This window comes from Klebsiella sp. RCJ4, assembly GCF_009025755.1.
In the GTDB taxonomy this organism is placed as follows: Bacteria; Pseudomonadota; Gammaproteobacteria; order Enterobacterales; family Enterobacteriaceae; genus Klebsiella; species Klebsiella michiganensis.
In genome coordinates, this window is record NZ_WCIN01000027.1 from 1 (window position 1) to 57,671 (window position 57,671).

The 57,671-nt window shown below is 58.1% G+C and carries 47 protein-coding genes and 1 riboswitch (1 of these 48 running past the window's edge); of the genes, 20 read left to right on the forward strand and 27 right to left on the reverse strand.

The window, feature by feature from the left end:
- Window position 1: 1 nt before the first annotated feature.
- From F8562_RS08550 to citS, 4 genes are all read right to left on the reverse strand, one after another.
- Window positions 2-1,303, reverse strand: a complete 1,302-nt coding sequence (locus F8562_RS08550) for an oxaloacetate decarboxylase subunit beta (RefSeq protein ID WP_151891891.1) — start codon at window positions 1,301-1,303, stop codon at window positions 2-4.
- A 15-nt stretch (window positions 1,304-1,318) separates the two neighbouring features.
- Window positions 1,319-3,088 (reverse strand): sodium-extruding oxaloacetate decarboxylase subunit alpha, encoded by a 1,770-nt coding sequence (gene oadA / locus F8562_RS08555; RefSeq protein ID WP_151891890.1) that lies wholly within the window; start codon window positions 3,086-3,088, stop codon window positions 1,319-1,321.
- Entirely contained in the window at window positions 3,085-3,351 is a 267-nt protein-coding gene (locus F8562_RS08560) for an oxaloacetate decarboxylase subunit gamma (RefSeq protein WP_151891899.1), read from the reverse strand. Before F8562_RS08560 ends, oadA begins: the two co-directional genes overlap by 4 nt.
- Window positions 3,352-3,511: 160 nt before the next feature.
- A complete protein-coding gene (gene citS / locus F8562_RS08565; protein ID WP_014837380.1) occupies window positions 3,512-4,852 on the reverse strand; it encodes a citrate/sodium symporter CitS in 1,341 nt (446 codons plus the stop codon).
- A 405-nt stretch (window positions 4,853-5,257) separates the two neighbouring features.
- On the opposite strand from citS, the gene citC reads away from it, so the two are divergent.
- The 12 genes from citC (at window position 5,258) to folA (ending at window position 19,695) form a co-directional block, all read left to right on the forward strand.
- Window positions 5,258-6,286: a [citrate (pro-3S)-lyase] ligase gene (gene citC / locus F8562_RS08570; protein ID WP_025106466.1), complete on the forward strand. Its 1,029-nt coding sequence runs from the start codon at window positions 5,258-5,260 to the stop codon at window positions 6,284-6,286.
- A 29-nt stretch (window positions 6,287-6,315) separates the two neighbouring features.
- Window positions 6,316-6,609: a citrate lyase acyl carrier protein gene (citD, locus tag F8562_RS08575; protein ID WP_014227881.1), complete on the forward strand. Its 294-nt coding sequence runs from the start codon at window positions 6,316-6,318 to the stop codon at window positions 6,607-6,609.
- Entirely contained in the window at window positions 6,606-7,475 is an 870-nt protein-coding gene (gene citE / locus F8562_RS08580; protein ID WP_014227882.1) for a citrate (pro-3S)-lyase subunit beta, read from the forward strand. Before citD ends, citE begins: the two co-directional genes overlap by 4 nt.
- A gap of 10 nt (window positions 7,476-7,485) precedes the next feature.
- Window positions 7,486-9,012 carry a citrate lyase subunit alpha gene (gene citF, locus F8562_RS08585; RefSeq protein WP_014227883.1) on the forward strand — a complete coding sequence of 509 codons (1,527 nt, stop codon included), beginning with the start codon at window positions 7,486-7,488 and terminating at the stop codon, window positions 9,010-9,012.
- 82 nt (window positions 9,013-9,094) lie between these two features.
- On the forward strand, window positions 9,095-9,940 hold the full coding sequence (gene citG / locus F8562_RS08590; RefSeq protein ID WP_369816094.1) for a triphosphoribosyl-dephospho-CoA synthase CitG: 846 nt from the start codon (window positions 9,095-9,097) through the stop codon (window positions 9,938-9,940).
- Window positions 9,941-10,185: 245 nt separating this feature from the next.
- Window positions 10,186-11,007: a 4-hydroxy-tetrahydrodipicolinate reductase gene (gene dapB, locus F8562_RS08595; protein WP_004098517.1), complete on the forward strand. Its 822-nt coding sequence runs from the start codon at window positions 10,186-10,188 to the stop codon at window positions 11,005-11,007.
- A gap of 457 nt (window positions 11,008-11,464) precedes the next feature.
- A complete protein-coding gene (gene carA / locus F8562_RS08600) occupies window positions 11,465-12,613 on the forward strand; it encodes a glutamine-hydrolyzing carbamoyl-phosphate synthase small subunit (protein WP_014837384.1) in 1,149 nt (382 codons plus the stop codon).
- Window positions 12,614-12,631: 18 nt separating this feature from the next.
- Window positions 12,632-15,856: a carbamoyl-phosphate synthase large subunit gene (gene carB, locus F8562_RS08605; protein WP_014837385.1), complete on the forward strand. Its 3,225-nt coding sequence runs from the start codon at window positions 12,632-12,634 to the stop codon at window positions 15,854-15,856.
- Between the two features lie 387 nt (window positions 15,857-16,243).
- Window positions 16,244-16,477 (forward strand): YgdI/YgdR family lipoprotein, encoded by a 234-nt coding sequence (locus F8562_RS08610; RefSeq protein WP_014227888.1) that lies wholly within the window; start codon window positions 16,244-16,246, stop codon window positions 16,475-16,477.
- A gap of 149 nt (window positions 16,478-16,626) precedes the next feature.
- The gene (gene kefF, locus F8562_RS08615; protein WP_004098522.1) at window positions 16,627-17,160 is read left to right on the forward strand and encodes a glutathione-regulated potassium-efflux system oxidoreductase KefF; all 534 of its coding nucleotides are present in this window, start codon (window positions 16,627-16,629) and stop codon (window positions 17,158-17,160) included.
- The gene (kefC, locus tag F8562_RS08620; protein ID WP_014227889.1) at window positions 17,153-19,018 is read left to right on the forward strand and encodes a glutathione-regulated potassium-efflux system protein KefC; all 1,866 of its coding nucleotides are present in this window, start codon (window positions 17,153-17,155) and stop codon (window positions 19,016-19,018) included. The genes kefF and kefC overlap by 8 nt, the downstream gene beginning before the upstream one ends.
- Before the next feature lie 197 nt (window positions 19,019-19,215).
- Window positions 19,216-19,695, forward strand: a complete 480-nt coding sequence (folA, locus tag F8562_RS08625; protein ID WP_004098524.1) for a type 3 dihydrofolate reductase — start codon at window positions 19,216-19,218, stop codon at window positions 19,693-19,695.
- A 40-nt stretch (window positions 19,696-19,735) separates the two neighbouring features.
- Here the strand turns inward: folA and apaH are convergent, their stop codons facing one another.
- The 6 genes from apaH to lptD form a co-directional block, all read right to left on the reverse strand.
- Window positions 19,736-20,584 (reverse strand): bis(5'-nucleosyl)-tetraphosphatase (symmetrical) ApaH, encoded by an 849-nt coding sequence (gene apaH / locus F8562_RS08630; protein WP_014227890.1) that lies wholly within the window; start codon window positions 20,582-20,584, stop codon window positions 19,736-19,738.
- 3 nt (window positions 20,585-20,587) lie between these two features.
- Window positions 20,588-20,965, reverse strand: a complete 378-nt coding sequence (apaG, locus tag F8562_RS08635; RefSeq protein ID WP_004098526.1) for a Co2+/Mg2+ efflux protein ApaG — start codon at window positions 20,963-20,965, stop codon at window positions 20,588-20,590.
- Window positions 20,966-20,967: 2 nt separating this feature from the next.
- Window positions 20,968-21,789, reverse strand: a complete 822-nt coding sequence (gene rsmA / locus F8562_RS08640) for a 16S rRNA (adenine(1518)-N(6)/adenine(1519)-N(6))-dimethyltransferase RsmA (protein WP_004098527.1) — start codon at window positions 21,787-21,789, stop codon at window positions 20,968-20,970.
- The gene (gene pdxA, locus F8562_RS08645) at window positions 21,786-22,766 is read right to left on the reverse strand and encodes a 4-hydroxythreonine-4-phosphate dehydrogenase PdxA (RefSeq protein WP_014837386.1); all 981 of its coding nucleotides are present in this window, start codon (window positions 22,764-22,766) and stop codon (window positions 21,786-21,788) included. The genes rsmA and pdxA overlap by 4 nt, the downstream gene beginning before the upstream one ends.
- Window positions 22,767-22,887: 121 nt before the next feature.
- Window positions 22,888-24,174 carry a peptidylprolyl isomerase SurA gene (surA, locus tag F8562_RS08650; RefSeq protein ID WP_004098530.1) on the reverse strand — a complete coding sequence of 429 codons (1,287 nt, stop codon included), beginning with the start codon at window positions 24,172-24,174 and terminating at the stop codon, window positions 22,888-22,890.
- A gap of 53 nt (window positions 24,175-24,227) precedes the next feature.
- Window positions 24,228-26,570, reverse strand: coding sequence for an LPS assembly protein LptD (gene lptD / locus F8562_RS08655; RefSeq protein ID WP_014227893.1), 2,343 nt, complete (start codon window positions 26,568-26,570; stop codon window positions 24,228-24,230).
- A gap of 244 nt (window positions 26,571-26,814) precedes the next feature.
- On the opposite strand from lptD, the gene djlA reads away from it, so the two are divergent.
- Window positions 26,815-27,642, forward strand: coding sequence for a co-chaperone DjlA (gene djlA, locus F8562_RS08660; protein ID WP_014837387.1), 828 nt, complete (start codon window positions 26,815-26,817; stop codon window positions 27,640-27,642).
- Between the two features lie 30 nt (window positions 27,643-27,672).
- Here djlA and F8562_RS08665 read toward each other — a convergent pair whose 3' ends face one another.
- Window positions 27,673-28,371: a response regulator gene (locus F8562_RS08665; RefSeq protein WP_014227895.1), complete on the reverse strand. Its 699-nt coding sequence runs from the start codon at window positions 28,369-28,371 to the stop codon at window positions 27,673-27,675.
- A complete protein-coding gene (locus tag F8562_RS08670) occupies window positions 28,361-29,986 on the reverse strand; it encodes a sensor histidine kinase (RefSeq protein ID WP_014837388.1) in 1,626 nt (541 codons plus the stop codon). The genes F8562_RS08665 and F8562_RS08670 overlap by 11 nt, the downstream gene beginning before the upstream one ends.
- A gap of 322 nt (window positions 29,987-30,308) precedes the next feature.
- Here F8562_RS08670 and F8562_RS08675 point away from each other — a divergent pair, with 322 nt between their 5' ends.
- Both F8562_RS08675 and citX read left to right on the forward strand, forming a co-directional pair.
- Window positions 30,309-31,664: a 2-hydroxycarboxylate transporter family protein gene (locus tag F8562_RS08675; RefSeq protein ID WP_004098535.1), complete on the forward strand. Its 1,356-nt coding sequence runs from the start codon at window positions 30,309-30,311 to the stop codon at window positions 31,662-31,664.
- Window positions 31,665-31,832: 168 nt separating this feature from the next.
- Window positions 31,833-32,372 carry a citrate lyase holo-[acyl-carrier protein] synthase gene (gene citX, locus F8562_RS08680; RefSeq protein WP_004098536.1) on the forward strand — a complete coding sequence of 180 codons (540 nt, stop codon included), beginning with the start codon at window positions 31,833-31,835 and terminating at the stop codon, window positions 32,370-32,372.
- A gap of 81 nt (window positions 32,373-32,453) precedes the next feature.
- Here citX and rluA read toward each other — a convergent pair whose 3' ends face one another.
- The 6 genes from rluA to araB all read right to left on the reverse strand — a co-directional run bounded on the left by rluA (window position 32,454) and on the right by araB (window position 42,726).
- Window positions 32,454-33,113, reverse strand: a complete 660-nt coding sequence (gene rluA, locus F8562_RS08685; RefSeq protein ID WP_014837390.1) for a bifunctional tRNA pseudouridine(32) synthase/23S rRNA pseudouridine(746) synthase RluA — start codon at window positions 33,111-33,113, stop codon at window positions 32,454-32,456.
- Between the two features lie 12 nt (window positions 33,114-33,125).
- The gene (rapA, locus tag F8562_RS08690; protein ID WP_014227898.1) at window positions 33,126-36,032 is read right to left on the reverse strand and encodes an RNA polymerase-associated protein RapA; all 2,907 of its coding nucleotides are present in this window, start codon (window positions 36,030-36,032) and stop codon (window positions 33,126-33,128) included.
- Window positions 36,033-36,219: 187 nt separating this feature from the next.
- Window positions 36,220-38,577 (reverse strand): DNA polymerase II, encoded by a 2,358-nt coding sequence (polB, locus tag F8562_RS08695; protein WP_038424064.1) that lies wholly within the window; start codon window positions 38,575-38,577, stop codon window positions 36,220-36,222.
- Between the two features lie 157 nt (window positions 38,578-38,734).
- Window positions 38,735-39,430 (reverse strand): L-ribulose-5-phosphate 4-epimerase, encoded by a 696-nt coding sequence (gene araD / locus F8562_RS08700; protein ID WP_014227900.1) that lies wholly within the window; start codon window positions 39,428-39,430, stop codon window positions 38,735-38,737.
- A 73-nt stretch (window positions 39,431-39,503) separates the two neighbouring features.
- Complete coding sequence (araA, locus tag F8562_RS08705) at window positions 39,504-41,006, reverse strand: L-arabinose isomerase (RefSeq protein ID WP_014837391.1); 1,503 nt, start codon at window positions 41,004-41,006, stop codon at window positions 39,504-39,506.
- Between the two features lie 10 nt (window positions 41,007-41,016).
- Complete coding sequence (gene araB, locus F8562_RS08710) at window positions 41,017-42,726, reverse strand: ribulokinase (protein WP_032694433.1); 1,710 nt, start codon at window positions 42,724-42,726, stop codon at window positions 41,017-41,019.
- A gap of 337 nt (window positions 42,727-43,063) precedes the next feature.
- On the opposite strand from araB, the gene araC reads away from it, so the two are divergent.
- Both araC and F8562_RS08720 read left to right on the forward strand, forming a co-directional pair.
- Complete coding sequence (gene araC / locus F8562_RS08715) at window positions 43,064-43,909, forward strand: arabinose operon transcriptional regulator AraC (protein WP_004098545.1); 846 nt, start codon at window positions 43,064-43,066, stop codon at window positions 43,907-43,909.
- A 128-nt stretch (window positions 43,910-44,037) separates the two neighbouring features.
- Complete coding sequence (locus F8562_RS08720) at window positions 44,038-44,805, forward strand: DedA family protein (protein WP_014837393.1); 768 nt, start codon at window positions 44,038-44,040, stop codon at window positions 44,803-44,805.
- On the opposite strand, the gene thiQ is transcribed toward F8562_RS08720, so the two are convergent.
- From thiQ to sgrR, 4 genes are all read right to left on the reverse strand, one after another.
- Window positions 44,792-45,493, reverse strand: coding sequence for a thiamine ABC transporter ATP-binding protein ThiQ (gene thiQ, locus F8562_RS08725; protein WP_014837394.1), 702 nt, complete (start codon window positions 45,491-45,493; stop codon window positions 44,792-44,794). The two genes, F8562_RS08720 and thiQ, sit on opposite strands and share 14 nt — an antisense overlap.
- A complete protein-coding gene (gene thiP, locus F8562_RS08730) occupies window positions 45,477-47,087 on the reverse strand; it encodes a thiamine/thiamine pyrophosphate ABC transporter permease ThiP (RefSeq protein ID WP_014837395.1) in 1,611 nt (536 codons plus the stop codon). The genes thiQ and thiP overlap by 17 nt, the downstream gene beginning before the upstream one ends.
- Complete coding sequence (gene thiB, locus F8562_RS08735) at window positions 47,063-48,046, reverse strand: thiamine ABC transporter substrate binding subunit (RefSeq protein WP_014837396.1); 984 nt, start codon at window positions 48,044-48,046, stop codon at window positions 47,063-47,065. The genes thiP and thiB overlap by 25 nt, the downstream gene beginning before the upstream one ends.
- A 31-nt stretch (window positions 48,047-48,077) precedes the next feature.
- Window positions 48,078-48,240: riboswitch (TPP riboswitch) on the reverse strand.
- Between the two features lie 37 nt (window positions 48,241-48,277).
- Window positions 48,278-49,933 carry an HTH-type transcriptional regulator SgrR gene (gene sgrR / locus F8562_RS08740; protein ID WP_014227906.1) on the reverse strand — a complete coding sequence of 552 codons (1,656 nt, stop codon included), beginning with the start codon at window positions 49,931-49,933 and terminating at the stop codon, window positions 48,278-48,280.
- Window positions 49,934-50,020: 87 nt separating this feature from the next.
- On the opposite strand from sgrR, the gene sgrT reads away from it, so the two are divergent.
- Window positions 50,021-50,173 carry a glucose uptake inhibitor SgrT gene (sgrT, locus tag F8562_RS08745; RefSeq protein ID WP_004098552.1) on the forward strand — a complete coding sequence of 51 codons (153 nt, stop codon included), beginning with the start codon at window positions 50,021-50,023 and terminating at the stop codon, window positions 50,171-50,173.
- A 228-nt stretch (window positions 50,174-50,401) separates the two neighbouring features.
- Complete coding sequence (locus tag F8562_RS08755) at window positions 50,402-51,586, forward strand: sugar efflux transporter (RefSeq protein WP_009654594.1); 1,185 nt, start codon at window positions 50,402-50,404, stop codon at window positions 51,584-51,586.
- A 47-nt stretch (window positions 51,587-51,633) separates the two neighbouring features.
- Here F8562_RS08755 and F8562_RS08760 read toward each other — a convergent pair whose 3' ends face one another.
- Window positions 51,634-52,944 carry an MFS transporter gene (locus tag F8562_RS08760; protein ID WP_025106482.1) on the reverse strand — a complete coding sequence of 437 codons (1,311 nt, stop codon included), beginning with the start codon at window positions 52,942-52,944 and terminating at the stop codon, window positions 51,634-51,636.
- A gap of 230 nt (window positions 52,945-53,174) precedes the next feature.
- On the opposite strand from F8562_RS08760, the gene F8562_RS08765 reads away from it, so the two are divergent.
- A complete protein-coding gene (locus tag F8562_RS08765) occupies window positions 53,175-54,071 on the forward strand; it encodes a LysR family transcriptional regulator (protein ID WP_014837398.1) in 897 nt (298 codons plus the stop codon).
- Window positions 54,072-54,109: 38 nt separating this feature from the next.
- Here F8562_RS08765 and aroD read toward each other — a convergent pair whose 3' ends face one another.
- The 4 genes in view from aroD to F8562_RS08785 are tightly spaced (at most 33 nt apart) and all read right to left on the reverse strand, a layout consistent with a single transcriptional unit that may run on beyond the window.
- Window positions 54,110-54,865: a type I 3-dehydroquinate dehydratase gene (aroD, locus tag F8562_RS08770; RefSeq protein ID WP_014837399.1), complete on the reverse strand. Its 756-nt coding sequence runs from the start codon at window positions 54,863-54,865 to the stop codon at window positions 54,110-54,112.
- Window positions 54,866-54,898: 33 nt separating this feature from the next.
- Window positions 54,899-56,113, reverse strand: coding sequence for an MFS transporter (locus tag F8562_RS08775; protein ID WP_014227910.1), 1,215 nt, complete (start codon window positions 56,111-56,113; stop codon window positions 54,899-54,901).
- Window positions 56,114-56,124: 11 nt separating this feature from the next.
- A complete protein-coding gene (locus tag F8562_RS08780) occupies window positions 56,125-56,988 on the reverse strand; it encodes a shikimate dehydrogenase (protein WP_014227911.1) in 864 nt (287 codons plus the stop codon).
- A 10-nt stretch (window positions 56,989-56,998) separates the two neighbouring features.
- Window positions 56,999-57,671, reverse strand: partial view of an FAD-dependent oxidoreductase gene (locus tag F8562_RS08785; RefSeq protein ID WP_014227912.1) — the 3' portion only. It continues 1,361 nt past the right edge of the window; 673 of the gene's 2,034 nt are visible here — the last part of the coding sequence; its start codon lies beyond the right edge, outside the window; the stop codon is at window positions 56,999-57,001.

A 57,671-nucleotide genomic window follows, 5' to 3' on the forward strand; every position in this document is an offset into this window, starting at 1 on the left:
TTTACATCGCCAGCACGTACTTGAGCATCACCCCGGCGGCAATCGCCGAGCCAATCACCCCCGCCACGTTCGGGCCCATCGCGTGCATCAGCAGGAAGTTCTGCGCGTCCGACTCCAGACCCACTTTGTTCGATACCCTGGCCGCCATCGGCACCGCCGACACCCCGGCCGAGCCAATCAGCGGGTTGATTTTGTTCCGGCTGCACAGGTTCAGCAGCTTCGCCATCAGCACCCCCGCCGCCGTCCCCACGCAGAACGCAATCACCCCCAGCACCAGTATCCCCAGCGTCTGCGGCTGCAGGAACTTGTCCGCCACCAGCTTGGCCCCCACCGACAGCCCGAGGAAAATGGTCACGATATTTATCAGCCCGTTCTGCACCGTGTCGCTCAGGCGCTCCACCACCCCGCTCTCGCGCATCAGGTTGCCGAAGCAGAACATCCCCAGCAGCGGCGCCGCGTCCGGCAGCAGCAGCGCCACCAGCAGCAGCAGCACCGCCGGAAAGAGGATTTTTTCCCGCTTACTCACCGTGCGCAGCTGCACCATGCGGATTTTCCGCTCCTTCTCGCTGGTCAGCGCCTTCATAATCGGCGGCTGGATTAACGGCACCAGCGCCATATACGAGTACGCCGCCACCGCGATGGCCCCGAGTAATTCCGGCGCCAGCTTGCCCGACAGATAAATCGCCGTCGGCCCGTCCGCGCCGCCGATGATGCCGATGGCCGCCGCCTGCGGCAGGGTGAAGCTGATGATGCCGAAGTAGTTCAGCGTCAGCGCCCCCAGCACCGTGGCGAAGATGCCGAACTGCGCCGCCGCCCCCAGCAGCAGGGTGCGCGGGTTGGCCAGCAGCGGGCCGAAGTCGGTCATCGCCCCGACGCCCATAAAAATCACCAGCGGGGCGATACCCGAGCCGATGGCGACCTTATAGAAGATGGCCAGCACCCCGGCGGAGTAGCCCATATCCACGGCGAGCTCCTCCATCTGCCCCTGCACCGACGGCAGGGCCAGCGCCAGCGCCTCCCTGATGGCGTGGACATCCGGCGTACAGTGGAGCTTCACGGCAATCACCGCCAGCTGTCCGGCGTCGTGGTGCGCCAGCAGGCTCTCCAGGGCGGTCAGCGCCAGCCCGGCCTCCGGGATATTCGACAGCAGACCGCCGAAGCCAATCGGCAGCAGCAGCAGCGGCTCGAACTTCCTCGCGATGGCCAGCCACAGCAGCAGCAGGCTCACCAGCAGCATGACGGCCTGGCCGGCGCCGAGGTGCATCAGCCCCATGCCCTGAATCAGGGCGTTCAGACTTTCCATTTCCGTTCCTCTTCCTTACGCCAGGCTCAGCAGGGTGTCGCCCACAGCCACCGCGTCCCCGGATTTCACCGCGATACCGCGCACGGTCCCGGCCTGCGCGGCGCGGATTTCGGTTTCCATCTTCATGGCTTCCAGAATCAGCAGCACGTCGCCCTCGGCCACCGTCTGGCCTTCCGTGGCAATGACCTTCCAGATGGTGCCCGCCAGCGGCGCGGTCACCGGGGTGCCGGCACCTGCCGGGGCGGCTGCGGGGGCCGTGGCCTGAACGGGGGCCGCTGCCGTCAGCGGGCTGATATCGCCGCCGTCGCTGACCTTCACCACAAAGGCCTTACCTTCCACTTCCACGGTGTAGACGCCGGAGGCGGCCGGTTTCTCTGCTTTCACCGCCGGTTTGACCTCTTCAGCCTGCGGCAGCGGCTCGAACGCCGCCGGGTTGTGGCGGTTCTCAAGGAACTTCAGGCCGACCTGCGGGAACAGGGCCACGGTGAGCACGTCGTCGATGGCGTTGTCGGCAAGCTGAATATTCTTCTCCTGCGCCTGGCGCTTCACGTCGGCTTCCAGCTGCGCCAGCTCCGGCTTCAGCAGGTCCGCCGGACGGCAGGTGATGGCCTCTGCTCCGTCCAGCACGCGCGCCTGTAATGCCGCGTTCACCGGCACCGGGGGGTGGCCGTACTCGCCCTTCAGTATCCCGGCGGTCTCCTTCGCGATGGTTCTGTAGCGTTCGCCGGTCAGCACGTTAAGCACCGCCTGGGTGCCGACAATCTGCGAGGTCGGGGTGACCAGCGGGATAAAGCCGAGGTCCTCGCGCACGCGGGGGATTTCCGCCAGCACCTCATCCAGACGGTGGGCGGCGTTCTGCTGCTTCAGCTGGCCCTCGAGGTTGGTGAGCATCCCGCCCGGCACCTGGGCCACGAGGATACGGCTGTCGGTGCCCTTCAGCTGGCCTTCAAAGGCGTGGTATTTCCTGCGCACCTCGCGGAAGTACGCCGCAATGCTCTCAAGCTTCAGGATATCCAGCCCGGTGTCGTGTTTTGTGCCTGCCAGCGTCGCCACCAGCGCCTCGGTGGCCGGGTGGCCGTAGGTGGCGCTCATGGAAGAGATGGCGGTATCGACGCCGTCGACGCCGGCCTCGATGGCCTTCAGCAGGGCCATCTCCGCCATCCCGGTGGTGGCATGAGCATGCAGGTGCAGCCTGACGTCATAGCGTTTTTTGATTTCGCTCACCAGCTCGAAGGCCGCCATCGGGGTGAGAATGCCGGACATATCCTTAATCGCGATGGAATCGACGCCGGTCTCCAGCAGCTGTTCGGTCAGGTCGAGCCAGGTCTGCAGGGTGTGGGCCGGACTGGTGGTGTAGGAGAGCGTGCCCTGGGCGTGGGCGCCGTGGCTGCGCACCGCCTGCAGGGCGGCCTGCATATTGCGCGGGTCGTTCATGGCGTCGAAGACGCGGAACACGTCCATGCCGTTTTTGACGGCGCGCTCAACGAAGCGCTGCACCACGTCATCGGCGTAGTGGCGGTAGCCGAGCAGGTTCTGGCCGCGGAGCAGCATCTGCAGCGGGGTCTTCGGCATGGCCTTTTTGAGCTCGCGCAGGCGGACCCAGGGGTCCTCGCCGAGGAAGCGGATGCAGGCGTCAAAGGTGGCGCCGCCCCAGCATTCAAGGGACCAGTAGCCCGCGTCATCGAGGGCGGCCGCAACGGGGAGCATATCGTCGAGGCGCAGGCGGGTGGCGAAAAGGGACTGGTGGGCGTCGCGCAGGACGACATCGGTAATGGCAACGGTCATGGATTCCTCCGTGAATTAAGGGTTAAGCGGCGATGGTGGTGGATAGCGGCGGCAATCACCGGCGCCAGGCGGGCGAAGTCGTCAGCGGGCGCTACGGCGGCGGGTGCGGCCTTCGGCGCGGGAGCCGGTTCCGGGAAGAAGCGGTTGACGGCGGCGGACATGCCGCGGATGGCGAAAATCAGCAGAAACAGAAAAGCCAGCACGAACCCCATGCCGAGGAACATCAGGGTGAAGCCTTCACCCAGCAGTACAGCTTCAGTCATTGAAAGACCCTAAAGTAAGGGCACGACGGCGTGTTTGAAGGCTAACCAAACGATACTTCCGGCTAAGGAGTAGGGTGGATTTCCCGAAGCCGCCCCCGGCTCTGGACCCTAAAGAGCACCGCTGTGGTTGACGCTCAAACATCGCCATCGTGCGTGTTGGTTACATCATCATGCCGAACACGATGCTGGCAATGACCAGCACAATACCGCCGCCCAGACGGGAGGAGATTTGCGCATAAGAGATAAGATTCATACGGTTACAGGCCGAGAGCACTTCCAGGTCGCCCGAGCCGCCGCGGTTGGCCATGCACAGACCGGCGGTGATCGCGGACTCAATCGGGAAGAAGCCAATCATCCAGCCGCCGACGGCTGCGCCGACGACCGCACCCACCACGATCACCGCCGCGATGATGACGTTCGCGAAGGTAATCGCGTCGATAATTTCCTGCAGGTCGGTGTAGCACACGCCGACGCCGACCATCAGTACCCACAGCAGCTGCTTAGAGAAGAAGTCAGACAGGCGTTTGGCCCCGGCTTTGATCTCCGGCGAGCAGAGGCCGGAAGCGTTCAGCGCCGCGACGATCAGCACCATCCAGGCGAAATAGTGGATAGAGACGCCGCCAATGCTTGGCAAAATTTTCTTGGCAATAACGTAGGCCAGCAGGAAACAGGTGGTGGCGAGCACCAGGCCGACGGCGGTTTCGCGATGGGTAATCTGGCCCGCTTTTTCATCGTCGTCGACTTTAAAGGAGGCTTTACGCACCAGTTCGCCTTCACCGCTCAGCCAGGTGTGTTTTTTACCGATAATATCGAGGAGTGCAGCAAAGACGATGGCAAAGATGTTGGCGATGGTCAGGATAGCAATCGCGGTGGAGTAGTACTCTTCACGCGAACGGCCGGTGACGGAGTGATAAATTTCAGACAGCGGCACCGCGCCCGCGCCGTTGCCGCCGCCCATAATCGGCAGGACGTACAGCATCATGATGCGGTCGATGGAGATACCGAAGCACAGGCCAATGATAATCCCGAAGATGGATGCGCCGAGGATCCCCATTAAAATGGTCGGAATATAACCCAGCAGAGATTTCAGCAGCAGCTTACGGTTAACCGAGAGGATTGCGCCGGTAATCAATACTGCGATGAATAAGTTCAGGAAGTTACTTTTATCCATCACATTAGTGATCGCATCAATTTCTTTCTGGGTGAAAATGCCGGCGTAAACGAAATAGGCGGCCACGAGGAAGATCATCACCGGCGCGCCGCCAATATATTTATTGAAGATTGGCAGGCGTTTGCCAATTTCGCCAAAAACGGCGCCAATAATAAACATGATCGCGAAGCCACCAACAATGTCGGTCGGCAGGGCATTATAAAAGTGTGAAAGTAGTAAAGTGATTAACGCAAAGGCGTAAAGCGGTAGCGGCATGCCGAAGATTTTAAACCCCAGAATATCGCTAACCCCTTTTTTCTCCGCAGATGGAGCCTGGCTCATATTAGTCATATGACGTCACCCTGTTAAAAAAAGGAATATACACATCATCCTTCAAGCTGCCTCTTTGTTGGCAGCCTTCACTCACCCCAGTCACTTACTATGCGTAAGCTCCTGGAGATTCATTCAGTTACCGCCTCGATGCAACTTGAATGATTTTGTGTATTAATGCCGTTAGAAAAAACAATAATAGGACGGCGGCATAATAATAAATATGTTCCCCGGCGATATGTGATTATCTTCACTGATTAGTCGTGTTTTTAATTAATTTAATTGTTTTTATTCTGCTGAATTAATTAACAACATAAAAACCATAAAGCCAATTAAGGTACGCGGAAAAATGTGATTGAAATAAAAGAACCGCTGCGGGAACGATGGCGAAATACAGCTCGTTTTGGTCAATGAAGCGCGAAAAAAATGAATCTGATAGTAAAACGCGTCGCGGTACAGCTCGACCCACGGCGGCGAGAGGCCGTTGACCTCTTTCTTCATCAGCACCAGCTCTCGCTGGAGGCGGACTGCGAATGGGCGATTATCGTCGAGTACCAGCGGCGCATTGTCGGCTGCGGCGCCATTGCCGGATGCGTCCTGAAGTGTATTGCCGTCGACCCGTCGCTGCAGGGGGAAGGGCTCAGCCTGAAGCTGCTGACTGAACTGATGACCCTGGCGTATGAGCTGGGCCGCAGCGAACTGTTTCTGTTCACTAAACCCTATAACGCGGCGCTCTTCTCCTGCGCCGGGTTCTGGCCTATCGCCCGCGCGGGGGAGCAGGCCGTGTTAATGGAAAATAGCCGCGAACGTCTGGCCCGCTATTGCCGCCAGCTTACGATGTATCGTCAGCCCGGCGAAAAAATCGGCGCCATCGTGATGAACGCCAATCCCTTTACCCTGGGGCATCGTTGGCTGGTGGAGCAGGCGGCTCAACGCTGCGACTGGCTGCATCTGTTCGTGGTGAAGGAGGATGCTTCGTTTTTCCGCTACCGCGATCGCGTGGCGCTGATTGAACAGGGGATCGCCGGGATCGCCAACGTGACCCTGCATCCGGGATCGGCCTATCTGATCTCGCGCGCCACTTTTCCCGGCTACTTCCTTAAAGACAAAGGCGTGGTTGACGATTGCCACAGCCAGATCGATCTGCAGCTCTTTCGCGAACGTTTAGCTCCGGCGCTGGGCGTGACCCACCGCTTTGTCGGCAGCGAACCGCTGTGTGAATTAACCCGTCGCTACAACCAGCGCATGCGTCAGCTGCTGGAAGCGCCCGGCGACGCGCCGGCGATTCAGGTGGTTGAGCTGGCGCGGGTTGAGAAAGAGGGCGCGCCCATTTCCGCTTCCCGGGTGCGCAGGCTGTATCAGCAGCGCCAGTGGTCGTCGATTGCGCCGCTGGTGCCGCCGGGAACCCTCTCTTTTCTGATGCATCTGGCGGAAAGCGAACACCAAACCGCCTGATTTACCTCCATAACTAAGGATCAGCCTCTATGGAAATGATGATTGACGCCCTGGCCGGCACGCTGGAATCCAGCGATGTGATGGTCAGGATCGGGCCTGCGAATGAGCCAGGTATTCAGCTTGAAATCGACAGCATTGTGAAGCAGCAGTTTGGCGCGGCGATTGAGCGGGTGGTCAGAGAGACGCTGACGCAGCTTGGCGTTACCCGGGCGAACGTCGTCGTCGATGATAAAGGCGCGCTCGAATGCGTACTGAAGGCTCGGGTTCAGGCCGCGGCGCTGCGCGCGGCGCAACAATCTCAACCGCACTGGAGTCAGCTATGAAACCTCGTCGCAGTATGCTGTTTATCCCCGGCGCCAACGCCGCGATGTTAAGCACCTCATTTGTTTACGGCGCTGACGCGGTGATGTTCGACCTCGAAGATGCTGTCTCGCTCCGTGAAAAAGATACCGCCCGCCTGCTGGTGCATCATGCGCTACAGCATCCGCTCTACCGGGACGTGGAAACCGTGGTGCGCATTAACCCGCTCAGCACGCCGTTTGGTCTCGCCGACCTTGAGGCGGTGGTGCGCGCGGGCGTCGATATGGTGCGCCTGCCCAAAACCGATAGCAAAGAAGATATCCATGAGCTGGAAGCGCACGTCGAGCGGATTGAGCGCGAATGCGGCCGGGAAGTGGGCAGCACGAAATTAATGGCGGCGATAGAGTCGGCGCTGGGCGTAGTGAACGCGGTTGAGATCGCTCGCGCCAGCCCGCGCCTGTCGGCCATCGCGCTGGCGGCCTTCGATTACGTTATGGATATGGGCACCAGCCGCGGCGATGGCACCGAACTGTTTTACGCCCGCTGCGCGGTGCTGCACGCGGCGCGCGTCGCCGGGATCGCGGCGTACGACGTGGTGTGGTCGGATATTAACAATGAAGAGGGTTTCCTCGCGGAAGCGAATCTGGCGAAGAATCTTGGCTTTAACGGTAAATCGCTGGTCAACCCGCGCCAGATTGAGCTGCTGCACCAGGTTTATGCCCCCACGCTGAAAGACGTTGAACATGCGCGGGAGGTGATCGCGGCGGCGGAAGAGGCGGAAGCGCGCGGTCTGGGCGTGGTATCGCTGAACGGCAAGATGATAGATGGACCGATTATCGATCATGCGCGCAAAGTCGTGGCGCTGTCGGCTTCCGGCATTCGTGATTAAGGAGTAAATAATGAAAGAGACCGTAGCAATGCTTAATCAGCAGTACGTGATGCCGGAAGGATTAGCGCCCTATGCGGGCGTGACGGCGCAGAGCCCGTGGCTGGCCAGCGAAAGCGAAAAGCGGCAGCGTAAAATCTGCGCCTCGCTGGAGGAGGCGATTCGCCGTTCCGGGCTGCAAAACGGTATGACCATCTCCTTCCATCACGCGTTTCGCGGCGGCGACAAGGTGGTCAATATGGTGGTGGCGAAGCTGGCTGAAATGGGTTTTCGCGATCTGACGCTGGCCTCAAGCTCGCTGATCGACGCCCACTGGCCGCTGATTGAACATATTAAGAATGGCGTGATCCGCCAGATTTACACCTCCGGTCTGCGCGGGAAGCTGGGGGAAGCGATCTCCGCCGGGCTGATGGAAAACCCGGTACAAATCCACTCTCACGGCGGCCGGGCGCATTTAGTACAAACCGGTGAGCTACGCATTGATGTGGCGTTCCTCGGCGTGCCGTGCTGCGATGAGTATGGCAACGCCAACGGCTTTAGCGGTAAATCCCGCTGCGGATCGCTGGGCTACGCCAGAGTGGATGCCGAGGCCGCCGGATGCGTGGTGCTGCTCACCGAAGAGTGGGTGGATTATCCAAACTATCCGGCCAGCATCGCCCAGGATCGGGTCGATCTGATCGTGCAGGTCGACGAGGTCGGCGATCCGGCGAAAATCACCGCCGGGGCGATCCGTTTGACCAGCAACCCGCGCGAACTGCTGATCGCCCGCCAGGCGGCGAAGGTGATCGAACACTCTGGCTATTTCAAAGACGGTTTCTCATTGCAGACGGGGACCGGCGGCGCATCGCTGGCGGTGACCCGCTTCCTCGAAGATAAGATGCGTCGTAACAATATTACCGCCAGCTTTGGTCTGGGCGGGATCACCGGCACGATGGTCGATCTGCACGAAAAGGGTCTGATCAAAGCGCTGCTGGATACCCAGTCTTTTGACGGCGATGCCGCGCGTTCGCTGGCCAATAACCCTAACCATATTGAAATTTCCGCTAATCAGTACGCCAATCCCGGTTCGAAAGGCGTCTCCTGCGAACGCCTGAACGTGGTGATGCTGAGCGCGCTGGAGATCGATACCGGATTCAACGTTAACGTGATGACCGGCTCCAACGGCGTGCTGCGCGGGGCATCCGGCGGCCACAGCGATACGGCGGCAGGCGCGGATTTAACCATTATCACCGCGCCGCTGGTGCGTGGGCGTATTCCGTGCGTGGTGGAGAAGGTGCTGACTCGCGTGACGCCGGGCGCCAGCGTGGATGTGCTGGTCACCGATCACGGTATCGCCGTCAACCCGGCGCGTCAGGACCTGATTGATAACCTGCGTAACGCGGGTATCCCGCTGATGACCATTGAAGAGCTGCAGCAGCGCGCCGAACTGTTGACCGGCACGCCTGACCCGATCGAATTCACCGATCGGGTGGTGGCCGTGGTGCGCTATCGCGACGGTTCAGTGATTGATGTCATTCATCAGGTCAAAAGCGCCGGTTAAACGCGCTGAGGAGAAAGGCATGAGCGAAGTGATGATAAGCCAGCGTCGCCCGTTGAGCCGTCAAACGGTGACGGCGGAGGAGATGGTTTCTCGCGTGGAACGAGCGCTGCTGACCGAAGTCCGCCTGACGCCGAAACCGGGCCTGGTGGATATTCGTAACGCCGGCGCGCATCGGGATATGGATCTGGCCTCCTTTGAGGCCAGCACGGCGGCTGTCGCGCCATGGATGGAGAAGTTTTTCATTATGGGCCACGACACGGCCAATATCACTCCGGAGCAGGTATTGACGATGCTGCGTCCGGTGGGCATGGCGTGCGAGACGGATATGCTGGAGGCAACCGGCGGGGTGAATACCCATCGCGGCGCGATCTTCGCTTTTGGCCTGCTCAGCGCGGCGGCGGGAAGGCTGGTGGCCAGAGGGGAGCCGGTTGAACAGCACCGGGTTTGCGATCGGGTGGCCCGCTTCTGCCGCGGCCTGGTCGGGCGCGAGCTCTCCTCTCCAGAAGGAATGAAGGTCAGTAAAGGCGAAGGGCATTTCCTGCGCTACGGGCTCTCCGGCGCCAGAGGCGAAGCGGAAAGCGGCTTTCGCACCGTGCGCACTCAGGCGATGCCGGTCTTCAATCGCGTTATGGCGGACACCGGCGATACCAATCTGGCGTTACTGCAGACTCTGCTGCACCTGATGGCCTGGAATGACGATACCAATCTGGTGTCGCGCGGCGGGCTGGAAGGGCTCAATTTTGTGCAGCAGCAGGCGCAAAAGCTGCTGTGGGAAGGCGGGGTGCTGTCCGACGGCGGGATGGACGCGCTGCGCCGGCTGGATGATGAGCTGATTATTCGCCACCTTAGCCCGGGCGGCAGCGCCGACCTGCTGGCGGTCACCTGGTTCCTGTCCGGTTTCCCGGCCGGCGAGCTGTTCCTGCACTAATCGCTGCTTTTCTGTCGCCGTATTCCCCGGATTGGCCATACAGGGCCAATCCGGGGTTGCGGACTGCGCGCGCTCCTCGCTTCTCACTACTCCACGGCAAATTCCCGGCACAATCTTATAGTTTTTACTGATATCGGCGGCAGTTTGTCATAAATTTCTAATTATCGGTGTTTTTGAGTAGCGGCTCATCGTTGGGCTGGTTACTCTGAAAACAATTTACGTAGTGTTAACAAAAGAGAATAGCTATGCATGATGCACAAATCCGCGTGGCCATCGCGGGCGCGGGCGGCCGGATGGGACGCCAGTTAATTCAGGCGGTACAGCAGATGGACGGCGCGGCGCTTGGCGCGGCGCTGGAGCGCGAAGGTTCCTCGCTGCTCGGCAGCGATGCGGGCGAGCTGGCGGGCGCGGGCAGGTCAGGGGTGGTGGTGCAAAGCAGCCTTGAGGCGGTAAAAGACGATTTTGACGTTTTCATCGATTTTACCCGCCCGGAAGGCACGCTGGCCCATCTTGCGTTTTGCCGTCAACACGGCAAAGGCATGGTTATCGGCACCACCGGCTTTGACGACGCCGGGAAGCAGGCGATTCGCGACGCTTCGCAGGAGATCGCCATCGTGTTTGCCGCCAACTTCAGCGTCGGCGTCAACGTGATGCTTAAGCTGCTGGAAAAGGCGGCGAAGGTGATGGGCGACTATACCGATATTGAGATTATCGAAGCGCATCATCGTCACAAAGTCGACGCGCCATCGGGTACGGCGCTGGCGATGGGCGAGGCGATTGCCGGAGCCCTGGATAAAGATCTGAAAGCGTGTGCGGTCTACAGTCGCGAAGGCTATACCGGCGAACGCGTTCCCGGCACCATCGGCTTTGCGACCGTGCGCGCCGGGGATATCGTCGGCGAACATACGGCGATGTTTGCGGATATCGGCGAACGTATTGAGATCAGCCATAAGGCTTCCAGCCGAATGACTTTTGCAAATGGTGCCGTTCGTTCCGCTTTATGGCTAAAAGGCAAGAAAAACGGTCTTTTTGATATGCGTGATGTGCTTGAGTTGAACTCTTTATAACGATTATTACCCATCGTGATGTGGTTATTGCTTTCAATAAGTAATTGATTGCAAGGGGCAATGTCTTATTGCCCTTTTTTATTTTTGGCGTTTAATCGATTTTTTATCGCCAGGCCTGAAAAATACTATCTTATCCGCCTTATTTTTGTTGTTTTATTGTAAATTTTGACCATCTGGTCTACTTTTTCAATCCCTGCCCGGCGATTTTACAAACATCCTCCTCCGCAAGCGTTTTCCCGGGCGAGTTAGGTGATCTTTTTGCCCGTTAAGGCAGGTATTGCTGAATAGTGGCCTGAAACAAGATTAAAAATATCCGCTTTAAGTTGACTTTTATCCGCCATCTCTCCAGAATGCCGCCGTTTGCCAAAATTCTGCGGGCAACAGATTTGCATTGATTCAGATCTACATTATGAATTAATATGCAAATAAAGTGAGTGGATATTCTCTGGAGGGTGTTTTGATTAAGTCAGCGCTATTGGTTCTGGAAGACGGAACCCAGTTTCACGGTCGGGCCATTGGGGCTACCGGCACGGCGGTTGGGGAAGTCGTTTTCAATACTTCAATGACCGGTTATCAAGAAATCCTCACTGATCCTTCCTATTCCCGCCAAATCGTCACTCTAACTTATCCCCATATCGGCAACGTCGGCACCAATGCCGCCGATGAAGAATCTTCTCAGGTACATGCGCAGGGTCTGGTCATTCGCGATCTGCCGCTGATTGCCAGCAACTTCCGCAATACCGAAGACCTCTCTTCTTATCTGAAGCGCCACAATATCGTGGCGATTGCCGATATCGATACCCGTAAGCTGACCCGCCTGCTGCGCGAAAAAGGCGCGCAGAACGGCTGCATCATCGCCGGCGATAGCCCGGATGCGCAGCTGGCGCTGGAAAAAGCGAAAGCGTTCCCGGGCCTCAACGGCATGGATCTGGCGAAGGAAGTGACCACCGCAGAAACCTACAGCTGGACGCAGGGGAGCTGGACGCTGGCGGGCGACCTGCCGGAAGCCAAAGCGGAAAGCGAGCTGCCGTTCCACGTGGTGGCCTACGATTTCGGCGCCAAGCGCAACATCCTGCGCATGCTGGTCGATCGCGGCTGCCGTCTGACGGTGGTGCCGGCAAAGACCTCCGCTGAAGAGGTGCTGAAAATGAATCCGGACGGTATCTTCCTGTCCAACGGTCCCGGCGATCCGGCGCCCTGCGACTACGCTATCGCAGCGATTGAGAAGTTCCTGGAGACCGATATTCCGGTATTCGGCATCTGCCTCGGCCACCAGCTGCTGGCTCTGGCGAGCGGCGCGAAGACCGTGAAGATGAAGTTCGGCCACCACGGCGGCAACCATCCGGTAAAAGATATTGATAACAACGTGGTGATGATCACCGCGCAGAACCACGGCTTTGCGGTGGATGAGGCGTCTATGCCCGCCCACCTGCGCGTGACCCACAAGTCGCTGTTCGACGGCACCCTGCAGGGGATTCACCGTACCGATAAACCGGCGTTCAGCTTCCAGGGACATCCGGAGGCGAGCCCTGGCCCGCACGATGCCGCACCGCTGTTCGACCATTTTATCGAATTAATTGAGCAGTACCGTCAGTCCGCGAAATAATCAGGAGTTAAGAGAGCCATGCCAAAACGTACAGATATAAAAAGCATCCTGATTCTGGGCGCGGGCCCGATTGTTATCGGTCAGGCGTGTGAGTTTGACTACTCCGGCGCCCAGGCGTGTAAAGCGCTGCGCGAAGAGGGCTACCGCGTTATTCTGGTGAACTCTAACCCGGCCACTATCATGACCGACCCGGAAATGGCTGATGCCACCTACATCGAGCCGATTCACTGGGAAGTGGTGCGCAAGATCATCGAGAAAGAGCGTCCGGATGCGGTTCTGCCGACCATGGGCGGCCAGACGGCGCTGAACTGCGCGCTGGAGCTGGAGCGTCAGGGCGTGCTGGCCGAGTTCGGCGTGACCATGATTGGCGCGACCGCCGACGCGATTGATAAAGCCGAAGACCGCCGCCGTTTCGACGTGGCGATGAAGAAAATCGGTCTCGATACCGCGCGTTCCGGTATCGCGCATACCATGGAAGAAGCGCTGGCGGTTGCCGCTGAAGTTGGCTTCCCGTGCATCATCCGTCCGTCCTTTACGATGGGCGGCACCGGCGGCGGTATCGCCTACAACCGCGAAGAGTTCGAAGAGATCTGCGAACGCGGTCTGGATCTCTCCCCGACCAACGAGCTGCTGATTGATGAATCGCTGATCGGCTGGAAAGAGTACGAGATGGAAGTAGTGCGTGATAAAAACGACAACTGCATCATCGTCTGCTCCATCGAAAACTTCGACGCGATGGGCATCCACACCGGCGACTCCATCACCGTGGCGCCGGCGCAGACCCTGACCGACAAAGAGTACCAAATCATGCGTAACGCTTCGATGGCGGTACTGCGTGAAATAGGTGTAGAAACCGGCGGCTCCAACGTTCAGTTCTCGGTGAACCCGAAAGATGGTCGCCTGATCGTTATCGAAATGAACCCGCGCGTCTCCCGCTCCTCGGCGCTGGCCTCGAAAGCCACCGGCTTCCCGATCGCTAAAGTGGCGGCGAAGCTGGCGGTTGGTTACACCCTTGATGAGCTGATGAACGATATCACCGGCGGCCGCACCCCGGCGTCGTTTGAGCCGTCCATCGACTACGTCGTGACCAAAATCCCACGCTTCAACTTTGAAAAATTCGTCGGCGCGAACGACCGTCTGACCACCCAGATGAAGTCGGTGGGCGAAGTGATGGCGATTGGCCGTACCCAGCAGGAGTCCCTGCAGAAAGCGCTGCGCGGCCTGGAAGTGGGCGCTACCGGTTTCGACCCGAAAGTGAGCCTCGATGACCCGGAAGCGCTGACCAAGATTCGCCGCGAGCTGAAAGACGCGGGCGCTGAGCGTATCTGGTACATCGCTGACGCTTTCCGCGCGGGCCTCTCCGTTGATGGCGTATTCAACCTGACCAATATCGACCGCTGGTTCCTGGTGCAGATTGAAGAGCTGGTGCGTCTGGAAGAGAAAGTGGCTGAAGTCGGTATTACCGGCCTCGACGCCGACTTCCTGCGTCAGCTCAAGCGTAAAGGCTTTGCCGATGCGCGTCTGGCGAAGCTGGCTGGCGTGCGCGAAGCGGAAATCCGCAAGCTGCGCGACCAGTATGACCTGCACCCGGTCTACAAGCGCGTGGATACCTGCGCGGCGGAATTCGCTACCGACACCGCCTATATGTACTCCACATATGAAGACGAGTGCGAAGCCAACCCGTCCGTTGACCGCGACAAAATCATGGTGCTCGGCGGCGGCCCGAACCGTATCGGCCAGGGCATCGAGTTCGACTACTGCTGCGTCCATGCCTCCCTGGCGCTGCGCGAAGACGGCTACGAGACCATTATGGTCAACTGTAACCCGGAAACCGTCTCTACCGACTACGACACCTCCGACCGCCTCTACTTTGAGCCGGTGACGCTGGAAGACGTGCTGGAAATCGTGCGCATTGAGAAGCCGAAAGGCGTTATCGTGCAGTACGGCGGCCAGACGCCGCTGAAGCTGGCGCGCGCGCTGGAAGCGGCAGGCGTGCCGGTTATCGGCACCAGCCCGGATGCCATCGACCGTGCGGAAGACCGCGAGCGCTTCCAGCACGCGGTTGACCGCCTGAAGCTGAAGCAGCCGGCGAACGCCACCGTGACCGCGATCGAAATGGCGGTCGAAAAGGCGAAAGAGATTGGCTACCCGCTGGTGGTGCGTCCGTCCTACGTTCTCGGCGGCCGCGCGATGGAAATCGTCTACGACGAAATCGACCTGCGTCGCTACTTCCAGACCGCCGTCAGCGTCTCTAACGATGCGCCGGTGCTGCTGGACCGCTTCCTTGACGATGCGGTTGAAGTCGACGTCGATGCGATCTGCGACGGCGAAATGGTGCTGATTGGCGGCATCATGGAGCATATCGAGCAGGCGGGCGTGCACTCCGGCGACTCCGCGTGTTCGCTGCCGGCTTACACTCTGAGCCAGGAAATTCAGGACGTGATGCGCGAGCAGGTGCAGAAGCTGGCCTTTGAGCTGCAGGTGCGCGGCCTGATGAACGTGCAGTTTGCGGTCAAAAACAACGAAGTCTACCTGATTGAAGTCAACCCGCGCGCGGCGCGTACCGTCCCGTTCGTCTCGAAAGCCACCGGCGTACCGCTGGCGAAAGTCGCGGCGCGCGTGATGGCGGGCAAAACGCTGGCTCAGCAGGGCGTCACGAAAGAGATCATCCCACCGTACTATTCGGTGAAAGAGGTGGTGCTGCCGTTTAACAAATTCCCGGGCGTCGACCCGCTGTTAGGGCCAGAAATGCGCTCTACCGGTGAAGTCATGGGCGTAGGCCGCACCTTCGCGGAAGCGTTCGCCAAGGCGCAGCTGGGCAGCAACTCGACGATGAAGAAACAGGGACGCGCGCTGCTCTCCGTTCGCGAAGGCGACAAAGAGCGCGTGGTGGATCTGGCGGCAAAACTGCTGAAGTTTGGTTTCGAGCTGGATGCGACCCACGGTACCGCGATTGTGCTGGGCGAAGCCGGCATCAACCCGCGTCTGGTGAACAAGGTGCATGAAGGCCGTCCGCACATTCAGGACCGCATCAAGAATGGCGAATACACCTACATCATCAACACCACCGCGGGCCGCCAGGCGATTGAAGACTCCAAGCTGATTCGCCGCAGCGCCCTGCAGTACAAAGTGCACTACGACACCACGCTGAACGGTGGTTTCGCGACCGCAATGGCGCTGAATGCCAACGCGATGGAAAAAGTGACCTCGGTGCAGGAAATGCACGCGCAGATTAAAAAGTAATATTATCTGCCAGTAAAAGCGCCTCCGGTGGCCACGCCGGAGGCGCTTTTTTTTGCGTGACGATAAGCCTGGGCGGAATAAAGTGACGCTCCCCTCGGCGCTGAACGTCGAACAAAAACAGGGGGATCGGCGTTAACAGGCCACTTCGGAGAGTTCTGGTTTTCTCTCGCCGGACAGTCAGCTAGCCTAAAGTGGTTAGGGTGATAATGAATATGACTTAGAGCCTATCCCAGTAGGCGTTATTGGCGCAGCCAGTTTGGATACGGACAGCGCGGAGAAACCGGAGCGTACACGTAGTACGTGAGGATTTCGAGCACTGCCCAGGTCCAAAATGGCAAGTGAAATAGTCCTAATGGGATAGGCTCTTAATAACGGGAGAGAAACACCATGCACAACAAGCCCCTCACCGCTGCTATCTTCGCCGCTGCCGCACTGTTCACCGTGGCCGGCTGTTCATCTAATCAGTCGCTAAAAACGACCGACGGAAAAACCATTGTCACCGATGGCAAACCGCAGGTGGATGACGACACCGGCCTGGTGTCCTACAAAAACGCGGAAACCGGCCGCACCGAGCAGATCAATCGCGATCAGGTTAAGTCCATGGACGAACTGGATAACTAAGCGTTATCCACGGCCCCGTACCGCGGGGTCACGCCTGCCTGACCGATCCTCGCCCTGAACGAGAGATAAATCACACTTATCACTGTAAGCGGTTCGATTAACTGTCTACACTCTTGCTGATTACAACAAGAGCTAACGCAGGCTAATCAATGATCCTCATAATTTATGCGCACCCTTATCCGCAGCACTCGCATGCGAATAAGCGGATGCTTGAGCAGGCAGGGACGCTTGACGGCGTCGAGATACGCTCTCTCTATCAACTTTACCCCGATTTCAATATCGATATCGCTGCCGAGCAGGCGGCGCTGGCCCGTGCCGATCTGGTCATCTGGCAGCATCCGATGCAGTGGTACAGCGTGCCGCCGCTGCTCAAGCTGTGGATGGACAAAGTGCTGGCGCACGGCTGGGCATACGGGCACAACGGTATCGCGCTGCGCGGTAAATCGCTGATGTGGGCGGTGACCACCGGCGGCGGCGAAAGCCACTTTGATATTGGTTCCTTCCCCGGTTTCGACGTCCTGGCGCAGCCGCTGCAGGCGACCGCGCTGTATTGCGGCATGAAATGGCTGCCGCCGTTCGCGATGCATTGCACTTTTATCTGCGATGACGAAACCCTTCAGGCGCAGGCGCGCCACTACCGTCAACGTTTAATCGAATGGCAGGAGGCGCACAATAATGGATAGCCATACGCTGATACAGGCGCTGATCTATTTAGGATCCGCCGCGCTGATCGTGCCGATTGCCGTACGCCTTGGGCTGGGGTCGGTGCTCGGCTACCTAATTGCCGGCTGTATTATTGGCCCGTGGGGGCTGCGGCTGGTCACCGACGCCGAGTCGATTTTGCACTTCGCGGAAATCGGCGTGGTGCTGATGCTTTTCGTTATCGGTCTTGAGCTCGATCCCCAGCGGCTGTGGAAACTGCGCGCCTCGGTGTTCGGCGGCGGGGCGCTGCAGATGGTCGTCTGCGGCGTGCTGATTGGCCTGTTCTGCATGTCGCTGGGTCTGCGCTGGCAGGTTGCCGAGCTGATTGGCATGACCCTGGCGCTCTCCTCAACGGCGATCGCTATGCAGGCGATGAACGAACGTAACCTGACGGTTACCCAACTGGGCCGCAGCGCCTTTGCGGTGCTGCTGTTCCAGGATATCGCGGCCATTCCTCTGGTGGCGATGATCCCGCTGCTGGCGGCGAGCGGCGGCTCGACGACGCTGGGCGCGTTTGCGCTCTCGGCCCTGAAAGTGGCGGGCGCGCTGGCGCTGGTGGTGGCGCTCGGACGCTATCTGACCCGGCCGATGCTGCGTTTTGTCGCGCGCTCCGGCCTGCGTGAAGTCTTCAGCGCCGTGGCGCTGTTCCTGGTGTTTGGCTTCGGGCTGCTGCTGGAAGAGGTCGGGCTGTCGATGGCGATGGGGGCCTTCCTCGCCGGCGTGCTGCTGGCGAGCTCGGAGTACCGCCACGCCCTGGAGAGCGACATTGAGCCGTTTAAGGGCCTGCTGCTGGGGCTGTTTTTTATCGGCGTCGGGATGTCTATCGATTTCGGTACCCTGGTGACGCATCCGCTGCGGATCCTGATTCTGCTGGTGGGATTCCTGGTGATTAAATCCCTGATGCTGTGGCTGATCGCCCGGCCGTTAGGCGTTCCGCGCGCCCAGCGCCGCTGGTTTGCGGTGCTGCTGGGGCAGGGGAGCGAATTCGCCTTTGTGGTCTTCGGCGCGGCGCAGATGGCCGATGTCCTGGACGGCGAATGGGCGAAGGCGCTGACCCTCGCGGTGGCGCTATCAATGGCGGCCACGCCAATCCTGCTGGTGCTGCTGACCCGCCTGGAGAAATCCGCCAGCGGCCAGGAGCGCGAAGCCGATGAAATTGACGAAGAGCAGCCGCGGGTGATTATCGCCGGCTTTGGCCGTTACGGGCAGATCGCCGGCCGCGTACTGCTCTCCAGCGGGGTGAAGATGGTGATTCTCGATCACGATCCTGACCACGTCGACACCCTGCGTAAATTTGATATGAAGGTGTTCTACGGCGATGCGACGCGGGTGGACCTGCTGGAGTCGGCGGGGGCGGAAAAGGCGGAAGTGCTGATTAACGCCATCGACGATCCGCAGACGAACCTACAGCTGGCGGAGCTGGCAAAAGAGCATTTCCCGCATCTGCAGATCATCTCCCGCGCCCGCGATGTCGATCATTACATCAAGCTGCGCCAGGCCGGGGTCGAAGCGCCGGAGCGTGAAACCTTCGAAGCGGCGCTGAAGTCCGGACGCATGACGCTGGAGGCGCTGGGCCTGGGCGCCTACGAGGCCCGCGAACGGGCCGATCTGTTCCGCCGTTTCAATCTGCAAATGGTGGAAGAGATGGTGGCGATGGCGGAAAACGACGCGGCTTCCCGGGTGGCGGTATTCAAGCGCACCAGCGATATGCTGACCGGCATTATCAACGAAGACCGCAATCATTTATCGCTGGTTCAGCGTCACGGCTGGCAAGGAACGGAAGAGGGACGGCATACCGGTGACATCGCCGATGAGCCGCAAAATAAGCCCTCGGCATAAGGGAGAATTCAGGGTGTTACGTTAGCTTTACAAGTAACATTTTGTTTTCAATTTAAATCCTGCCTGGCGGCTCACGGGGCTTACGTGGGCTCGCCAGCAAATCTTAAAATTTTCTGATTCTTTACTCTTCGCCCAGTCGACGAAGTATTACGCTTTCCGTATAGTGGCGACAATTTTTTGCATTCGGGAATTATTCAATGATCAGTCTGATTGCGGCGTTAGCGGTAGATCGCGTCATTGGTATGGAAAACGCCATGCCATGGAATCTGCCTGCCGATCTCGCCTGGTTTAAGCGCAATACCTTAAACAAACCGGTAGTGATGGGACGTCTTACCTGGGAATCCATCGGTCGTCCGTTACCGGGGCGTAAAAATATCGTGATTAGCAGCCAGCCCGGCACCGACGATCGCGTGCAGTGGGTCAAATCGGTAGATGAAGCCATTGCCGCCTGCGGCGACGTGGAAGAGATGATGGTGATCGGCGGCGGACGCGTGTACGAGCAGTTCCTGCCGAAAGCGCACAAGCTCTATCTGACCCATATTGATGCGGAAGTGGAAGGGGATACCCACTTCCCGGATTACGATCCGGATGAGTGGGAGTCGGTATTCAGCGAGTTCCACGATGCCGATGCGCAGAATTCCCATAGCTACTGCTTCGAGATTCTGGAGCGCCGCTAAGGTTTTCCCCGGTGACGTTCGCTCACCGGGGTGACTCTCTTCAGGAGGCGATCGCCTCGCCTTCATCAAGATTGCTCTGCCGGTTCGATCGCTGCGTGAAGTACGTTTTATCTTCCCAGCGCAGGCAGGTCAGATCGCCGCCCCAGCAGCAGCCGGTATCCAGCGCGTAAATCCCTTCCGGCGTGCCTTTCCCTTCCAGCGAAGCCCAATGACCGAAGGCAATGCTGTACTCGCTGGCCACCGGCCCGGGAATAGCAAACCACGGCTTGAGCGGCGCGGGCGCGTTTTCCGGCGCCTCCTTGGCGTACATATCCAGCTGCCCGTTCGGGAAGCAGTAGCGCATGCGGGTAAAGGCGTTGGAGATAAAGCGCAGGCGCGCCAGGCCGCTGAGTTCGTTGCTCCAGTTGTTCGGCATATCGCCGTACATCGCATCGAGGAAGAACGGATAGGAGTCGCTGGCAAGTACGGCTTCCACATCGCGGGCGCACTGTTTGGCGGTTTCCAGATCCCACTGCGGGGTGATCCCGGCATGGGCCATGACCAGCTTTTTCTCTTCATCGATTTGCATCATCGGCTGACGACGCAGCCAGTTGAGCAGATCGTCGGCGTCCGGTGCCTCAAGCAGCGATTTCAGCCGATCCTTGGGTTTATTGCGGCTAATGCCCGCAAAGACCGCCAGCAGGTGCAGGTCATGATTGCCCAGAACGAGGCGTACGCTATCGCCAAGCTGTTTCACGAAACGCAGTACTTCGAGCGAACCGGGGCCGCGCGCGACCAGGTCGCCCGTGAGCCACAGCGTATCAGTCTCAGGGTTAAACTCCACCTGCTCTAATAATGCGATCAGTTCATCGTAGCAACCGTGAACGTCGCCAATAAGGTATGTAGACATGTTTTAATGGATGAGAGTGGGTACTGCGAGACGGAAAACAGGGATTTCGATGGTGAACGGCGCGCCGTTCACATCGATCATCGCATAATGTCCCTGCATGGTGCCCAGCGGCGTTTCAATGACCGCGCCGCTGGTATATTGATATTCGCCGCCGGCCGGAATATGCGGCTGCTCGCCGACCACGCCTTCACCCTGGACTTCGGTCTCACGACCGTGGCCGTTGGTGATAAGCCAGTAGCGGCCAAGAAGCTGAACCTGCGTCCGCCCCAGATTGCGAATGGTCACGGTATAAGCGAAGACGTAGCGCTCTTCTTGCGGAGAAGATTGCGATTCGATGTAGACGCTTTGCACCTGTACACAAACTCGGGGCGAATTAATCATGGTTAGCTCTCCTTGGTGGGCGCGTTCTCAGATAACCAGTTAGCTAGCTGACAGTACTGCGCTACGGAAATATTCTCTGCGCGCTTCGCCGGATCGATGCCCAGTTCGGTCAGAACCTCAACGCTGAACAGGTTGCCGAGACTGTTGCGGATCGTTTTCCGACGCTGGTTAAAGGCTTCCGTCGTGATACGGCTCAGTACGCGCACTTCTTTCACCGGATGCGGCAGCGTGCGGTAAGGCACCAGACGCACCACGGCGGAATCGACTTTAGGCGGCGGCGTAAAGGCGCTCGGCGGAACTTCAAGCACCGGAATGATCTGGCAGTAGTACTGCGCCATTACGCTTAACCGACCATACGCCTTACTGTTCGGCCCGGCAACCAGGCGATTGACGACCTCTTTTTGCAGCATAAAGTGCATATCGGCAATGGCATCAGTATAGCTGAACAGATGGAACATCAGCGGGGTCGAGATGTTGTACGGCAGGTTGCCGAATACGCGCAGCGGCTGGCCCATACTCTGCGACAGCTCGCCGAAGTTCATGGTCATCGCGTCCTGCTGATAAATCGTCAGCTTAGGTCCGAGGAACGGATGCGTCTGCAGACGAGCGGCCAGGTCGCGGTCCAGCTCGATAACGGTGAGCTGGTCGAGGCGTTCACCGACCGGTTCGGTCAGCGCGGCGAGGCCGGGGCCGATTTCAACAATCGCCTGGCCTTTTTGTGGATTGATGGCCGAGACAATGCTGTCGATCACAAACTGATCGTTGAGAAAGTTTTGCCCGAAGCGTTTACGGGCTAAGTGGCCCTGATGGACTCGATTATTCATTGAGTATTAACAATCATTTTAATGGCGAGATTAAGCGCCGTGATAAAACTGCCGACTTCCGCTTTCCCCTGGCCCGCAAGTTCAAGCGCGGTACCGTGGTCAACGGAAGTGCGAATAAATGGTAAACCGAGCGTAATGTTCACGCCGCGGCCAAAGCCCTGGTATTTTAGCACGGGCAGGCCCTGATCGTGATACATCGCGAGTACCGCATCGGCATGGTCGAGGTATTTCGGCTGAAACAGGGTATCCGCCGGCAGCGGGCCGCTGAGATTCATCCCCTTCGCGCGCATCTCTTCGAGCACCGGAATGATGGTATCGATCTCTTCCGTCCCCATATGGCCGCCTTCGCCCGCGTGCGGGTTCAGGCCGCAAACCAGCACGTGCGGGTTGCTGATACCAAATTTGGTGCGCAGATCGTGATCCAGGATAGTGATGATTTCCCGCAGCAGCTCAGGGGTAATCGCATCGCTTATCGCTTTTAGCGGCAGGTGAGTGGTCACCAGCGCCACGCGCAGCGCTTCGGTCGCCAGCATCATCACCACTTTACTGGCCTGCGAGCGCTCTTCAAAGAACTCGGTATGACCGGTAAAGGCGATCCCCGCATCGTTAATAATGCCCTTGTGCACCGGCCCGGTAATCAGCGCGGCGAATTCGCCGTTCAGACAGCCATCGCAGGCGCGGGCCAGCGTTTCCACCACGTAGCTGCCGTTGCTGACGTTGAGCACGCCCGGTTCAACCGGCGCGTTGAGCGCGACGGGGAGAAGGGTCAGGGTGCCTGCACGCTGCGGCGTAGCGGGAGCGGTGGGGTTGTAAGGCAGAAGCGATAAAGGAAGACCGAGCAGGTTCGCCCGGTCAGACAGCAGAGCGCCATCGGCGCAGATCACCAGCTCTACCGGCCAGTCGCGCTGCGCAAGCTGCACAACGAGGTCGGGGCCAATCCCGGCGGGTTCACCGGGAGTGATAACAACTCGATTCATACACGTCATCCTTCAGGCGGTCTCTTACTGGCTGCGCTTCGTCGCCCCCGTCAGAGACCGGGGCGATTTGCTCAGCCGCCTCGATACACCCTGAGCGATGTTGTGTATGAGGCTAATGCAATTAGTTGCTCAGAACCTTCACGTAGGCGCTGGCGCGCTGTTCCTGCATCCAAGTCGCCGCTTCTTCAGAGAACTTACGGTTCATCAGCATGCGGTAAGCGCGATCTTTCTGCGCGGCGTCGGTTCTGTCGACGTTGCGGGTATCCAGCAGCTCAATCAGGTGCCAGCCGAAGGAGGAGTGAACCGGAGCGCTGGTCTGGCCTTTATTGAGGCGCAGAATGGCGTCGCGGAAGGCCGGATCGAAGATATCCGGCGTCGCCCAGCCTAAATCACCGCCCTGGTTGGCAGAGCCCGGATCTTCAGAGAACTCTTTTGCCGCTTTGGCAAAGGTGGTTTTTCCACTCTTAATATCCGCCGCGATCTGCTCCAGCTTCGCCCGAGCCTGATCGTCGTTCATGATCGGCGACGGTTTCAGCAGGATATGGCGAGCGTGAACTTCGGTCACGGAGATGTTCTGGCTGCCGCCGCGCATATCGTTAATTTTCAGGATATGGAAGCCCACGCCGGAACGTATCGGGCCGACGATATCGCCTTTTTTCGCGGTGCTCAGCGCCTGGGCGAAGATGCCCGGCAGTTCCTGAATCCGGCCCCACCCCATCTGGCCGCCTTTCAGCGCCTGCTGGTCGGCAGAGTAGGTGATAGCCAGTTTGCCAAAGTCCGCGCCGCTGCGCGCCTGCTGAACCACTGAATTGGCCTGATCCTGAGCCTCGGCCACCTGCTCGGACGTTGGGTTTTCCGGCAGCGGGATCAGAATGTGGCTGAGATTCAGCTCGGTGCTGGCGTCGTTCTGATCGCCAATCTGTTTGGCCAGGGTTTCAACTTCCTGCGGCAGAACGGTGATACGACGACGGACTTCGTTGTTACGTACTTCCGAAATCAGCATCTCTTTACGAATCTGATTACGGTAGGTGCTGTAGTTGATACCGTCATAGGCCAGACGGCTGCGCATCTGATCCATGGTCATGTTGTTTTGTTTGGCGATGTTGGCGATGGCCTGGTCGAGCTGATCGTCAGAGATCTTCACGCCCATTTTCTGGCCCATCTGCAGGACAATCTGGTCCATGATCAGACGCTCAAGGATCTGATGACGCAGGGTGGCGTCATCCGGCAGCTGCTGCCCGGCCTGGCCGGCGTTCAGTTTTACCGATTGCATCAAGCCATCGACGTCGCTTTCAAGAACAACGCCATTATTGACGACAGCCGCTACTTTATCGACAACCTGTGGGGCAGCGAAACTGGTATTCGCGATCATGGCGATACCGAGAAGCAGCGTTTTCCAGTTCTTCATACTTTTTCCATTTCAATTAACCGCAATTGCGGATTACGTGTAAACCAGCCACATCACAGGGAGCTCTGGTACGGTAAAATGTTCGAACGCAGCATCTGCTGGGTGCCGAGACCGTAGTTGGAGCTCAGGCCGCGCAGCTCAATGTTAAAACCGAAGGTGTTGTCGTATTTGCTTTCGCTGCTGCTGTTATCCCAGCCGTTGATCTTACGTTCATAGCCGACGCGGATAGCGTAGCAGCAGGAGCTATACTGAACCCCTAACATCTGGTTCGCTGACTTTCTGGTATTCGTGTCGTAGTAATACGCGCCGACGACTGCCCAACGATCGACGATTGGCCAGCTGGCGGTCATCCCCACCTGCGAGATACCATCTTTGTACTGCTTAGCGGTGGAATAAGACGGCAGGGTCGCCTGAATGTATTCCGGGCTCGCATAACGATAGTTAAGTTGTACTAAACGGTTTTCGTCGCGACGGTATTCCACGGTTCCGCTGCCGGTTGCGACGTTATCCAGACGCGTATCGTACTGAATTCCCCCGCGTAAACCCCAGTCATCGGCGATGCGCCAGTAGGTATCGCCAGCCCATACCAGTGAACCTCGCGTGTCGTTGTTCTCCCAGTTGATGTTGTCGTCACCGGTACGTGCCTCGGTGAAATAGTAGATTTGACCAACGGAAATATTAAAACGTTCAACGGCGGCGGCATCATAAACGCGAGATGTGACGCCGGTGGAGACCTGGTTGGCGGAAGCGATACGGTCGAGGCCGCTATAGGTACGGTCGCGGAACAGGCCGCTGTAGTCCGACTGCAGCAGGGTTGAGTCGTAGCTGCCGATCTTGCTCTGGTCACGATAGGGGATATACAGATACTGCATCCGCGGCTCAAGCGTCTGGGTATAGTTCTCCTGCATATCGCGCTCGAAAACCATTTTACCATCGACTTTAAACTGCGGCATGACGCGGTTAACGGAGTCTTTGTAATCGGTACCGTTGGCCGCGTTGTAGTCATCAAGGTTGCTTTGCTGGTAATGGGTTGCCAGCAGTTTTGCCTCAGTATTGATGCTTCCCCAGCCGTTAGACAGCGGCAGATTGATGGTTGGCTCGAAGTGAACGCGCGTTGCTTCCGGCATTCTGCTGTTCGAGTTAACAAAATGCACCGCCTGGCCATAAAGATGGGTATCAAACGGGCCGACATCGTTCTGGTAGTAGTTCACGTCCAGCTGCGGCTCGGCGGAATAGGCGTTGCTTGAGTCGCGGTTAAAGACCTGGAACTGCTTGGTCGATACGGTGGCGTCGAAGTTCTGATTCGCGTAGCCGGCGCTGAGCTTCTGCGTCGCGTAGCCATCGGTACTGGAACCGTATTTAGAGCTGAAGTCGTTAAAGTAGTCCGGGTCGCTGACTTTGGTGTAATCGGCGTTGAAGCGCCACACCTGGTCTACGACGCCAGAATGGTTCCAGTAGAACAGCCAGCGGCGGCTATTGCTGTCGCCGGAGTGATCGTCCTGGTAAATTTTATCCGAAGGCAGGTAGTCGAACTCGATTAAGCCGGTTCCTGCTTTGGTCAGATAGCGGAATTCGTTCTCCCACATGACGCCGCCGCGCTTGCTCATATAGTGCGGCGTCAGCGTGGCGTCGAAGTTCGGGGCAATGTTCCAGTAGTAAGGAAGATAGAACTCGACGCCGTTTTTGGTGCTGTATTTGGCGTTGGGGATCAGGAAGCCCGAACGACGCTTGTCGCCCACCGGCAGCTGCAGGTAGGGACTATAAAAAATCGGTACGGAACCGAGCTTGAAGCGGGCGTTCCAGATCTCAGCGACCTGTTCTTCGCGGTCGTGGATGACTTCACTGCCGACCACGCTCCAGGTGTCAGAGCCCGGCAGACAGGAGGTGAAGCTGCCGTTTTCTAAGATGGTATAGCGGTTTTCACCGCGCTGTTTCATCAGGTCAGCGGTACCGCGCCCCTGACGGCCAACCATTTGGTAATCGCCCTGCCAGACGTTGGTATCTTTGGTGTTCAGATTCGACCAGGCTTTCGGCCCTTTGAGGATCACCTGATTGTCATCATAGTGAACGTTGCCGAGGGCGTCGACCGTGCGCACCGGCTGCGGCTGGCCCGCGGCCTGCTGCTGGTGAAGCTGCACTTCATCGGCCTGCAGTCGGCTGTTCCCCTGATTGATATCAACGTTGCCGGTAAATACGGCGTTATCAGGATAGTTGCCTTTCGCATGATCGGCATCGATCGTCACCGGCAGGTCGTTGGGTTTCCCTTCAACCAAAGGACGATTGTAGCTTGGTACGCCAAGCATACACTGCGTGGCGAGATCGGCAGCGAGGCCCTGTTGGCTATACAAGGCGCTGGCAATCATGGTGGCCAGGAGGCTGGGAATACGTTTTTTCATACGTTGTATTTGTTGTTCCGTCATCGTGTGGCAGCGGCTTGCAAACGGTCAGAGCCTAACGTACTCGTCTAAATCGCGCTAGTGTTAATCCTGCCCGTTTCGAGCCCGAGCGTTAGGCACCGTGTAGAATGACGAGTATGATAAAGCAAATTATAGGCTATGTCCCACAATTGACCGAGGCGTAAACGCTTTGTAACGTGCGGTCAGATATAGCTTAACTGGCGGCAGAGAGATTGGGGAGTCTATGCAGTATTTGGGTAAAATAATTGGCGTTGCGGTTGCGTTGATGATGGGCGGCGGCTTTTGGGGCGTGGTGCTGGGCTTCTTAATCGGGCATATGTTTGACCGCGCGCGCAGCCGCCGGCTGAACGTCTTTGCCAATCAGCAGGAGCGCCAGTCGCTGTTCTTCTCGACGACGTTTGAAGTGATGGGGCATCTGACCAAATCGAAAGGGCGCGTTACCGAAGCCGATATTCAGGTCGCCAATTTGCTGATGGATCGCATGAACCTGCACGGCGAAGCGCGTACCGCGGCCCAGCACGCGTTTCGCGTAGGGAAATCAGATGATTACCCGCTGCGGGAGAAAATGCGCCAGCTGCGCAGCGTCTGCTTTGGGCGTTTTGATTTAATTCGGATGTTTCTGGAAATTCAGCTGCAGGCGGCTTTCGCCGACGGCGAACTGCATCCCAACGAACGTGACGTGCTGTTTGTGATTGCCGACGAGCTGGGCATCTCCCGCGCTCAGTTCGAACAGTTCCTGCGCATGATGCAGGGCGGGGCGCAGTTTGGCGGCGGTTCGCAGCAGCAATCTTACGGCCAGCGCGGCGGCAACGCCGGCTGGCAGCAGGCGCAGCGCGGGCCAACCCTTGAAGATGCCTGCAATGTGCTGGGCGTCAAAGCGACCGACGATGCCGCCACCGTCAAGCGCGCCTATCGTAAGCTGATGAGCGAGCACCATCCGGATAAGCTGGTGGCGAAAGGGCTACCGCCGGAAATGATGGAGATGGCTAAGCAGAAAGCGCAGGAGATCCAGAAAGCCTGGGAACTGATTAAAGAGCAGCGCGGCTTCTAAACGACCGGCCTCTCCCGGGTGGGAGAGGCGTCACGATACGCTGGCGGCGCGGCGGTACATACGCCGCGGATGGCCAATCTTGCCGTACAGCATTTCCACCTCCAGAAAGCCGATTTCCACGCAGTGCTCCAGATAGCGACGGGCCGTGGTTTTGCTCAAGCCAGCCTCGCTCACCACGTCATCAACCGAAAAGCAGCGCTCTTCTTCGCCGATAAACAGGCTCTGCACCAGCGCCAGCGTTTTTTCTTCAATGCCTTTACTGCCGCTATCGGCTCGGTAGTTTTTAGCCTGCAGCTGATACAGCGAATCCACGTTCTGCTGGTCGACGATTTTCCATTCGCGCTGCTGATCGTAGAACTGCACGAACCGTTCAAGGGACTGGCTCAGGCGCTTCCATGATACCGGCTTAAGAATGTAGTCGAAGGCGCCGTTGCGGATTGCCTGGCTACAGGTTTCCATGTCGCTGGCGGCGGTGATAAAGATCACCGAGCAGTTAGCATGGGCCATAATAGGGTCGTTCATCAGGGTGACCCCTTTGCCGTCCGGCAGGTAGTTATCCAGCAGCACCAGCTGCGGCGGTCTGGCGTTGAGTATCTGCCGCGCCTGGGCGAGAGAGGCCGCCGTGCCGGTCAGCCGCATGCGCGGGTGTTTCTGGATAAGCTCGGCGTGCAGCCGCGCCAGTTCGCTTTCATCTTCAACGATCAGGACATCGACCAGGTCATGATGCATAGTGCGTCTCTTCTTGCGGATGGGCTGGCCCGCTGGCGGGAATAAACAGCGTGAAAATCGCCCCGCGCGGCGCGTTGTCGGCCACTTCAATCGTGCCGCCAGCCTGGGTGACATAGCGCTCAATAAGATACAGTCCAATACCGTGATCGCCGCGGGTTTTGGTGGTGACGCCGCGCTCAAATATATGCTCGCGGATCTCCGGACGAATACCGACGCCGCGATCGGCGACTTCAATCATTAATTCCCGGGCGTTGAGCTGAATCAGGATCTCGACCGGTTCGTGCGGCAGTTCGGCGCGCTGGGTGGCTTCAATGGCGTTATCCAGCAGATTACCGATGATAGAGATAAGCTCGGACTCCATCAACGACGGCAGCGGGCGGTCGATGCGGCAGGCCGGGTCAAAGCTCAGCTCAACCCCTTTTTCCCGCGCGCGGGCGGCTTTACCCAGCAGCAGGCCGCACAGCGTCGGCGAATTAAAGTGCGATGAAATAAAGTCCAGCAGCTCCTGGGCATGCTCCGACTGCGCCTGAATATAGCGAATCGCCTCGTCATAGTGGCCCATATGCAGCAGGCCGGAGAGGGTCGTCATCCGGTTGAGCTGTTCATGGCGCATGATGCGCAGATTATCAACGTAGCGTTTTACCTGGCTGAGCTGGGCGCTCAGGGAGTTGATTTCATCGCGGTCGCGGAAGGTGATCACCCAGCCCTGGAGCGCATTCTCCAGCATGATTCGCACCCGGCTGGCGAGTACCGTCAGCTGATTAAAACGGCACAGCTCGTCGTGGGTATCGCTTTCGAACATCTCTCCGCCGGCGAAAAACGGCTGCGGCGTAATGACGCTATCGATAGACTTACCGCGCAGCTGGTGCGCGGGCTGGCTCAGTCCGAGCAGGCTGCGGGCGGCGTGGTTTATCACTTCAATACGCCGGTGATGGTCAATCACAATCACCCCTTCGTATATCGACTCCATCATCGCTTTTTGCTGACGCACCAGCAGGCCGATTTCGCGCGGCTCCAGCGAGAAAATTTGTTTCTTAATGCTGCGGGTGAAGTACCAGGAGAAGATAAACAGCGCGATAAGCAGCAGCACCGCGGCGATGAAAATATTGATGACTTTTGCCAGCGTGATGCTGTCGAGATAGCTGGTGAGGTAGCCGACGGAGACAATGCCAACGACCCGACCCGCGTCATCGAAAATGGGCGCTTTGCTGCGCAGGGAAATACCGAGTCCCCCTTTGCGGATGGTGGTCGTGCTTTTCCCCTCAAGTACCGGCTGGTTATCGCCGCCAACCAGCCGCGTGCCGACCCACTCCGGATGGACAGAGTGAAACAGATGCACGCCCCGCTTATCGCCAATGACGATAAAACTGGCGTCGCTGTGGGCGGCAATATTTTGCATAAAAGGCTTTATCGCCAGTGCGTCTTCACGCGCCACCTGCTGACGTAAATCCGGCATCAGCGCGATTTCTTCTGCCTGTATTTTCGCGCGGGCGCTCATTTCCTGATAAAGCTGATGGCTGGCGTCGAAATAGTAATACACGCCCAGCAGCGCAAACAGCACTGAGAAAAAAGCGACCAGCGAAATGAACAGCTTAAACTGAAATGAAACCTTCATAAGTATAATGCACAGTATCAGGGATACGGCAGCGTATCATTTTTTCGCTGCCGGCATCGTGGCTGAGGGAAACCGGTGAACGTCACAAGAGCGTCCGGGAACCACAATTATCCGCTGGCGGGGAATTTATCAAGGTTAATCAGGCGCTGGATTTAAAAACCTTAAAAACCACGGCAATAAATCAGAGCGGTTTCACAATAATAATAGAAACCATAAAAACCATAGTGACCATTAAAACTTCTTTTTTAATCTGCCGATCCTCACATTAACTCCGCGCGTGGCCCTCTAACCTGAAAAGTAATAATAACCAGAGGGCTTAATTATGAGCACCACAGACAATGCATTCTCTGCAACCATCGACCCTATTAATACGCCGAAACCCGCGCTTAAGCAGCGCTGGTGGCATATTCTCGATAACTGGAAAGTCGGTATTATCCCGCTGCCGCTCTTTTTGCTGGCCGGCGGCCTGATCGCGCTGGACTGCCTGGGCGGCAAGCTGCCGAGCGATATCGTCGTGATGGTAGCGACGCTGGCCTTTTTCGGCTTTGCCTGCGGCGAATTTGGTAAACGGCTGCCGGTACTCGGCAAGCTCGGCGCGGCGGCCATCTGCGCGACCTTTATCCCTTCTGCGCTGGTGCATTACGGCCTGCTGCCGGAGGTGGTAGTGGAGTCGACCACCAAATTCTACAAGTCGACCAACATTCTTTATCTTTATATCTGCTGCATTATCGTCGGCAGCATTATGAGCATGAACCGCACCACGCTGATTCAGGGCTTTCTGCGGATTTTCTTCCCGATGCTGTGCGGCGAAATCGTCGGCATGGTGGTCGGCGTCGGCGTCGGTACCGCGCTGGGGCTGGAGCCGTTTCAGGTGTTCTTCTTTATCGTCCTGCCGATCATGGCCGGTGGCGTCGGCGAGGGGGCGATCCCGCTGTCGATTGGCTACGCCGCGCTGATGCATATGGATCAGGGCGTGGCGCTTGGGCGCGTGCTGCCAATGGTGATGCTGGGCAGCCTGACGGCGATCGTTATCTCCGGCTGTTTGAACCAGCTGGGCAAGCGTTTCCCGCATTTGACCGGGGAGGGGCAGCTGATGCCGAACCGCCGCAACGAGACACATCGCGAAACGCCCGCCGAGGGCAAAATGGACGTGACAACGCTGGCCTCCGGCGCGCTGCTGGCGGTGCTGCTTTATATGCTGGGTATGCTGGGGCAGAAGACCATCGGCCTGCCCGCGCCGGTGGGCATGCTGTTCCTCGCGGTGCTGCTGAAGCTGGTGAACGGCGTCTCTCCGCGCCTGCAGGAGGGCTCGCAGATGGTGTATAAGTTCTTCCGTACGGCGGTCACCTATCCGATTCTGTTTGCCGTCGGCGTGGCGATCACCCCGTGGCAGGAGCTGGTCAACGCCTTTACCGTGACCAATTTGCTGGTGATTATCAGCACCGTAACGGCGCTGGTGGCGACCGGTTTCCTGGTCGGCAAAAAGATTGGCATGTACCCGATTGACGTGGCGATTGTCTCCTGCTGCCAGAGCGGTCAGGGCGGTACCGGCGACGTGGCGATTCTGACCTCCGGCAACCGCATGAACCTGATGCCGTTCGCGCAGATCGCAACCCGGATCGGCGGCGCGATTAATGTTTCGCTGGGTCTGCTGTTCCTCAGTCACTTTCTGGCCTGATTTAACTTTTTTATAACCGCTAAGTCTGCTTTTTCGTGCTAAATGGCGCAGAAAATATCTGCGCCCCGTCTCCAAAACAGGGATCGTTTAGCGATACAATCAGCGCCATTATTCGCGACTGCGACGGCAGCCTGTCCGCTGCCTTTTATTAAGTGAGGAGAGAAACAAATGTCAGTGGATACTCTCGCCCGTGAGGGCGTAAGCATGGAAGCGCTGCTGGCGGCGAAAGAGCAGCGCGCCGCGCGCCAGGCCGACTGGTTAGCCCATTATCAGCGGCCGGTGATTTCGCTGACCCTGGTGACGCCGGGCGCGGTGAAAGACAGCATTCGCTACCGTAATATGATGGGGGTGGCGCTGCAGGCCTGCGATCAGATGCTGTGGAAACACCGCTGGCAGACGCTGGATCGCCAGGTGCTGTGGCTGCCGACCGGGCCGGAAGCGCTGTGGTGCGTCGATCACGCCGCCAGTGAAATCAAAGCCTTCTGTACCGATCTTGAGCATACCCATCCGCTGGGCCGCCTGTGGGATATTGACGTCATTTGCCCGAAAAATGGCCTGGTTGGCCGTCAGTCAATGGGGGAGAACCAGCGCCGCTGCCTGCTGTGCGACGAGCCCGCGCACGCCTGCGCGCGCAGCCGCCGTCATGACACCGGGCAGGTTGTGGCCCGCGTTGAGCAGATGATTGATGCGTGGTTTGCCCGCGACTGACGCCCGTTTTCCGCGACATTGATGAGCGAGGAGTAGCCCGGGTGAGCCGCTGGCGGCACGACCCGGGACAGAGAGGTACGGTCAGAAGTCGATCGGCGCGCGAAACGTCATCGTATTACCGAAAGCGGGGTGGGTGATGGTCAGCGTTTCGGCGTGCAGCAGCAGACGAGGCGCCATGGCCAGCGCTTCCGGCGACGCATAAAAGCGGTCGCCAAGAATCGGATGGCCCAGCGCCAGCATATGCACGCGCAGCTGATGCGAACGCCCGGTAATCGGCTTCAGGCGCACGCGGGCGGTGTTGTCCACCGCCAACTCCAGCACTTCATACTCGGTTTGTGCCGCTTTGCCGGTTTCGTAACACACCTTCTGCTTTGGCCGGTTCGGCCAGTCGCAAATCAGCGGTAAATCCACCAGACCCTCGGTTTTCTCCGGATGCCCCCAGACGCGGGCGACGTACTGCTTTTTCGGCTCCCGTTCGCGGAACTGCCGCTTCAGCTCGCGCTCTGCCGCTTTGGTCAGGGCCACCACAATCACGCCGCTGGTCGCCATATCCAGCCGGTGCACCGACTCGGCCTGCGGGAAGTCGCGCTGAACGCGCGCCATCACGCTGTCTTTGTGCTCGGCAAGCCGGCCCGGCACGGACAACAGGCCGCTTGGCTTGTTGACCACCATAATGTGCTCATCCTGGTAGAGAATAACCAGCCAGGGATCCTGCGGCGGATTGTAGTTTTCCATCGCCATATTCGCGTTCCGTTACTGGTGGGTGACCACGATTAAGCGCAGCGCATCCAGGCGCCAGCCCGCCTGCGCCAGCGCGTCCATAACCTGCTGACGGTTGCTCTCGATAGCCGTCAGTTCATCATCGCGGATGTTCGGGTTCACGGCGCGCAGCGCTTCAAGGCGCGACAGCTCTGCCGTCAGCTTATCGTCGGCTTCTTTACGCGCGGCGTCGATCAGCGCCTGGGCCGCTTTGGCTACCTGGCCTTCGCCCTGCTGTAAAATCGCGTGGACGTCCTGCTGGACGGCGTTGACCAGCTTGCTGCCGGTGTGGCGGTTAACCGCGCTCAGCTGACGGTTGAAGCTTTCGAACTCCACCTGACCGGCGAGGTTGTTGCCGTTTTTGTCGAGCAGCATGCGCACCGGCGTCGGCGGCAGGAAGCGGTTGAGCTGCAGATGCTTCGGCGCCTGCGCTTCAACGACGTAAATCAGCTCCAGCAGCAGAGTACCTACCGGCAGCGCTTTATTCTTCAGCAGCGAAATGGTGCTGCTGCCGGTATCGCCGGAGAGGATCAGATCCAGACCGTTGATAATCAGCGGATGCTCCCAGGTGATGAACTGCGCGTCTTCGCGGGACAGGGCGACGTCACGCTCAAAGGTAATGGTGCAGCCATCTTCCGGCAGGCCCGGGAAATCCGGGACCAGCATATGGTCGGAGGGGGTCAGGACAATCAGATTCTCACCGCGATCGTCCTGGTTGATGCCGACGATATCAAACAGGTTCATGGAGAAGGCGATCAGGCTGGTGTCGTCATCCTGTTCTTCAATGCTTTCCGCAAGCTGCTGGGCTTTTTCTCCGCCGTTGGAGTGGATCTCCAGCAGACGGTCGCGGCCCTGTTCCAGCTGCGCTTTCAGCGCTTCATGCTGCTGGCGGCAGGCTTTGATCAGGTCGTCGAAGCCGTCGGTATTTTCCGGCGTGGCAAGATAGTTGATCAGTTCGTTATGCACGCTGTCGTAGACGGTACGGCCGGTCGGGCAGGTGTGCTCGAACGCGTCCAGGCCTTCGTGATACCAGCGCACCAGCACCGACTGGGCGGTTCTTTCCAGATAGGGAACGTGGATCTGAATATCGTGAGCCTGGCCGATACGGTCAAGACGGCCGATACGCTGCTCCAGCAGATCCGGGTTGAACGGCAGGTCGAACATCACCAGATTGCTGGCGAACTGGAAGTTGCGGCCTTCAGAGCCGATCTCAGAACACAGCAGCACCTGAGCGCCGGTATCTTCCTCGGCGAACCAGGCGGCGGCGCGGTCGCGTTCGATAATCGACATCCCTTCGTGGAACACCGCGGCGCGAATGCCTTCGCGCTCGCGCAGGACCTGCTCCAGCTGCAGCGCGGTGGCCGCTTTGGCGCAGATGACCAGCACTTTCTGCGAGCGGTGGCTGGTGAGATGGCCCATCAGCCATTCAACGCGCGGATCGAAGTTCCACCAGGTGCCGGTATCGCCTTCAAATTCCTGATAAATCTGCTCCGGATAGAGCATGTCGCGGGCGCGCTCTTCGGCGGTTTTGCGGGCGCCCATAATGCCGGAAACCTTAATGGCCGTCTGGTACTGGGTCGGCAGCGGCAGACGAATCGTATGCAGCTCGCGTTTCGGGAAACCTTTGACGCCGTTACGGGTGTTGCGGAACAGCACGCGGCTGGTGCCGTGGCGGTCCATCAGCATCGACACCAGCTCCTGACGAGCGGCCTGGGCATCATCGCGATCGCTGTTGGCGGCCTGCAATAATGGTTCAATATCCTGTTCGCCGATCAGATCGCTCAGCGCGTTCAGATCGGCGTCGCTCAGCTTATTACCGGCCAGCAGCAGGGCGACCGCGTCGGCAACCGGACGGTAGTTCTGCTGCTCTTCAACAAACTGGGCGAAGTCGTGGAAACGGTTGGGGTCGAGCAGGCGCAGGCGGGCGAAGTGGCTCTCCATTCCCAGCTGCTCCGGCGTCGCGGTGAGCAGCAGAATGCCCGGCACGCATTCGGCCAGCTGTTCAATCGCCTGATATTCCCGGCTCGGGGCGTCTTCGCTCCAGACCAGGTGGTGCGCTTCATCAACGACCATCAGATCCCATTCGGCTTCGCACAGGTGTTCCAGGCGCTGCTTGCTGCGGCGCACGAAATCCAGCGAACAGATCACCAGCTGTTCGGTTTCGAACGGGTTAATCGCGTCGTGCTGCGCTTCGGCATAGCGCTCATCGTCAAACAGCGAGAAGCGCAGGTTAAAGCGGCGCAGCATTTCCACCAGCCACTGGTGCTGCAGGGTTTCCGGGACGACGATCAGGACGCGTTCCGCGGCGCCGGAGAGCAACTGCTGATGCAGGATCATCCCGGCTTCAATGGTTTTACCTAAACCTACTTCATCCGCCAGCAGGACGCGCGGCGCGTGGCGGCGGCCAACGTCGTGGGCGATATTCAGCTGATGCGGGATCAGGCTGGTGCGCTGGCCGCGCAGGCCGCTCCACGGCATGCGGTACTGTTCGCTCTGGAATTTACGCGCTCGATAGCGCAGGGCGAAACGATCCATACGGTCGATCTGTCCGGCGAACAGACGGTCCTGCGGTTTGCTGAAGACCAGCTTGCTGTCGAGGAGCACTTCACGCAGGGTAACGTTGGCTTCCTGGGTATCGAGGCGGGTGCCGGTGTAGGCCAGCAGACCGTTCTCTTCATTAACTTCGTCAACCTGGAGTTGCCAGCCTTCGTGGCTGGTGATGGTATCGCCCGGGTTAAACATCACGCGGGTGATTGGGGAGTCGTTGCGTGCGTACAGACGGTTTTCGCCGATGGCGGGGAAAAGCAGGGTCACCATGCGCGCGTCCAGCGCAACGACCGTCCCTAATCCCAGTTCGCTCTCTGTGTCGCTAATCCAGCGTTGACCAAGTGTAAAAGGCATATATGTTCGGCTCTTTAGTTCTTTGATTGCAGGCAATAGTTGAGCATCTCCATGGAGAATCGGAGATACGTCAAAATTGGGTCCAGGAATGGAAAGGGCGCTATATTACTGGATGGCGGAACGTTCGTCACGTCCTCCTCACCCTTCATTTTGCGGCTTTTGCGCCAGCGGAATGAGTGAGAAAAAATCAAAATAGCCCCAGCTGCCCCGTCACTATTGTAGCAAAATCGTCGTCGACAAAGGGAAGTATTCCTTCGGCGACAGGCTCTAATTGCTTAGAAAGATAGTGTTCATAATCCAGCGGTGATTGCTGATAATCCACCGGCTCCGGCCCGCCGGTGGTCCAGACGTATTTAATGCTGCCGCGCTGCTGATACTGCTGCGGCCTGCCCAGCCTGACGTTTTGCTCATCAGCGAGCCTGGCCGCGCGCACGTGCGGCGGCACGTTGCGCTGATACTCCGCCAGCGGACGGCGCAGGCGCTTGCGGTAGACCAGCCGATCGTCAAGCTCGCCGTTCATCAGCTTATCAATGGTTTCGCGCACGTAATCGCGATAGGGCTGATGGCGGAAAATGCGCAGATAAAGCTCCTGCTGAAACTGCTGGGCCAGCGGCGTCCAGTCGGTGCGTACCGTCTCCAGCCCTTTAAACACCATGCGCTGCTCGCTGCCTTCCTGAATCATCCCGGCGTAGCGCTTTTTACTGCCGGTATCCGCGCCGCGAATGGTGGGCATGAGAAAGCGGCAGAAGTGGGTTTCGAACTCCAGCTCGAGGGTGCTGACAAGCCCCTCTTTGCTCAGCTCCGCCGCCCACCATTCGTTGACGAAGGCCACCAGCGAGCGGCCGATGCTGCTGGCTTCCTCTTCGCTGTGGGACCGTTTGAGCCACACGAAGGTGGAGTCGGTATCGCCGTAGATAACGTCATAGCCCTGGGATTCAATCAGCGCTTTGGTCTGGCGCATAATCGCGTGGCCGCGCATGGTGATGGATGAGGCCAGACGCGGATCGAAAAAGCGGCAGGCGCTGGTACCGAGCACGCCGTAGAAGGCGTTCATAATGATTTTCAGCGCCTGCGACAGCGGTTTGTTTTTATGCTGCTTGGCCTCGTCGCGCCCGTGCCAGATTTGCCCGACGATCCCCGGCAGGCAGTGTTTTTCTCGCGAGAAGCGCGCGCCGAGAAAGCCTTCGGTGCTGTGAGCGTCATCGGGCTGCGCCAGACCTTCCACCAGCCCCACCGGGTCGATCAGAAAGGTGCGGATAATCGACGGGTACAGGCTTTTGTAGTCCAGCACCAGCACCGAGTCGTAGAGGCCGGGGCGGGAGTCCATCACGTAGCCGCCGGGGCTGGCCTGCGGCGGCACTTCACCGAGGTTCGGCGCGACGTAGCCGAGCCGGTGCATGCGCGGGAAATAGAGATGGCTGAAGGCGGCGACCGAACCGCCGTGGCGATCCGCAGGCAGGCCGTTGACCGTCGCGCGCTCCAGCAAAAACGGCATGATCTCGGTTTTATGGAGGATGCGCGTGACCAGCTCGCAGTCCTGCAGGTTATAGGTGGCCAGCGCCGGTTTATCCTGGTGAAAGCGGCGATCGATTTCATCCATCCGATCCCAGGGATTATCAATGGCTTTGCCCTCGCCGAGCAGCTCGCGGGCGACCGACTCCAGCGCAAAAGAGGAGAAGTTCCAGAACGCGGATTTCAGCGCCTCGATGCCATCGATAATCAGGCGGCCGTTGGCCTGAGCAAAGAAGACGCCATTCTTAAAACCGTGTTCGCGCCACTCCAGTTCGCTGTTGCCGCGGCCGAGCAGCAGCGGGATGCGATAGCGCTCGGCGTGCTTTTGCAGGACGCGTAAATCAAACTGCACCACGTTCCAGCCGATCAGCACGTCCGGGTCGTGGGCGGCAAACCAGGCGTTAAGCTTTTCCAGCAGCAGCGGGCGGCTGGCGACGTACTCCAGTTCGAAATCGACGGCAGGCGGGGTGGCCGGTTCCGGCCCTAACATATAGACGACCCGCTGGCCGCAGCCTTCAAGGCCGATGCAGTAGAGCTCGCCGTGGCGGCTGGTTTCGATGTCCAGCGACACCCACTTTAGGGGCGGTCGGTAGTGGGGATTGGGCTTCATCCGCGCGTTGACCAGCCGCTGGCCGCGCGCCTCGCCTTCAACCCACACCGGGGCGGTGATAAAGCGCTCCATCAGATAGCGCTCCGGCGGGCGAACGTCGCCTTCATATACCGTGACGCCGTTTTCGCGCAGCTTTTTTTCCAGCCGCATCAGCTGGCGGTGAGCGCGGCAGTAGAGACCAAACACCCGCTGGCGATGAAAATCTTGCAGAATGAGCGCAGCAAGGCGATGGCCGTTTTCGCCCTGCAGCAGGCGTTCAGCCTGCGGGCGCTGCGATTCGGGAATGAACGCGACGGATTCCTGCGGCGGCAGGGTGACCTCAAGCGGGCCGTCATCGGTCGCCAGCCAGAATGTCAGTTCGGTGCCCTGCGGGGTATCCCGCCAGTGACGGGTGAGTAAAAAACCTGCTCGTGGCTGCGTCACGCCGTGCTCTCATCAGTAAAAACCAGGCCTGATTATAGCCTGGTTCACCAAATGATGCTGGGGTTTTATACAGGTGTGGCGCGCTGTTTCCCGGACTTAGCCGGGCTACCAGCCTGTAGCCCCGCTAAGCGCAGCGCGAGCCGGGAATGCTGCGGCCTTACTGCCCGTAATAGGCTTTCGCGCCGTGCTTGCGCAGATAGTGTTTATCCAGCAGCGTTTGCTGCATCTCCGGCAGCTGCGGCGCCAGCTGGCGGCAGAAGATGCCCATATAGGCGATCTCTTCCAGCACGATAGCGTTATGCACCGCGTCTTCGGCGTTTTTCCCCCAGGCAAACGGGCCGTGCGAGTGCACCAGCACGCCGGGCATTTGCGCCGGATCGATGCCTTTCTCACGGAAGGTTTCAACGATCACTTCGCCGGTTTGCCACTCGTACTCACCGTTGATCTCATCGTCGGTCATCAAACGGGTACAGGGGACCGCGCCGTAGAAATAGTCGGCGTGGGTGGTGCCGGTAGCGGGAATCGACTGTCCGGCCTGTGCCCAGATGGTGGCGTGACGCGAATGGGTATGAACAATGCCGCCCAGCGTCGGGAATGCCTGATACAGCAGACGGTGGGTTGGCGTATCCGAAGAGGGCTTTTTCTTGCCTTCCACCACGTCGCCGGTCTCCAGGCTGACCACCACCATATCCTCGGCGGTCATGACGCTGTAGTCGACGCCGGAGGGTTTAATCACCAGCACGCCCCGTTCACGGTCGACGGCGCTGACGTTGCCCCAGGTGAGGGTAACCAGATTGTGCTTTGGCAGGGCCAGGTTGGCTTCGAGAACCTGGCGTTTAAGATCTTCTAACATACTGTGCTCCGAATTGCTGGCGAGTCAGTTCCCCTCACCCGCACCCTCAGGGAGAGGATGAGGGGACGGCCTCTTAGCGTTTTGAACCGTAATACACTTCGTTCCAGCGCAGCGCGTCCTTGAAGGAGGGCAGACGGGTTTCGTTATCAATCACGGTCAGCTCGATATCCTGCAGCTCGGCAAACTGGCGCATATCGTCGAGGGTGAGCGCATGGCTGAAGACGGTGTGGTGCGCGCCGCCGGCGATGATCCAGGCTTCGGACGCGGTGCGCAGATCCGGATGCGCTTTCCACAAGGCGTTGGCCACCGGCAGCTTCGGCAGTTCGTGCGGCGTTTTCACCGTTTCAATGGTGTTCACCAGCAGACGATAGCGATCGCCGAGATCGATCAGGCTGGCGACGATCGCCGGGCCGGTCTGGGTGTTAAAGATGATGCGCGCCGGATCGGCTTTCCCGCCGATGCCCAGCGGCTGCACGTCGAGAATCGGTTTTTCAGCGGTGGCGATGGTCGGGCAGACTTCCAGCATATGCGAGCCCAGCGCCAGATCGTTGCCTTTCTCGAAGTGGTAGGTGTAATCCTCCATAAAGGAGGTGCCGCCCTGCAGACCAGTTGCCATCACCTTCATGATGCGAAGCAGAGCGGCGGTTTTCCAGTCGCCCTCGCCCGCAAAGCCGTAGCCCTGCTGCATCAGACGCTGCACGGCGAGACCCGGAAGCTGTTTCAGGCCGTGTAAATCTTCAAAGGTGGTGGTGAACGCGTGGAAGCCGCCCTGTTCCAGGAAGCGCTTCATCCCCAGCTCAATGCGCGCGGCATCGAGAAGGTTCTGCCGCTTATCGCCGTGGATTTGCACCGCGGGGGTCAGACGATAGCTGCTTTCATACTCATCCACCAGGGCGCTGATTTCACCGTCGGTGACCGCATTGACGACCTGCACCAGATCGCCCACCGCCCAGGTGTTAACCGAGAAGCCAAACTTAATCTGCGCGGCGACTTTATCCCCGTCGGTGACCGCCACTTCGCGCATGTTATCGCCGAAACGGCACACTTTCAGGTGGCGGGTATCCTGTTTAGAGACCGCCTGGCGCATCCACGCGCCGATGCGCTGATGGGCTTCTTTATCCTGCCAGTGGCCGGTCACCACGCTGTGCTGCTGACGCATGCGGGCGCCGATGAAGCCAAATTCGCGGCCGCCGTGGGCGGTCTGGTTCAGGTTCATAAAGTCCATATCGATGCTGTCCCACGGCAGGGCCGCGTTGAACTGGGTATGGAACTGCATCAGCGGTTTATTCAGGATCGTGAGGCCATTGATCCACATTTTCGCCGGCGAGAAGGTATGCAGCCACACCACCATCCCGGCGCACTTATCATCGTAGTTTGCGTCGCGGCAGATATGGGTGATCTCATCCGGCGTGGTACCCAGCGGCTTAAGCACCAGTTTGCACGGCAGTTTGGCTTCCGCATTCAGGCTGTTCACCACATGTTCTGCGTGCTTTGTCACCTGACGTAGCGCTTCAGGGCCGTACAGATGCTGGCTACCGATAACGAACCACACTTCATAGTTATTAAAAATCGTCATTTTCATGTCCTTAATGGGTGAGGGCTGCCTGAGATTGCGGCGCGGATTCCGCTTTTGCAGTCGAAGGGAGATAACGTTGTTCCGCGCTGAGCGACCACTGCTGGTAGCGCTGATAGAGTTGTTCGAAGCGTTGCGCCTGCGCCGGACGAGGCTGCAGGGTACTTTCCACCTGGCTGGCCATGTTTTCCTGCGCGGCAGGGATATCGCGGTATACGCCGGCGGCAACGGCGGCGAAGATAGCCGCGCCCAGGGCGCAGCACTGATCGGACGCGACGATTTGCAGCGGGCGATTCAGCACATCGCAGCAGGCCTGCATGATCACCGGGTTTTTGCGCGCGATGCCGCCGAGCGCCATCACGTTATTGACCGGGATCCCCTGTTCGGTGAAGCACTCCATAATGGCGCGGGCGCCAAAAGCGGTGGCGGCAATCAGTCCGCCGAACAGCGCCGGGGCGTCGGTGGCGAGGTTCAGATCGGTAATGACCCCTTTCAGACGCTGGTTGGCATTCGGCGTACGGCGGCCGTTAAACCAGTCCAGCACCACCGGCAGGTGGTCAAGAGACGGATTTTTTGCCCATGCGTCGGTCAGCGCGGGCAGCAGCTGTTTCTGGCTGGCTTTGATCTGCTCTTTGAGTTCCGGGTGGGCCTGCGCCAGCTGCTCCAGCGGCCAGCCGAGAATGCGGCCAAACCAGGCGTAGATGTCGCCAAAAGCGGATTGCCCCGCTTCCATACCGATAAAGTCAGGCACGACGCTGCCGTCGACCTGGCCGCAAATCCCTTGCACCGTGCGCTCGCCAACGCTCTGTTTATCGGCGATCAGAATGTCGCAGGTGGAGGTGCCGATAACTTTGACCAGCGCGTTTGGCTGCGCACCGGCGCCGACGGCGCCCATATGGCAGTCGAATGCGCCGCCGGAGATGGCGACGGTTTGCGGCAGGCCCAGGCGCGCGGCCCATTCGGCGGTGAGCGTGCCGACCGGGATATCCGCAGTCCAGGTATCGCTGAACATCGGGTAGGCCAGGCTCTGGTTGATTATCGGGTCGAGTTCATCGAAGAAACCGGCAGGCGGCAGTCCGCCCCAGCTTTCATGCCAAAGGGATTTGTGCCCGGCGCTGCAGCGGCCGCGACGAATATCCTGCGGGCGGGTGGTCCCGGAAAGCAGGGCCGGCACCCAGTCGCACAGCTCAATCCACGACGCGGCGGCCTCGGCGACGGCGCTGTCCTGGCGGGTCACGTGGAGGATCTTGGCCCAGAACCATTCGCTGGAGTAGATACCGCCGATATAGCGGGAGTAATCCTCTTTGCCCGGCAGGTGACACAGGCGGGTAATCTCCTCCGCCTCCTCCACCGCGGTATGGTCCTTCCACAGCACGAACATGGCGTTGGGGTTGCTGGCGAACTCGTCGCGCAGCGCCAGCACGTTGCCGTCGGCGTCGATGGGCGCGGGGGTGGAGCCGGTGCTGTCAACGCCGATACCCACCACGGCAGCGCGCTGTTCGGCGCTAAGGGATGTGAGGACGCTTTTCAGCGCGGCTTCCATTGATTCGATATAGTCGCGTGGATGATGGCGGAACTGGTTGTTCGGACCATCGCAAAATAGCCCCTCCTGCCAGCGCGGATACCACTCGACGCCTGCGGCGAGCTCTTCGCCGGTCGCGCACTCTACCGCCAGGGCGCGTACTGAATCACTGCCAAAATCGAGGCCAATCGCAATTGCCATACTGTTACTCCATGCTAAAAATCATTCATGGTGAAACAGTAGATATCTGGGCTGAAAACCGTCAGGCCGTATTCGCTAATCTTATGGACTATATTGCTGTGACGTCGCAAAGTGTGACGTCGTGCAAATATTCAATGTGGACTTTCCTGCCGTCTTTATAGACACTTCAGTTATGCGCTGAAAGCGCCTGAACTGTGCGCCGTGCTCAGTTTTTATCGAGAAGAGGCGGGTTTTAATTCATTTTCTAACCCGCGTCGCAGCATGAGCGACCAGCCAGAGGATAAAATACAAGGTATGGACAATTGGTGTCCTTAATGTCTCCTGGAGAGCAGAGTTTATGGCCGAAACGCAAAACGATCCTTTGTTGCCGGGTTACTCTTTTAACGCCCATCTGGTGACGGGCCTGACGCCAATTGAAGCCGATGGCTATCTTGATTTCTTTATTGACCGTCCGCTGGGCATGAAGGGCTATATCCTTAATCTGACGATTCGCGGCGAAGGGGTGATCAATAACCACGGGGAGCAGTTTATCTGCCGGCCTGGCGATATGCTGCTGTTCCCGCCGGGAGAGATTCACCATTATGGCCGCCATCCCGATGCCCGCGAGTGGTATCACCAGTGGGTCTATTTCCGGCCGCGCGCCTACTGGCATGAATGGCTTAACTGGCCAACGATTTTTGCCCAGACCGGCTTTTTCCGCCCGGATGAGCAGTGGCAGGCGCGCTTTGGCGAACTGTTCGGGCAGATTGTGGAGGCCGGGCAGGGCGCCGGGCGTTACTCCGAGCTGCTGGCGATCAATCTTATGGAGCAGCTGCTGCTCAGGCGCATGGAAGCTATCAACGAATCGCTGCATCCGCCGCTGGATAACCGGGTGCGCGATGCCTGCCAGTACATCAGCGATCATCTGGCGGACAGCCATTTCGATATTGCCAGCGTCGCCCAGCACGTGTGCCTGTCGCCGTCGCGCCTGTCGCATCTGTTCCGCCAGCAGCTGGGGATCAGCGTACTGGGGTGGCGGGAGGATCAGCGCATTAGCCAGGCTAAGCTGCTGCTGAGCACGACGCGGATGCCGATCGCGACCGTTGGCCGTAACGTCGGTTTTGAGGACCAGCTCTACTTTTCGCGCGTGTTTAAGAAATGCACCGGCGCCAGCCCGAGCGAGTTTCGCGCAGGGTGTGAATAAAAAGTAAAGAAAGTGAAATGATGGCCCGGATTTTTAACACAGCCAGTAAACTATACAAACAAATGATGGCTTGACGAAGTATGAACGGCTCCGGAGAATCCGTGCTTCGTTTTTAAACCGGGTACATTATGCAAGCATTGCTGGAACACTTTATTACTCAATCCACGGTCTATTCTCTGATAGCCGTTCTGCTGGTCGCCTTCCTCGAGTCGCTGGCGCTGGTGGGGCTTATCTTACCGGGAACGGTGATGATGGCCGGATTGGGGGCGCTGATCGGCAGCGGCGAGGTTAACTTCTGGCAGGCGTGGCTGGCGGGGATTATCGGCTGTTTGCTCGGCGACTGGATTTCATTCTGGCTTGGCTGGCGGTTTAAAAAGCCGCTGCATCGCTGGTCTTTTTTGAAGAAAAACAAAGCGCTGCTGGATAAAACCGAACATGCGCTGCATCAGCACAGCATGTTTACGATTCTGATTGGCCGCTTTGTCGGGCCAACGCGCCCGCTGGTGCCGATGGTCGCCGGAATGCTCGATCTGCCGGTCGCGAAGCTCATCCCGCCGAATATCATCGGCTGCCTGCTGTGGCCGCCGCTCTACTTCTTACCGGGAATCCTTGCCGGGGCGGCCATTGATATCCCGGCCGATGAGAATAGCGCCAGCTTTAAGTGGCTGCTGCTGGGGGCGGCACTGCTGGCGTGGCTGGCGGCGTGGCTATGCTGGCGGCTGTGGCGCAGCGCCAAAAGCGCTGGCGATCGTCTCACCCGTTTTCTGCCGCGTTCGCGCCTGCTGTGGCTCGCTCCGCTCATGGTGTGCGCCGCCGGCGCGGCGCTGGTGTTTGCCTTCCGTCATCCGCTGATGCCGGTCTATCTCGACATCCTGCATAAGGTTATTTTGCGCTAATTCCCAGCAGCGCCGAGGCGCTGCTGTTGCCGCTGAGCAGCGCGGCGGTCGCGCCATCCCAGGCAATGCGTCCCTCAGCCACGACCACCGACCGCGGCGCGATGCGCGCCGCATCTTCCACGCTGTGCGAGACCATCAGCAGCGTCAGCTGCCGCTGCCGGCAGACGTCGGCAACCAGCGTCAGCATCTCCAGCCTCAGCGCGGGATCGAGCGCCGAGAAGGGCTCATCCAGCAGCAGTACCGGCTGCTGGCGCACCAGACAGCGCGCCAGCGCCGCACGCTGGCGCTGGCCGCCGGAAAGCTCGCCCGGCAGCCGCTCTAACATCGCGTCAATCCCCATCTGCCCGGCAATCGCCTGCAGATGGGCGGATTGATCCGCGTTCAGCTTGAGCCCCGGGTGCATTCCCAGCGCAATGTTCTGGCGGATGGTGAGATGGTTGAACAGATTATTTTCCTGAAACAGCATCGATACCGGACGACGCGCGGGCGGCGTGTGGGTATGGGGCTGGCCGTCGAGCGCGATACTGCCGCTGGCGGGCGTTAAAAAACCGGCAATCAGATTCAGCAGCGTGCTTTTTCCGGCCCCGCTCGGGCCAAGAACCGCGATGCGCTCACCGCGTTCGACGGAAAGCGTAAAACGCATCGGCAGATGCTGGTAAAGCCAGGTCACATCATTCAGTTTTAGCATCGCGTCCCGGAAGTTTTTCAATCACGCTAAAGAGTAAAAAGCACAGCAGCAGAAGCAGAAGGGCGGTCACGGCGCCGTCCTGGCTACGGTAAGAACCAATTTGCTGATACAGATAAAACGGCAGCGTACGGAAATCTTCGTTGCCAAACAGCGCCACGACGCCGAAATCGCCAATCGATAGCACGCAGGCGAAGGCCAGCGCCTGGGCCAGCGGCCGCTTTAAAGCGCGAAGCTCAACCACCCGAAGGCGGGTGAAGCCGTGCATCCCCAGCGACTGGCAGAGGGTGCCGTAGCGGGCGGCGATATCGCGCATCGGATTTTCCAGTACCTTGAGCGCATAGGGGATTGCCATCAGCGCATTGGTGAAAATCACGATACCGTCGGCGGACTCGGGCAGGCCCACGCTGTTATTGAGCAACAGGAAGAAACCGGTGGCCAGCACGATGCCCGGCATGGCGAGGATCAGCATCCCGCTCAGCTCAAGCGCCTGACCGGCCAGAGGGTGACGGCGGGCGCGAAGCTCGCGGCTGCTCCAGAGCAGCATCATGGTAAGGATGACGCTTAAGAGCCCGGCGGCAAGCGCGATACGCAGCGACGTCCACAGCGCCTGCCACAGCGCCGGCTGATGCAACACGCTCAGCAGATTGCTGTTCAGCCCGTCGCCTATCACCGCCAGCAGCGGCGGCAGCAGCAGTAAAAGCGCCGCGCCAATCAGCGCCGCGTCGCACAGCCGGCTGTACAGCCGGTCGTCGGGATCGCGCCAGCCGCGAATATGGCTGGCCCCGATGGCGAGGGCTTTACTCAGGCGCTGGCTAAGCAGCACCAGCCCGAGGCAGCAGACCATCTGGATAAGCGCCAGCATCGCCGCGCGCGCCGGGTCGTAGTCGAAATTAAGGGCCTGGTAAATCGCCAGTTCGATGGTGGTCGCCCGCGGGCCGCCGCCCAGCGACAGCACGGTCGCAAAGCTGGCGAAACAGAGCATAAAGATCAGCGCCGCGACCGGTGGAATTTGCCGGCGCAGCCACGGCCACTCGACCAGCCGGAAGAAGACGTAGCCGCGCATGCCGAGCTGGGCGGCGATTTGCCGCTGTTCGCCGGGGATATTTTCCAGCGTCTGCAGCAGCAGGCGCGTGGCCATCGGCATATTAAAGAATACGTGCGCCAGCAGGATCCCCTGTAGCCCGTAGGGCGAGAATTCCCACTGCCAGCCAAAAACGTGGCATAGCTGGGCCAGCCAGCCCTGACGACCGTAGACGCTAAGAATGCCGAAGACCGCCACCAGTACCGGCAGAATTAAGGTCATCGCGCAAAGGCGCAGCAGCAGCGTGCGCCCTGGGAAGCGACGCCGGTACAGGGCGCGGGCGAGGAATATCGCCGGTAGCACCGAAAAAAGCGCGGAAAGGAAGGCCTGCCAGAAGGAGAAACGCACCACGTGCCAGAGATAGCTGTCGCGGATAAGCGCGTTCCAGGAGGTCTCCGGAGCGCTGAACCATAGCGCCAGAAAGGCGGCCAGCGCCACGACGACCAGCACGATGGCCGCCGTGAGTCCCGGCAGGAGCCAGCCGAAAGCTAGCGGCTGACGGCGCGTTGCCATGCGCTAATCCAGTTCTGACGTTCGGCGGCCACCTGTTGCGGTGTGAATTCGAGGGTCGTTTGCGGTTTCATCAGCGCGTCAAAGCCTGCCGGAAGCGCAACCGTCGTCACCGGATACATCCAGTTGCCGGTGGGGATCGCGTTCTGGAAGCCCGGCGATACCATAAATTTAAGGAACTTTTCCGCCAGCTCCGGCTGTTTGCTGGCCGCGGTGCGGGCGGCTACCTCAACCTGCAGGTAGTGGCCTTCAGCGAAATTTGCCGCGGCGTAGTTATCTTTTTTCTCTTCGATAATGTGGTAAGCCGGGGAGGTGGTGTAGCTCAGCACCAGATCGCTTTCGCCTTTCAGGAACAGGCCGTAGGCTTCGCTCCAGCCCTTGGTAACGGTAACGGTTTTCGCCGCCAGCTTCTGCCAGGCTTCCGGCGCTTTATCGCCGTAGACTTTTTGCATCCACAGCAGCAGGCCCAGGCCCGGCGTACTGGTGCGCGGATCTTCATAAATCACCCGCCATTTTTGCTCGCCCTCAACCAGCTCTTTCAGGCTTTTCGGCGGATTTTTCAGCTTGTTTTTATCGTAAACAAAGGCGAAGTAGCCGTAATCGAACGGCACGAAGGTGTCGTTGTCCCAGCCGCCGGGCACGCTGACCGCGCCGGCCGGGACGCCGCTTTTGGCGAACAGCTTGCTTTGCGAAGCGGCTTCCAGCAGGTTGTTATCCAGCCCCAGCACCACGTCGGCTTTGCTGTTTTTGCCTTCCATTCGCAGGCGGTTGAGCAGCGAGACGCCATCTTCCAGCGCCACGAACTTCAGCTCGCAGCCGCAGTCGGCTTCAAAGGCTTTTTTAACCGCCGGGCCCGGGCCCCAGTCGGCGGAGAACGAGTCGTAGGTATAAACGGTGAGCAGCGGTTTGGCAAAAACGGGCGCGGCGACCAGCGCCAGCAGGGGGAGTAATTTTTTCAACACTTTGCACCTCAGAAAAAGGGGTGGCAAAGGATTTTGAGAGGGCCTCAAATCCCTTCGCCGGCGTTATCCGGATCAGGTTCGACGGGTATTTTCTCAGCCCATACGCTTTATCTTCGGGTTGCTTCTGCGCTAACCGCGCGTTGAGGCAACTTGAATGAGATTGCGTATGTTTATTAGCACCCCGTTGAGAACGGCAGTTAGTGTAATGATTTTGTTTGCCAACGGAAAGCATTACGGCTCCGGCGGCGCGAACCACGCGGACTTAAAGTCAAACCAGCCGAGCGTGTTCATGCGTACGCCGCGCATGCTGCGCTGCCCCTGGATCATCAGCCAGTGGTGGATCAGCGGCACCACGGTTTGATTGGCCAACAGCTGCTGACTCCAGGTGGCCGGGTTCAGCTCGCCCGCGCGCCAGCGAGCGGCGTCCTGTTCCCAGTCGATGGGGATACAGTTGCGAATCAGCGGAACTTCATACAGCCAGGCAAACAGGGAGAAATCGATCGGCAGCGTAAAGTTGGCGCTGTTGAGCCATACGTCGCTGACCACCTCCCCGCGGTGCCACTCCTGATACTCCAGCTCCTGGATCTCCAGCTTAACCTGATGCTCGGCCAGCAGCGTTGCCATGATCCCGCCCATCACGCGATGCTCGACGTGATCCTGGTAGTAGGTCAGCCTGACCGTCTCAAGGCCGGCAGGCTTCTCGCAGGCGTGGCTGCGCGCATGATGCCAGCGGGGCAGCAGGCCATACGCCGGGAACCAGTTGCCCTGATAGTGCTCGCCCGCGTGATAGAGCAGGTTAGCGGGCTGGAACACATAGCTTAGCCACTGGCGTACCGCGCTGTTACCGCCCAGCGGGCTGCGGGCGTCGAACAGCAGGTAATAACACCCCTCTTCCAGGCGGCTTTCCACCGCTTTTTCGCTTTGCGTGGTGCCCTGTAACGTCAACCCGCCGTTGGGTTCTTCGCTGATTTCCGGCAGGACCCAGACGTTCACTTCATCGATCAGCGCCCGGTAGCCGAAATAGTCATCGAAGGCGTGAATTTTGAGCTGATTCTGGTTATTACGCACAACCGAGTAGGGCCCGGTCCCCACGGGGATACTGGAGAAATTCTCCATCGTTCGCCACTCATGCGGGAGGATCATGGCCGGGACCTGGCTTAATAACCACGGCAGCCAGCGGTCGGGCTGGCGGAGATGAATGTCGAGGGTCCATGCGGTGGGAGAGTCGATGCGCTCAATATGAGAGAACAGCGGCAGGGCGTTGCTGCGCTGCAGAGAGGTAATGACATCTTCCATCTCCAGCTCTCGTCCATGATGAAAATGAATCCCCGGACGCAGAAAAAAGCGCCAGTGGGTGGGGGCGATCTGCTGCCAATGGTGAGCAATATCGGCCTCCAGTTCCCCATTTTCCTCATTTACCCGCGTCAGGGCGCTAAAAATCTGCCGGGCAATATGCGTTTCCGAGCGGCGCAGCGCGCTGCCGGGCAGCAGATTTTTCATCGGCCGATAGTAGAGCACGCGCAGGATATGCCGGCCCTGACGAAAGCTGCGGCCTAAATGGGAAACCAGCATTTGCCGGACGGCGGCTTTATCGCCAACCAGCTGCACCAGCTGATCGATTCTGTCCTGATCCAGCAGATCTTCCGCCCTCTGCTGCTGCAGGGCGAGACCGGTATAGAGAAAAGAGAGGCGGGAGCGCTTGCCGCGCCCGGCCTCCGCCTCCCAGGTCAGCCAGCCGCGCGCTTCCATCATGTTGAGCAGGGTACGCATATGGCGGCGCGAGCAGCTTAGCATCTCTGCCAGCGCATTCAGCGTGGTCTCCTGCGACTTGCCATCGCAGCACTGCCACAGGCGGATGAACTGCTGTTGTAAACGACCGGAAGACATAAAAGGGGAACTCCTGATAAAAACTCAGCAATTTATTACTTCCTATATTAAGTCAATAATCAACATCGATGAAGCGAGGAGGTGAATATGATGGGGTCAACCATGAAACAGTTCTACCAACGCTACTTTTCTGCGACGCAGGATGCGTCCTGGCTGGCCCGCCTGATGGCAGGAAGACAGCAGAAAATGCTCGGCGAGCTGATGCAGTGGGGAGTTACGTCGCAGACCTCGGATCATTGACTTGCAGACATCATGTGTGACTGAGTATTGGTGTTATACTCGTCGTCTTTCAAGCTGCAGGTGCGTTGGCTGCGCCCGCTCGCCCAGGCCACATAGTTATCTATGTTTCCAGGGACTTACGTTCTGGCCGCCTGCCCGCAACTCGAAATCCATAGAGTATAGAATCACCCGCCAGCAGAATACTTCTGCTGGCTTTTTTCGTTTTCTTCGCGTGCTTAAGGATATTTCATGCTGTGGTTAATGACGATGGGGCGTCGTCTAAACGGCGTTTACGCCGCTTTTATGCTTGTCGCTTTCATGATGGGGATCGCCGGCGCGCTGCAGGCGCCGACGCTCAGCTTATTCCTCAGCCGCGAAGTGGGCGCGCAGCCGTTCTGGGTAGGACTGTTCTATACGGTTAACGCCATTGCCGGCATTCTGGTCAGCCTGGCGCTGGCTAAACGCTCCGACAGCCGGGGCGATCGCCGGCGGCTGATTATGTTTTGCTGCCTGATGGCGGTGGGAAACGCGCTGCTGTTCGCTTTTAATCGCCACTATCTGACGCTGATTACCTGCGGGGTTATGCTGGCCTCGGTGGCGAATGCCGCGATGCCGCAGCTTTTTGCCCTGGCGCGGGAATATGCCGATAGCTCGGCGCGCGAAGTGGTGATGTTCAGTTCGATAATGCGTGCGCAGCTTTCGCTGGCGTGGGTTATTGGTCCACCGCTGGCTTTTATGCTGGCGCTGAATTATGGCTTCACCACCATGTTTTCGATTGCCGCCGGGATCTTTGTTATAAGCCTGGCGCTGATCGCCGTCAAACTGCCCTCGGTCGCCCGCGTTGAGCAACCTTCGGAAGGCGCTGACGTGCTGGTGCAGGCCGGAGGATGGCACGATAAAAACGTGCGGATGCTGTTTATCGCCTCCACGCTGATGTGGACCTGCAATACCATGTATATCATTGATATGCCTCTGTGGATCAGCAGCGATCTTGGCCTGCCGGACAGCCTCGCGGGGATTTTGATGGGCACCGCTGCCGGGCTGGAGATCCCGGCGATGATCCTGGCGGGCTACTACGTTAAGCGCTGGGGAAAACGCAAGATGATGGTGACAGCGGTTGCGGCGGGCGTGCTGTTTTATATCGGTCTGATTCTGTTCCACGACCGCGTGGCGCTGCTGGTGCTACAGCTGTTTAATGCCGTATTTATCGGGATTGTTGCCGGGATTGGCATGCTGTGGTTTCAGGATCTGATGCCCGGACGGGCGGGCGCCGCGACGACGCTGTTTACCAACAGTATTTCCACCGGGGTGATTCTGGCGGGGGTGATTCAGGGCGCGCTGTCGCAAAGCTATGGTCACGCCAGCGTCTACTGGACGATTGCCGCAATTTCGCTGGTGACGCTGTTTATGACCAGCAGGGTGAAAGATATCTGAATCGCCACCCCTGTCCCGGCAGGATGCCGGGACAGGGGCTGGACAGGTTATTTCAACACGATCCTTTTAATATCGCCGATAATAAAAACATACGCGATAACGCCAACCAGCGCGGTTAAACCGATATAAATCAGCGCATAGAAAAAATTACCGGTCATGGATATGATAACCCCAATAATTAATGGGGTAATAATTGATGCCATATTAGCACAGAAGTTGAAAATGCCGCCGGTCAATCCGCCCATATTCTTAGGGGCAATGTCAGAAATAAGCGTCCAGCCGAGGCCAACCATACCCTGGCCAAAAAATGCAATCGACATAATAATAATGACAGCGGTGTTGCTATCGACCCAGTTAGCAATGATGATGCAGCTCGACAGTAGCAGTCCGGAAATAATTGGCAGCTTTCTGCTAATATTTACTGAGTTGGTTTTCTTTATTATTTTATCGGATACCCAACCGCCGAAAAAGATACCGATAGCCGCGGCCAGGAACGGCCAGGAGGCGAAGAAACCCACGTGAAGCCAGGGGAGGTGGCGTTCGTTAGCCAGATAAGTCGGGAACCATGTCAGGAAGAAAACCAGCGTGGTGTTACCGGCAAATTGACCAAGGCTGGCGCCGATGATTTGCCGGCAGCACAGCAGACGTTTCGCATCATGCCAGTTGAAAGGGATATTTTCATTGACGGATGTCGTATTTTCTACGCCGATATACTCCAGCTCTTCTTTATTTGCCGTTTTTGATTCATGTGGCTCGTGATAAAACTTCCACCATACAAAAGTAAACGCAATACCCAACCCACCGGTCAGGAAAAATAGCGTTCTCCAGCCATGATGCTCCAGAATTAAAAAAAGGAGCGGAGAGAATGCGGCCAGGCCAATATATTCACCGACGGTGTAAGTCGCCGTTGCCCGGGCGCGTTCATGCTGCGGAAACCATTTACTGACGACACGGCTATTAACCGGGAAACAGGGGGCTTCGCTGATGCCTAAGCCTAAACGCAGCAGCAGCAGCGATTTTAGGCCGACAGAAAAGCTTTGCAGTAAGGTAAAGGTTGACCAGAAAAAAATAGAAAGCGCGTAGGTCAGCTTATTGCCGAAGCGATCGAGAAACATCCCGCCGGGAATTTGCGCCAGAGCGTAGGTCCAGGCGAAAGCGGAAAAAACGATCCCCATCATGGCCGGGTCAATATCTATTTCGCTCGTTAACTTGGGCGCAACAACACCTAAAATAGTCCGATCGAGATAATTTATCATCGTCCCTATCGATAGTAACATTAAAATTACAATTCGCGTTTTAGTTCGCTTTTGCGTGGCCGACGGCAAAATCGGCCGTTCCTGAGCATCGATAGTCCTCATAGTGATTTCCTTTAAAGTTTAAAATATTTTTGCATGAATTTATGCAGGCAAAAATATTCTATTTGACGTTGACGCTATCGATGATAAGTCACGCTTTGTTACGGCTTCTGTGACATGGCATAACAATATTTGATATGACCCCGATATTTCTCCTTTTCGGCTCATCATCGATAGCCTGTATGGTATATTAGGGGCATGAGTTTTATTCTTATATTATACGAGCAAAAATAATGAACCTAAAGCAACTTTATTATTTTAAGCGGCTGGCAGAAACCGAGCACTACACTGAAGCTGCCTCCAGTCTTTTTATCACTCAACCCTCGCTAAGCCACGCCATATCTGAACTGGAGAAAGAGCTTGGCGTGGCGCTATTTGCCAGGAAAGGGCGTAATGTCAAAATTACGCAGAATGGTAAGCGCTTTCTGCCCTACGTGGAAGATGCCCTGGCCTCATTAGAGAATGGCCGCATGACGTTGCAAAAAAATAGTGACGATAACAAGGAGAATATTCGCATTGCGTTTATTTACACCATGGGCGAATATGTTGTTCCGCAGTTAATTAATAAATATTCCCTTTCACCATCTCGTCACAATGTGACATTTTCTTTTACTCAGGGAACGTCGTTAACGCTTCTGCAGGAACTGAAGGCCGGGAAAAGCGACCTGGCGATTTGTTCCTATATTGCGGATGAACCTGATATCGACTTTATTCCTATTATTCAGCAGGAGCTGGTCGTGGTGACGGCAAAAGATCACCCTCTGGCCAGGCTCTATGAAAATGAAGTCGACCTGGTGGAGACTATCCACTATCCCTATATCTATTTTTCAGAAAATAGCGGGTTACGCCCCTTTATTGATAACGTGTTTATGCAGCAAAAGCTGGTGCCGGATATTGCCTGCTACGTTGATGAGGATACGGCGATGGCGGGGCTGGTCAGTATTGATTACGGTATTGCGATTATGCCGCGAATTTCCGCGCTCTCGTATTACAACGTGCATATCCTGACGATTAAAAATGCGATTCCTCCACGTTATATCTATCTGGCAACGATGAAAGAGCGGGTACTTTCTCCGGCGATTCAGTCATTTAAAGATGTCATTATTAATGACAGCCAAAAAATCCGCTAGCAACATCGCCCGGAGGGTGACCCCCGGGCGAAGTTTTATCAGGAAAGAATATCCATCAGTTCACGCAGTTGGGTAATGGCGATTTGCCCTGGTGCAGAAGCCTGGCCGACGGTACCGAAGGTCATTGCTGAACCGAACAAACGGCCGGTTACCCGGCTCACGCCGCCGGATTTACCCATCGACATGGTGATTAACGGCCGAGTCGCGTACTTCTCTTTCATCGTCAGGGTTGCCGAGAGCAGGGTCAGGACATCCTGCGGCGACTGCGGCATAACCGCGATCTTCGGCAGGTCAGCGCCAAGATCCTGCATGCGGCGCAGGCGGTAGATGATATCTTCCTGAGCCGGCGTTTTATGGAAATCGTGATTGCTCATGATAACTTTGACGCCCGCAGCGTGGGCATCGCTCACCAGCGAGCGAATTTGCGCTTCGTCATTAAACAGCTCGATATCAATCACGTCGGTCAGACCGCTAACGGCCGCCTGGCGATTCAGCTCAAAATAGGCTTCGTCGCTGATTTCCGTTTCGCCACCCTCTTTTTTACTGCGGAAGGTGAACAGCAGCGGGATCTCTTTCAGCAGCTGGCGAATCTCGCCCAGCGCCAGTAGTACCTGCTCCGTTTCTCTGACCTGGGTGAAGTGATCGACGCGCCACTCGATAATATCGGCTCCGGCGGTAGCCAGCGCGCGCGCGTTAGTCTGCAGCTCGGCGAGCGTTTTGCCGATCAGCGGTACGCAGATTAAGGTTTCCCCTTCCTGGAAGGTGATGTTTTTTACTGTTACTGCTTGAGTCATGTTGGTATCCATTATTCTTTTTGTCATTGACCATCAGGCGGTTGCTGCAACCCGGGATGTTTTTGCAGCGGCGCGAACCTGAAGCTGACGATAACCGATGTACAGGGCGATCACAAAGCCGACGATCGCGATCAGAAGATCGAACCACATAATGCTGGCAATACCTATCTTCGACAGTTTTGCCGTGATCAGCGGGATCGTAAAGCTGGCCAGACTTCCTGCGGTATAAAAGATCCCGGTGGCTTTGCCTTTTCCGTTCGGGAAGCTCATGGCCATAATGGTCGCGCCTATCTGCAGCACGCCGCCGGCGGCGGCAAAGCCGATGATAAAGGCGAAGCCGGTCACTATCATTGGCGTAGGGAACAGGCAAACGATCAGCAGTGACATCATCGACAGGAAAGTGTAAACGATCATGGCGACGGCCGAGCTAAATACCTCTTTGACAAAGGCCGCGGTGACGAACACGCACGTCAGGGAACCGGCAGTATAGACGCTCAGGAGTTTAATGGCCGACTCGTGCGGGATGCCGGCAACGAACTCGCCGTACTGCGCTAACCACTGGCTGACCAGATAAAAAGTCGCCATACCGATATAGCCGTACAGGGTAAAGATGGCCATATCCAGCTTGCCGGCGTTCGCCTGCGGGGCAACGGCGGCGGCCGACGATTTTTCTGCGGTTTCCTTTTTCGCCCGATGGTCCGGGAAAGGCATTTTTATCAGGTAGATAGCGCTAATAATCATCAATACGGCGGCGATGATAAACGACCATCCGTACCACATATTCGCCCAAATCAGCGCACCGATAATGAACGGCAGCAGGAACTGCCCGGCAGAGACAAAGGCTTTGATCAGCACATTTGCCCGGCTGGCGGAGTTAGGGAAGGCTTCCATCAGCGCCGGATAGGTTCCGGAATCGAGGAAGCTGTTTGCCAGACCGGCCATAATGCCGAAGAAGTAGGCCATATAAATGTTTTTCGTCAGCAGAATACCGAGGAAAAACACCAGATAGCTGGCGATGCCGAGATAGATAAAAGGTTTACGGCCAAAACGGTCGGACAGGAATCCTGTGACGATCGTGGCGAGCTTACCGATCCCGAGCGACGAAATGACGATGGAGACGCCGGCAGCGTCGGTCCCCCACTGTTCCTGCAGATTCGCCATATTGAGGGTGATTAACAAAACCCCCATGCCGTGGATCAGGTAGTTAAGATAGAGCCCAGCCGCCGTTGGGACATATGGATTTTTCATCGCGACCATCCTTAGAACAGGATACTTTTGATGTGTTCAACCGGCATTTCTTTGCCCGTCCAGATTTCAAAAGCGCGCGCGCCTTGCCAGAGCATCATCCCCAGACCGTTGATGGTGCGGCAGCCTTTTTTCTCGGCCACTTCCAGCAGATAAGTTTTGCGCGGGTTGTAGACCACGTCAGACACGATCAGGTCCGGGCGCAGGAAGCTGTCGTCAGGCAGCAGCATCTGGCCTTCAAACGGTTTCATGCCCACGCCGGTGGCGTTAGTCAGAATGACGCTGCTGTCGATTTCCGCGCGCAGTTTGTCATGATCGTCCAGATCGAACAGGTGGATCTCGCAGTTGGTGTTATTACGGATTTTGGCGACGGTCTGTTCGGCATTGGCGAAGAATTTATCTTTGCGGTTAAAGATGGAGATCGCTTTGACGCCATCGAGCGCGGCCTGAACGCAGAGCGCGGTTGCCGCGCCGCCAGCGCCCAGAACGGTCATTTTTTTGCCGATGATATCAATGCCCTCTTCTTTGAGCGCGCGCATATAGCCGGTGCCATCGGTAATGTGGCCGGTCAGTACGCCATTGTCGTTCACCACGGTATTCACCGCGCCAACCAGTTCTGCCGCCGGCGAGAGCTTGTCCAGATACTGGCAAATCTCCGTTTTGTTCGGCATGGAGACGTTACAGCCGCGCAGTTTTAACGCGCGAAAGCCCTGAACGACATCTTTCAGCGTTTCATTACCCACTTCGAAGGCCAGGTAAACGTAGTCCAGCCCCAGATGGGCAAAGGCTTCGTTATGCATGGTTGGCGACATGCTGTGACGAATCGGGGTCGCAATCAGGCCAATCAGCTCGGTATGTCCGGTAATACGTTCTGCCATGATAAAATCCTCAATATGTTAGAAATGGAATTTTTGTCGATTCGCGGTTGCCGAGAGCCCCCATATCTTCGAGGGTGTCCAGCACGTTGCGCCCTTCGCGCACGCCATCAATGATTCGCCGGGCCATCAGGCTGTCGCCGATGTTCATTATTTTTACGTTATTGGCTCTGGCCCATTGTTCAATCTCAGTGAGACCGGCGGTGTTGGCGCGCATTCCCAGGCAGACGAAGCCGTAATCGAAAGGAATGTCGAAGGTGCCATCCGCATTTTTAACGGTGAAATGCGTCGGGGTGACGGCAACCAGCTGCGTGCGCATGTGCTGTTCCACGTGATGTTCATCCAGCATGGTCAACATGGCGTTTTTGGTAATGATGTCCAGATCGCGACCCGGCGCGTCCTGCATCTCGATAAGCACGGCGCTGGCACCGCGCGCGGAGAAGTACTCGATAACGTCCAGACCCACGGCGCCTGCGCCGACGACGGCGATGCGTTTACCTGTAGCATCGGCAAACTGGTCCAGATGATGAATCATGTTGGTAATGGAGAAGACGTTCCCGCCTTCGACATCGATGTTCTCGCGCAGTCCTTCAATGGGCGGCAGCAGGGGCACTGAACCGGTGGCGTTGACGATTAAATCCGGGCGAAGAGCGGAAACGGACGCCACGGTGGCGCGTTTGCCGACC

Coding starts and splice junctions, on each gene's coding strand:
- F8562_RS08560 (WP_151891899.1), bottom strand. CDS start 3,351: ATGACTGAAGCTGTACTGCTGGGTGAAGGCTTCACCCTGATGTTCCTC.
- thiP (WP_014837395.1), bottom strand. CDS start 47,087: ATGGCAACGCGCCGTCAGCCGCTAGCTTTCGGCTGGCTCCTGCCGGGA.
- F8562_RS08755 (WP_009654594.1), top strand. CDS start 50,402: ATGCTGTGGTTAATGACGATGGGGCGTCGTCTAAACGGCGTTTACGCC.
- sgrR (WP_014227906.1), bottom strand. CDS start 49,933: ATGTCTTCCGGTCGTTTACAACAGCAGTTCATCCGCCTGTGGCAGTGC.
- aroD (WP_014837399.1), bottom strand. CDS start 54,865: ATGACTCAAGCAGTAACAGTAAAAAACATCACCTTCCAGGAAGGGGAA.
- F8562_RS08780 (WP_014227911.1), bottom strand. CDS start 56,988: ATGGCAGAACGTATTACCGGACATACCGAGCTGATTGGCCTGATTGCG.
- citD (WP_014227881.1), top strand. CDS start 6,316: ATGGAAATGATGATTGACGCCCTGGCCGGCACGCTGGAATCCAGCGAT.
- citE (WP_014227882.1), top strand. CDS start 6,606: ATGAAACCTCGTCGCAGTATGCTGTTTATCCCCGGCGCCAACGCCGCG.
- araD (WP_014227900.1), bottom strand. CDS start 39,430: ATGTTAGAAGATCTTAAACGCCAGGTTCTCGAAGCCAACCTGGCCCTG.
- apaH (WP_014227890.1), bottom strand. CDS start 20,584: ATGTCTACATACCTTATTGGCGACGTTCACGGTTGCTACGATGAACTG.
- djlA (WP_014837387.1), top strand. CDS start 26,815: ATGCAGTATTTGGGTAAAATAATTGGCGTTGCGGTTGCGTTGATGATG.
- dapB (WP_004098517.1), top strand. CDS start 10,186: ATGCATGATGCACAAATCCGCGTGGCCATCGCGGGCGCGGGCGGCCGG.
- lptD (WP_014227893.1), bottom strand. CDS start 26,570: ATGAAAAAACGTATTCCCAGCCTCCTGGCCACCATGATTGCCAGCGCC.
- citF (WP_014227883.1), top strand. CDS start 7,486: ATGAAAGAGACCGTAGCAATGCTTAATCAGCAGTACGTGATGCCGGAA.
- F8562_RS08610 (WP_014227888.1), top strand. CDS start 16,244: ATGCACAACAAGCCCCTCACCGCTGCTATCTTCGCCGCTGCCGCACTG.
- kefC (WP_014227889.1), top strand. CDS start 17,153: ATGGATAGCCATACGCTGATACAGGCGCTGATCTATTTAGGATCCGCC.
- F8562_RS08775 (WP_014227910.1), bottom strand. CDS start 56,113: ATGAAAAATCCATATGTCCCAACGGCGGCTGGGCTCTATCTTAACTAC.
- citC (WP_025106466.1), top strand. CDS start 5,258: ATGAATCTGATAGTAAAACGCGTCGCGGTACAGCTCGACCCACGGCGG.
- araC (WP_004098545.1), top strand. CDS start 43,064: ATGGCCGAAACGCAAAACGATCCTTTGTTGCCGGGTTACTCTTTTAAC.
- oadA (WP_151891890.1), bottom strand. CDS start 3,088: ATGACCGTTGCCATTACCGATGTCGTCCTGCGCGACGCCCACCAGTCC.
- thiQ (WP_014837394.1), bottom strand. CDS start 45,493: ATGCTAAAACTGAATGATGTGACCTGGCTTTACCAGCATCTGCCGATG.
- rapA (WP_014227898.1), bottom strand. CDS start 36,032: ATGCCTTTTACACTTGGTCAACGCTGGATTAGCGACACAGAGAGCGAA.
- carB (WP_014837385.1), top strand. CDS start 12,632: ATGCCAAAACGTACAGATATAAAAAGCATCCTGATTCTGGGCGCGGGC.
- pdxA (WP_014837386.1), bottom strand. CDS start 22,766: ATGAATCGAGTTGTTATCACTCCCGGTGAACCCGCCGGGATTGGCCCC.
- araB (WP_032694433.1), bottom strand. CDS start 42,726: ATGGCAATTGCGATTGGCCTCGATTTTGGCAGTGATTCAGTACGCGCC.
- citG (WP_369816094.1), top strand. CDS start 9,095: ATGGTTTCTCGCGTGGAACGAGCGCTGCTGACCGAAGTCCGCCTGACG.
- F8562_RS08670 (WP_014837388.1), bottom strand. CDS start 29,986: ATGAAGGTTTCATTTCAGTTTAAGCTGTTCATTTCGCTGGTCGCTTTT.
- F8562_RS08760 (WP_025106482.1), bottom strand. CDS start 52,944: ATGAGGACTATCGATGCTCAGGAACGGCCGATTTTGCCGTCGGCCACG.
- folA (WP_004098524.1), top strand. CDS start 19,216: ATGATCAGTCTGATTGCGGCGTTAGCGGTAGATCGCGTCATTGGTATG.
- rsmA (WP_004098527.1), bottom strand. CDS start 21,789: ATGAATAATCGAGTCCATCAGGGCCACTTAGCCCGTAAACGCTTCGGG.
- sgrT (WP_004098552.1), top strand. CDS start 50,021: ATGATGGGGTCAACCATGAAACAGTTCTACCAACGCTACTTTTCTGCG.
- F8562_RS08765 (WP_014837398.1), top strand. CDS start 53,175: ATGAACCTAAAGCAACTTTATTATTTTAAGCGGCTGGCAGAAACCGAG.
- rluA (WP_014837390.1), bottom strand. CDS start 33,113: ATGGCGATGGAAAACTACAATCCGCCGCAGGATCCCTGGCTGGTTATT.
- araA (WP_014837391.1), bottom strand. CDS start 41,006: ATGACGATTTTTAATAACTATGAAGTGTGGTTCGTTATCGGTAGCCAG.
- F8562_RS08720 (WP_014837393.1), top strand. CDS start 44,038: ATGCAAGCATTGCTGGAACACTTTATTACTCAATCCACGGTCTATTCT.
- apaG (WP_004098526.1), bottom strand. CDS start 20,965: ATGATTAATTCGCCCCGAGTTTGTGTACAGGTGCAAAGCGTCTACATC.
- F8562_RS08665 (WP_014227895.1), bottom strand. CDS start 28,371: ATGCATCATGACCTGGTCGATGTCCTGATCGTTGAAGATGAAAGCGAA.
- citX (WP_004098536.1), top strand. CDS start 31,833: ATGTCAGTGGATACTCTCGCCCGTGAGGGCGTAAGCATGGAAGCGCTG.
- citS (WP_014837380.1), bottom strand. CDS start 4,852: ATGACTAATATGAGCCAGGCTCCATCTGCGGAGAAAAAAGGGGTTAGC.
- F8562_RS08550 (WP_151891891.1), bottom strand. CDS start 1,303: ATGGAAAGTCTGAACGCCCTGATTCAGGGCATGGGGCTGATGCACCTC.
- kefF (WP_004098522.1), top strand. CDS start 16,627: ATGATCCTCATAATTTATGCGCACCCTTATCCGCAGCACTCGCATGCG.
- F8562_RS08675 (WP_004098535.1), top strand. CDS start 30,309: ATGAGCACCACAGACAATGCATTCTCTGCAACCATCGACCCTATTAAT.
- surA (WP_004098530.1), bottom strand. CDS start 24,174: ATGAAGAACTGGAAAACGCTGCTTCTCGGTATCGCCATGATCGCGAAT.